This is a genomic window from Paraburkholderia dilworthii (assembly GCF_000472525.1).
GTDB classification, from domain to species: domain Bacteria; phylum Pseudomonadota; class Gammaproteobacteria; order Burkholderiales; family Burkholderiaceae; genus Paraburkholderia; species Paraburkholderia dilworthii.
Genome location: NZ_AWZT01000054.1, coordinates 1 through 44,478, shown reverse-complemented (window position 1 = coordinate 44,478; position 44,478 = coordinate 1). Strand labels below are relative to the sequence as shown.

Below are 44,478 nucleotides of genomic sequence, written 5' to 3'. Positions count from 1 at the left end.
CACACCGCACACCGCACACCGCACACCGCACACCGCACACCGCACACCGCACACCGCACACCGCACACCGCACACCGCACACCGCACACCGCACAGCCCCCACCCTCATCAGCGCCGCGCATTCAGCACCACTTGCGTCAGCACGCCGGCCACGAGGCCCCAGAACGCCGAGCCGATGGACAGCAGCGTGAGCCCCGACGCCGTCACCATGAACGTGACCAGCGCCGCTTCGCGCTGCCTGACGTCCTGCATCGCGTTGGCGAGGCCGCTCATGATCGAGCCAAACAGCGCCAGCGCCGCGACCGACACAACCAGTTCGCGCGGGAACGCCGCGAACAGCGCCGCAATCGTCGCACCGAAAATACCGGCGATCAGGTAGAAGATGCCGCACCACACCGCGGCCGTGTAGCGCTTGGCGCGGTTCTCATGCGCTTCGGGACCGGTGCAGATTGCCGCCGTGATCGCGGCAAGATTGATGCCGTGCGAGCCGAACGGCGCGAGCACCAGCGACGCGATCCCGGTCGTCGAGATCAGCGGCGCAGAGGGCGTGCTGTAGCCGTCCGCGCGCAGTACGGCGATGCCGGGCACGTTCTGTGACGCCATCGCGACCACGAAGAGCGGAATACCGATACTGATGCTCGCGGCGAGCGAAAACGCCGGCATCGTGAACACCGGATGCGCGAGCGCCACCTGAAAGTGGCTGAAATCGAGCAGCCCGAGTACGCCCGCGGCGATGGTGCCGGCGACCAGCGTCATCGGAATCGCGTAACGCGGTGCGATGCGTTTGACGACCAGGTAGGTGAAAAACATCGTCAGAACGAGCGCCGTCTGGAACTGCGCGGCGCGAAATATCTGGATGCCGATCTCGAACAGGATGCCCGCCAGCAGCGCGGCCGCGATGCCCGCCGGAATTTTCTTCATCAGCGTGTCGAACCAGCCCGTCAGGCCGACCACGGTCAGCAGCAGCGCGCAGACGATAAACGCACCGATCGCCTGCTCGTAAGGCACGTGCGGCAATGACGAGACCAGCAGCGCCGCGCCGGGCGTCGACCAGGCAATCACGATCGGTGCGCGAAAATGCAGCGAGAGACCGATTGTGCACACGGCCATGCCGATCGACAACGCCCAGATCCACGACGAAATCTGCGCGTTCGTCAGATGCGCGGCCTGGCCGGCCTGGAACATCAGCACGAGCGAACTGGTGTAGCCGGTCATCATCGCGACGAAACCGGCGACGATGGTGGACAGGGAAGTATCGGCGAGCGGATTTAAGCGGCCAGGAGGCATGCCGGCAGGGGACAATTCAGGCGATGGCGAGCGGCTCATGCAAATGCTTTCTTATCGTTGGGGGAAGAGCGTTACGGGACTACTTGCTCAGCATGCGCGTTGCGGACTCGAGCCCCGCGAGCGTGAGCGGATACATGCGTTGGCCGAGCACTTCGCGGATTGCGCTGACGGACTGGCGGTAGGCCCATAAGCCTTCCGGTTCCGGATTGAGCCACGCATGATGCGGGAAGTGGTCGGCGAGGCGGCGCAGCCATACCGCGCCGGCTTCCGCGTTGTTGTATTCGACGGAGCCGCCTGGCTGCAGCACTTCGTAAGGGCTCATCGTCGCGTCGCCGACGAAGATCAGCTTGTAGTCCGGCGTGAATTTGTGCAGCACGTCCCAGGTCGCGATGCGCTCGGTGTGACGGCGGCGGTTGTTCTTCCACAGGAAGTCGTACACGCAATTGTGGAAGTAGTAGAACTCGAGGTGCTTGAACTCGGCCTTCGCGGCAGAAAAGAGCTCCTCAGTGCGCTTGATGTGATCGTCCATCGAGCCGCCTACATCGAGCAGCATCAGCACCTTCACCTTGTTGTGCCGCTCGGGCACCATCTTCAGGTCGAGCCAGCCGGCGTTGGCGGCAGTGCTGCGGATCGTGTCCGGCAGATCGAGCTCTTCGGCGGCGCCTTCGCGCGCGAAGCGGCGCAAGCGGCGCAGCGCCACCTTGATGTTGCGCGTGCCGATCTCCACCTGGTCGTCGTAATCGCGATACGCGCGCGCTTCCCACACTTTCACGGCCGTGCGGTTGCCCGACGAGTCGCCGCCGATGCGCACGCCCTCCGGGTTATAGCCGCCATTGCCGAACGGCGACGTGCCGCCCGTCCCGATCCATTTGTTACCGCCTTCGTGACGCTCTTTCTGTTCGTCGAACAGTTGCTTCAGGCGTTCCATGAGCTTGTCGATGCCGCCCATTGCTTCGATCTGCGCCTTTTCTTCCGGCGACAGATCGCGTTGCAGCTTTTTCTTCAGCCAGTCGAGCGGGACGTCGAAGGCGAGTTCGGAAGTCTGCGCGACGCCGTTGAAATACGCGCCGAACGCCTGGTCGAACTTGTCGAAGTACTGCTCGTCCTTTACGAGCGTCATGCGCGCGAGGTAGTAGAACTCGTCGAGCGACGGCGCAATCACGTTGGCTTTGAGCGCCTCGAGCAGCGTCAGATATTCCTTCACCGACACGGGCAGCTTTGCGGCGCGCAGCGAGTAGAAGAAGTCGATCAGCATGCTGGATCCTCTGCGGCGGTGGCGCCACGTGGCGCGTTCATTTGCGGTCGCTCGATGGTGGCTTAACAGTACTTAACGGCACTTAGCGGTGGCTTGGCGATGATCCGGCGGTGGCTCGATGGCGGTTCGGTGGCGGTTCAACGGTAACTCAGCGGTTATTGCGGTTCATGAAAATCAGCCGCTCGAACAGACTCACGTCCTGTTCGTTCTTCAGCAGCGCGCCGTGCAGCGGCGGAATGATCTGCTTCTGATCCGACGAGCGCAGCGCTTCGGGCGGGATGTCCTCGGCGAGCAGCAGCTTGAGCCAGTCGAGCAGTTCAGACGTGGACGGCTTTTTCTTCAGCCCGGCCACGTTGCGCAGTTCGAAAAAGCTCTGCATGGCCGCGGCCAGCAGTTCCTTCTTGATGCCAGGGTAATGCACCTCGACGATCTGCTGCATAGTGACCGGATCGGGGAACTTGATGTAATGGAAAAAGCAGCGGCGCAAAAACGCGTCGGGCAACTCTTTCTCGTTGTTCGACGTGATGATGACGAGCGGACGCTGTTTCGCGCGGATCAACTCGTGCGTCTCGTACACGTAGAACTCCATGCGGTCGAGTTCGCGCAGCAGGTCGTTCGGAAACTCGATGTCGGCCTTGTCGATCTCGTCGATCAGCAGCACCGTTTGCTTGTCCGACTCGAACGCCTGCCACAACACGCCCTTGACGATGTAGTTGCGGATGTCTTTCACGCGCTCGTCGCCGAGTTGCGAATCGCGCAGGCGCGACACCGCATCGTATTCGTACAGACCCTGCTGCGCCTTGGTGGTGGATTTGATATGCCATTGCAAAAGCGGCATGCCGAGCGCGGCGGCGACTTCTTCGGCCAGCATGGTCTTGCCGGTGCCGGGCTCGCCCTTGATCAGCAGCGGGCGCTTGAGCGTCATCGCGGCATTGACCGCGAGCTTGAGGTCGTCGGTGGCGACGTACTGCGATGAGCCTTCGAAACGCATGGCGAGATGCTCTTTGGGCGGAAAAAACCCAGTATAAGTCAGAAGCCCTGTTGGCCTGAAACGGGCTCGCGTAAGGTTCCACCCGCGGTCGCGCGAGTGCCGCCCGGTCCCACGGCGCGCGGAAAAAGGGCCGCAAAAAGGCTTGTCGCACGCGGCCCGCGGCCGTGGCCCCGCTCGCTCGCTGCGGCCGGCCGCGCCGGTCCGCCGCGCCGCAGGCCCCGCGCGGTGGACGTTCGGCGCGGCGTCGCGGTACAATTAGCCCGATTTTTTTGGCCTGCGTGGCTCCAATAAGAATAACGGCGCGGGCCGTTGCCTTTTTGGGCGCCCGTTTCCCCTCAAGCCAGGTTACATGCTATGAATAAATTCGTCGGCAAACACGTCGTGATCGCAGCGCTGTCGGTGCTCGCGGGCTATGCGGCCAGTGCGCAGGCAGCCGATGTCGTCGGCAACGCGAAAGCGGGCCAAGGCAAGGTCGCGATGTGTATTGGCTGCCACGGCATCCCTGAATATCGCACGGCTTACCCTGAGGTCTACCGCGTGCCCATGCTCGGCGGCCAGAATCAGGCGTACCTCGAAAACGCTCTGCGCGGCTACAAGAAGGGCGATCGCCACTTCGAAACGATGCACGCCATCACCGCGTCGCTATCGGATCAGGACATCGCCGACATCGCTGCTTACTACGCGGCGCAAAATTCCTCATCGAAGAGCAATCCCGACAAGTGATCGGCTGCGGTTATCCAACCAGTCACACGGCTATTAAATTCGCGGGATAGGAGAATTCATGAATAAGCCCCAACAGGCACTCCACACGGTGTTCAAGGCTGCATGCGCGTCGGCGGCAGTATTCGGTCTCGTTGCAGCGGGCGTCGCGCACGCGGCCGACGCCGGCAACGGCAAGGTGCTGTCCGAGAGCCACAACTGCGCGGCATGTCACGGCGCCAACCTGAACAAGCCGGTGAGCCCGGAATATCCGAAGCTCGCCGGTCAGCACTCCGATTACGTCTACTGGGCGCTGCGTCAGTATCAGATGGGTAACGGCAACCCGCACATGGGCCGCAACAACGCGATCATGCAGGCGCAGGTGCAAAGCCTGTCGCAATCGGACATGAAAGACATCGCGGCTTATATCGAATCGCTGAACGGCGATCTCGTACAGAAGAAGTAAGCGCGCCGCGCCATACCGGCGCCGCTTCGCGATTGCACGACACCCCGCTTCGGCGGGGTGTCGTGCGTTTGGGCGCGTGTGTTTGCGTGAGTGGCTGGCTCCGGGATGCTGAGCCGGCTGATTGTGGTTGCTTTTTCGGGCTTCTGCTCGGGTTGCTATGCCATTGCGCCCACTCCATGCGTTCCTTGCTCCCGGCTCGTTGCGGCTAGTCGCGCGTTGCGCGCCGTTCGATTCGCTGCAAATACGCGTCGGTGTCCGGCGGCATGCCCGTACGTTGCGCTTCCCAGATGGTTTCGCCGAGACATTCCATGATCGCGTGCTGCGCGTCGTGCGTCGACCCGAGGCGGGCGGCGAGACGCTCGTGGGCGGCGCGGATGCCGGGCGGCTGGTCGATCGACAACTGTTCGCTGATGGCCAGATGCATCGACAGATGCAGGAACGGATTGGTCTGCCCGCGTTCCGGCGAGTAGTCCTGAGCCTGGGCCGCGTCGGTATCGGTCAAATCCGCGTGATACTCGGGATGCTCGATGATCCAGTCGGCGGCGATCGCTTCGAGCGGCGTCAGAATCTCGCCCTGACGCTGCTTGCGCCAGGTCTCGGTGAAAAATTGACGGACTTCGTCGCGGCTGGGATTGAACATCGTCGGACCGGTGAATTGAGTGGGAGTAAAAGAAGAGCGCGGCGCACGCGGGCGACAAGAGGCCGTTGCAACAGATAGGCGCAGCGAGGGCCGTCTGCGAGGCCGCTGCCATCATGTATAACGCGGCATTTTACGCGCCGGTGCCGCGGCCTGCTGAGAACGCGCCCGCTCAAAGATCGGGCGGCGGCGTCTTTGGCCGGAATTCGCAAAGCGGCTCTATCACGCAATGCCAGCACTCCGGCCGACGCGCCTTGCACACATAGCGGCCGTGCAAGATCAGCCAATGATGCGCGTCCTTCTTGAACTCGGCGGGCGTGAATTTTTCGAGCGCTGCTTCGACTGCCCGGACGTCCTTGCCCGGGGCGAGACCGGTTCGATTCGCAACCCGAAAGATGTGCGTATCGACGGCGATAGTCGGATGGCCGAACGCCGTGTTCAGAATGACGTTGGCTGTTTTGCGGCCGACGCCGGGCAGGCTTTCCAGCGCCTCGCGGTCTTCGGGCACTTCGCCGCCGTACTGATCGAGCAGAATGCGGCAAGTCGCGATCACGTTTTTGGCCTTGTTCCGGTACAGGCCGATCGTCTTGATGTAGTTCGCGACGCCTTCCTCGCCGAGTTCGAGGACTTTCCGTGGTGTGCTCGCGACCGGAAACATCTTGCGCATCGCCTTGTTGACCGACACGTCCGTCGCCTGCGCGGAAAGCAGCACGGCAATCAGCAGTTCGAACGGGGTGGTGTACTCCAGTTCGGTCGTGGGGTGCGGATTGATGCTCTGAAGCGTTTCGTAGATGGCGCGGCGTTTGTTCGCGTTCATGCTGAGCGTGGCGGATGCTGTTAGCGCGGATTGCGCGTGCTGGCCGGTGTGGACGGCGTCGGGTTGCCGGCGGGGGCGTCGGCGGGCTTGCCCGCAGCTTCGTTGGCAGGTTCGTCGGCAGGTTCGTCGGCGAGTTTTTCGGACGGCTTTTCGGCGAGTCCAAGACGGCGGCGGCGTGCTTCGGCCGCGTCGATCTGCGCCTGCACGTCCTCGCTCACCTGCTCGGTGTTCAGTGGACCCTGGCCTTTGGCGGCCAACTCTTCCTTCTTCTTGCGCGCACGTTCAAGCGCAGCCTGGATGATCGCGCGTTTTTTTGCTTCGGCGTCGTCAGCAGCGCTTGCGGGCGATGCCGCTGGCGCATTGCCCGGCGGCACGCCAGCAGCCGTAGTGGCGCCCGCGCTGCTTCGCCGCGCCGCAACACGTGCTTCGGCCGCTTCGCGCTCGCGCGCGAGACGCGCGTCGCGCCGGTTGTGCCGCTCGCGCGCGGCGTCGGCCAGCGGCTGGCTCCAGGCGTCCCAGCCAGTCGCCTCGCCGGTGACAGGCGGCATCGAAATGCAATCGACCGGGCAGGGCGGCACGCACAGATCGCAACCGGTGCACAGGTCGGCGACCACCGTATGCATCTGTTTCGGTGCCCCAACTATTGCGTCGACCGGACATGCTTGCATGCACAGCGTGCAGCCGATGCAAAGCTGCTCGTCGATAACCGCCAGCGGCCGCGGCCGTTCGACGCCATTGGCGGAATTGAGCGGAATCAGCGGTTTGCCGAGCAGGGCGGCGAGGCGCGCGACGCCTTCGGCGCCGCCCGGCGGGCACTGGTTGTAGTTCGCTTCGCCGCATGCGACGGCCTCGGCATACGGACGGCACGCCGGAAAACCGCACTTGGTGCACTGCGTCTGGGGAAGCAGATCTTCGATGCGATCTGCGAGTGTTTTGAGCTCTGTCACGGTCACGATATGGGGCCAAGCGGGACTCGGCGGGCGGCCGCACAGCTTGAACTAAATAGCACATTATCGCCGATTTCCCCAATTGCCATTGGCAATCCATGTGCCATAATCGAAGCGCTTTTTTCGAAAGACCGCAGAAGGGTTTTCCCCCAACCAGCCCGTTCAGTGCTGTCGGTGCAAGGCCCGAGGAGAGGCCGGCGGCGCGATCCGGAAAACGCGGCTCACGAAGACAATGCCACCATGAATCAGCCGAAAATCAAAAGAGATCCTGAAGGCACCCGGCGCCGCATTCTGCTTGCGGCAGCCGAAGAGTTTGCAAATGGTGGGCTATTCGGCGCGCGCGTCGATCAGATCGCCCGCCGCGCGGAGACGAATGAACGCATGCTCTACTACTACTTCGGTAGCAAGGAGCAGCTTTTCACTGCAGTACTCGAGCACGCGTTCAGCGCGCTCAACGAAGCGGAACGCACGCTCGAACTGAACGGCATTGCGCCGGTCGAGGCCGTTACACGCCTTGCGCATTTTGTCTGGGATTACTATCGCGACCATCCCGAGCTACTGCGCCTCGTCAATAACGAAAATCTGCACGAGGCGCGTTATATGCAGAAGTCGACGCGCATCCGCGAAATGATTTCTCCGATCGTCGCCACGCTCGGCGGCATCCTCGAGCGAGGTCAGCGCGCGGGACTGTTTCGCACGAACGTCGATCCGCTGCGTTTCTATGTGACGCTGTCCGGCATGGGCTATTACATCGTGTCCAACCGTTTCACGCTCGAAGCCACGCTTGGCCGCGATTTCAGCAGTGCGAGCGAACGCAGCGAAGTGATTCAGATGAACACCGAACTACTACTCGCTTATCTGTTGCGAAAGTAGGGCGACGTTTGATGTGTCGGCCTTGCAAAGTTCAGAGCGGTAGAGGCGCTTCACAATCCCGCTCGGAGCAGGTCTTAAGGCAGGCCAGAAAAGTTAGGCCCGAAGTAGTAGGCCAACAGTAGTAGGCCCACAAGAAAACGGCCTCCCATCAGGAGGCCGTTCGTATGGACTGCATAAGCGCCGCTCAGACTTCGGCTTTTTCCTTCACGACTTTCGGCGCCTTGTTGTGCTCGAGGATGAAGTCGCGCAACTGCGGATAAATAATCGTGCGCCAGCGGCGGCCCGAAAAAATACCGTAGTGCCCGCACTTTTCCGCCGTGAAGTGGCGCTTGTCCTTCTCCGGAATGCCCGTGCACAACTCATGCGCGGCATAGGTCTGGCCGTCGCCGGAAATATCGTCCAGTTCGCCTTCGATCGTGAACAGCGCGGTCTTCGTAATGTCTTGCGGCCGCACGCGTTCGCCGGCGACGTCCCACGTGCCTTCAGCGAGGCGGAACTCCTGGAACACGACGCGGATCGTGTCGAGATAGTAATCGGCGTCCATGTCGAGCACCGCGTTGTACTCGTCGTAGAAGCGGCGATGCGCTTCCGCGTCGTCTTCGTCGCCGCGCAACAGGCTCTGGTAGAAGTCCCAGTGCGAAGCCGCGTGACGTTCCGGGTTCATCGCGACGAAGCCCGTGTGCTGCAGAAAGCCAGGATAGACCTTACGGCCCACGCCCGGATAGTTCGGCGGCACCGTGAAGATCACGTTGTTCTCGAACCACTCGTACGAATGCTGCGTCGCGAGCGAGTTCACCGAAGTCGGGCTCTTACGCGCGTCGATGGGGCCGCCCATCATGGTCATGGTGCGCGGCGTGTCTTCGCCGCGGCTCGCCAGCAGCGAAATGGCGGCGAGCACCGGCACGGTCGGCTGGCACACCGAAATCACATGCAGATTCTTCGCGCCGATATGGCGGATGAATTCCTGGATGTACGCAACGTAGTCGTCGAGATGAAACTCGCCGTCTTCGAGCGGCACCATGCGCGCGTCGATCCAGTCGGTTAGATAGACCTTGTGGTCCTGCAACAACGTGCGCACTGTGTCACGCAGCAGCGTGGCATGGTGGCCCGACAACGGCGCGCACACCAGCACCACCGGCTCGTCCTTGAGTTGGGTCACGGCGTCGCTGTCGTCGGCGAAACGCTTGAAGCGCATCAGACGGCAGAACGGCTTCTCGATGATCGTCTGCTCGATGATCGGGATGTTGTGACCGTCTTTGACGATCTGATGGAGATTGAACTCCGGCTTTTCGTAATCTTTGCCGAGCCGGTAGAGCAGTTCGTAACCGGCGGAGAGGCGCGTGGCGCCAGGCACGTAGGCCAGCGGGCTGGCAGGGTTCGCGAACGATTTGGACGCGGCCTGAGCCCAGGCGGTAAGCGGGCTCAGCATAGCCCGCTGGAATTCGTGCAGTTGGTAGAGCATGGGTGCTCCGTTTTAGGCGGTTCGCATGGGGCTTCGCAAACACGCGTGTGGCGTTGCGGCAGGCCATTCTGGTTGTTGGCACATTATTTTTGGCCGACAGACGGTTCGATCATATAGAAACAACTGATATTGTGCAATGCAGCAATCTATCGGGGTTCATCCGTGAAAATGTCTTCAAATCATGCTACTGGCGATGTTGCCGTGCCGCTATCCGGGCTTGCAGCAGCCTCAAGTTGCCGACTGGTCTGTGCCGTTATGAGACGGCTGGCCGGTCGCCCGCGCCATCGCCTGTTCATGCTTCATCAGGTTCAGGCCGGTGTTGACTAGCGCCACATGCGAGAAAGCCTGCGGGAAATTGCCGACGAGGCGCTTCGCGGCCGGGTCGTATTCCTCCGCGAGCAGCCCGACGTCGTTGCACAGTCCGAGCAGCCGTTCGTACATGACGATCGCTTCATCGAGGCGGCCTTGCAGCGCCAGATTGTCCACCATCCAGAACGAACAAGCCAGAAACGTGCCTTCCCCCGGCGGCAGGCCGTCGTCGTATTCGGTCGTGCGGTAGCGCATCACGAAGCCGTCATGCATCAGATCTCGCTCGATTGCGTCCACGGTGCCCTTTACTCGCGGATCCTTCGGCGGCAGGAAGCCGACGAGTGGCATAAGCAGCACGCTTGCATCCAGCTGGTCGCTGCCGTAAGCCTGTGAAAACGCGTTGCGCGCCGGATTCCATGCCTTTTCGCAGACTTCGGCGTGAATCTGCGCGCGAGTGGCGCGCCATTCGTCGAGCGGGCCTTCGAGCTTGAACATTTCCGCCGATGCAAGCGCGCGGTCGAACGCGACCCACGCCATCACCTTCGAAAACGTGAAATGCTGGCGCCCGCCGCGCGTCTCCCAGATGCCTTCGTCGGGTTGCTGCCAGATCGTGCCCAGGTGGCGCAGCAGCGCGCACTGCACATTCCACGCGGTGTCGTCCGCCTGCAAGCCGCCGACGCGCGCCAGATGGAGCGCGTTCATCACTTCGCCATACACGTCCAGCTGAAGCTGACCGACGGCGTTGTTGCCGATCCGCACCGGCTTCGCCCCCTGATAGCCAGGCAGCCAGTCGATCTCGAACTCGGACAGGCGCCGCTCACCGGCGAGCCCGTACATGATCTGCAACTGGTCGGGCGCGCCGGCCGTGACCCGGCCGAGCCAGCTGCGCCATGCGCGCGCCTCGTCGTAATAGCCGCCGCGCATCAGCGCGAGCAGTGTGATGGTGGCGTCGCGCAGCCAGCAATAGCGGTAGTCCCAGTTGCGCGTGCCGCCCAGCTGTTCCGGCAGCGACGTGGTGGGCGCAGCGACGATCCCGCCGGTCGGCTCGTAGGCGAGCGCCCTGAGCGTGATCAGCGAGCGGCGGATCGGCTCCGCCCATCTTCCTTCGATGGTGCCGCGCGCCGTCCATTCGAGCCAGTGATTCTCGGTACGCGCCAGCGCCGTATGCGGATCGCGCGCGGGCGGAAGCCGCAGATGCGAGGCCGAATAAGCGAGCGAGAAGGGCACGCGCTCGCCTTCGCTGACGGTGAATTCGGCGACGGTTTTCATATTTTCGCCGCGCAGGTCGACGGGCGTGCGCAGCACCGCGTTATCCGGGCCGACGATCGCGCGGATGCCGCTCTCGTTCTTCAGACGGTCCACCCACGGAATCGAAAAGCCGTAGTCGAAGCGCAGCACCAATTCCATTTTCATGCGCACGGTGCCGCGTTTGCCGACGACGATGCGCACCATCTCCGACCAGCCGTTGCCGGGCGGCATGAAGTCCACGAGCGTGACCGCGCCTTCGGGTGTTTCGAAGTCGGTTTCGAGGATCAGCGTCTCGCCGCGATAACGGCGGGTGGTGGTGGCGGGCGTGTCGGAGTCGGGGCAGATCTGCCAGCGGCCGTTCTCCGGCGTGCCGAGCAGCGCGGCGAAGCAGGCTCCGGAGTCAAAGCGCGGCCAGCAGAGCCAGTCGACGGAACCTTCGCGGGAGACCAGCGCGGCCGTGTGGCCGTCGCCGATGAGCGCATAGTCTTCAATAAGTGCAGGCATGTTGCGTTTCAGTAGCAGGTGCGGCGATGTTGGCCGCGCCCCGTTCGTTGTTCTTTGCGGACTCGCGCGATGGCTTTTGGTTCATCGGGCAATGCGGCAAAACGCGGGTTGGTAAATGTCAAACCTATGCCTACAATCGGTAATCCAGCCGGTGCGGAAATCTTCCTGATTTTGCGAACTGGCTTGCCCATCGCGCATGCACACGCCGTTTCGAGGACGAAAGCCATGCTGAATCCGTCAAAATCCGACTGCATCACGATTCTCTCCGCCGCGAGCCAGCTTGCGGACGATTCAATGTTGCCGCTCGATCACGGCCGCCTCGGTCTTAGCCTCAACGGCATGCAGACCGCCGCGAGTTTTCTGATCGAACGAGCCTGCTTCCGGCGCTACCAGGAAGGTGATGGCCATTATGCCGTCGGCGCGCTGTCGCTGCAGGGGCGCTGGCGTCTCGAGCAGCTTTCGAACGGCTAACTCCCGCGTCTAGTCTTGCGTTCAATACGCACGATGCGCACGCGATTCCACGCGGTCCCACGCGACTCATATCCGGGCCGCCCGGATGCTGCTTCGCGCATGAACGCCTGACATCTACTGCCGGTTCACGGCAATGACCGGCGCGGTCGAGTCCGCGCATGCGCGTCGTTCAGCGTTCGCGGACGTTCATGCGCCGTTGCGCGGGCGATGCTCGCATCTGCAGGCGCGGCATCGGCTTCGCACGGACAGGCGCCGGGCCGTGTTGCGCCCGGCTGCCGCCGTCAGAAGTGCGACGATCCCACGCCAAAAATGCCAATGATCCCGATGATGATCAAATAGAGCGCGACGATGTAGTTCAACAGCCGCGGCATCACGAGAATCAGAATGCCGGCGATCAACGAAACCAGCGGGCCCAGGCTGAGTGTGACGTTCATGAAGACTCCGTAGTGTGATAACACGCGATTAAAAAGGTCCAGCCCAGGCGGGACAATTGCTACCGATGCAGCGGCTGTCGACACAGCGGCTGTCGATGCAGCGGCTGTCGACACCCAGCCGCCGACGCAACACCAATGCTGCGAGAAGACAAACCGCCGGACGCCAGCCAGCGGGTCGCGCGGCCCCGCCTCGCTGCATGAACCGTTGCAACACTTCTATACTTGCTCGACAAGACCAACGCTCGACCGCCGCGCGGCAGACCAGAGACACCATTACAACCGATTCATGCAAATAACCGATGTAGAGGAGGTCGTATGCTTCGTCGTCACCGGGCCGCTGTGCGCGCCGCTCCAGGAGCTCCACGTGCTCCTGGCATTAACCAGCCTTCTTCGTATTCCGATGCGGGCTTCCCTTCACGCCGCGCGCGCAGATGGACTGCGATGCACTGCGCCCGCTCGATCATAAAAGGTTTCGCGCTCATGGTCTCGATTGTCGCTTCGCCCGCATTTGCGCAGGAGGCCGGCGCGGCTCCGGCCGACGGCGTCTATGACATGCTGGTCGGTACTTATACCGGCGGCAAGAGTGAGGGCTTGTACGTCTATCGCTTCGACACGAAGACTGGCGACGCGACGCGCGTCTCGGTCGCGCAGACGGTCAATCCGTCGTATCTGGTGGTGAGCCGCGACCACCGGTTCGTCTATGCCGTCAATGAACTGCCCGGCGACAACGGACCGGCCAGCCAGCGCGGCGGCATCAGCGCGTTTCGCTTCGACGCCGCGAGCGGCCAGTTGAGCTTCCTCAACAAGGTTTCCGCCGACGGCAACGATCCGTGCTACCTGAGCCTCTCGCCGGACGGCAAATATCTGCTCGCTGCGAACTATTCGGTGGCGGCCGATCCGGGCGGCAGCTTCGCGGTGTTTCCGGTGCAGGCGGACGGCCAGCTCGGCGCGTCGGTGCTGACCGTGCATCATGAGGGCGGTGGTCCGGTGAAAGGGCGCCAGGACAACTCGCATGTGCACTCCACTGTGTTTTCGCCGGACGGACGTTATCTGTTCGCGCAGGATCTGGGCGCCGACAAGCTCTATTCATACCGCTACACGCCCGACGGCAGCCGCGGCCTGTTCGGCCCCACCGACTGGCGCTACACGCAGGAAAAGCCGGGCACCGGCCCCCGGCATCTGGTGTTCGGCGCCGATGGTAAGCATGCGTATCTGACGAGCGAGCTCGCCGCCACCGTCAGCACCTTCAATTACGACGACGGCAAGCTCACGCAGGTCCAGACAATTTCATTGACCGAGCCCGGCTTCAAGGGCGCGGTCGGGGCGGCGGCGATTCACCTGTCGCCGGACGGGCGCTTCCTGTACGCGACCAATCGCGGTGACGCGAACGAGATCGTGATCTTCTCGGTCGATCCCACGAACGGGCATCTGAAAAAGATCGGTCATCAGTCGAGTCTCGGGAAGTCCCCGCGCGAGTTCGCGATCGACCCGACGGGCAAATGGCTGATCGTCGGCAACCAGAATAGCGATACGGTATATGTGTTCAGACGCGACCCGCAGAGCGGCCTTCTGGAAGCGAACCCGAAGCGTATCGAGATCGGCTCGCCGGTGGATTTCAAGCTGGTGTCGCCGTCTTGAGCGAGGTGTCCGCGCGTTGGCGTGCGCGCGCGGGATTCTAGCGATGACTGAATCATGGATGCGAGCACGCGTGCGTTACGCTGAATGAACAACGGGCTGCTTTGAGCGGCCCGTTGTTTTGCGGCTGGCGTTCTTCGCCTCACGACGCGTATTCGATGCGCCCGCGAAGGTGAGCCGTCAGTGTGACAAGCCTATTCCGCAGGTCCAGGCGCGAGCACTTCACGGCTGCCGTTGATGCCCATTGCCGACACCAGCCCGGCGGTTTCCATCTGTTCGACAAGGCGCGCCGCGCGGTTGTAACCGATGCGCAGCTGCCGCTGCACCGACGAGATCGACGCGCGCCGCGTGCGGACGACGAACGCAACGGCTTCGTCGTAAAGCGGATCGGCTTCGGCCTCCGGCGCGTCGCCGAACAGATCCTGCGCCGCACCGCCGTCGGTCGCCGGGCCGTCGAGAATGCCCTCCTCGTATTGCGGCTCGCCGAACTGCTTCAGATACTCGACGATCGCATGCACTTCCTCGTCCGCGACGAACGCGCCGTGCACGCGCTGCGGGTAGCCCGTGCCCGGCGGCAGGAACAGCATGTCGCCCTGGCCGAGCAGCGACTCCGCGCCCATCTGGTCGAGAATCGTGCGCGAGTCGATCTTCGACGACACCTGGAACGCGACGCGCGTCGGAATGTTCGCCTTGATGAGACCGGTGATCACGTCCACCGAGGGCCGCTGCGTCGCCAGAATCAAGTGGATGCCGGCCGCGCGCGCTTTTTGCGCAAGCCGCGCGATCAGTTCCTCGATCTTCTTGCCGGCCACCATCATCAGGTCTGCCAACTCGTCGATCACGACGACGATCAGCGGCAGCGGCGCGAGCGGCTCGGGCGCCTCCGGCGTCAGCGAAAACGGATTGCCGAGCTTCTTGCCCTTCGCTTCGGCGTCGCGAATTTTCTGATTGAAGCCCGCGAGATTGCGCACGCCGACCGCGGACATGAGGCGGTAGCGCTTTTCCATTTCGCCGACGCACCAGTTCAGCGCGTTGGCCGCGAGCTTCATGTCGGTGACGACGGGCGCGAGCAGATGCGGAATGCCTTCGTAGACCGACAGCTCCAGCATCTTCGGATCGATCATGATGAGGCGCACTTCCTCGGGCGTCGCCTTGAAGAGCAGCGAGCAGATCATCGCGTTAATTGCGACCGATTTGCCTGAGCCGGTTGTGCCCGCAACCAGCATGTGCGGCGCTTTCGCCAGATCGGCGACCACTGGATGGCCGGTGATGTCCTTGCCCATCGCAAGCGTCAATTGCGAATGCGAGTTCTGGTAGACGCTCGCTTCGAGAATCTCGGACAGACGGATCGTCTGGCGCTTCGCGTTCGGCAATTCGAGGCCCATGCAGGTCTTGCCAGGAATCGTTTCGACGACGCGGATCGACGTGAGTCCGAGCCCGCGCGACAGGTCCTTCATCAATCCGACGATCTGGCTGCCGCGCACGCCGAGCGCCGGTTCCACTTCGAAACGCGTGATGACGGGACCGGCCGATGCGCCGACCACCGTCACCGGCACCTTGAATTCCTGCAGGCGCTGTTCGATCAGCAGGCCGGTTTCGATGAGCTTTTCTTCGGAGACGGGCTCGACGTCGGTATCCGCAGGCGCAAGCAGATCGAGCGTGGGCAGTTCCACCATCGACGCGGCCGGCGCGTGGAACTCGAAGCCGTTGGTCGGGCTGTGGCCGCGCAGCGGCGCGCGCTGCACGGACGGCTCGGGCGCGGGTTCGGGCATTGCGTTCGATGGGGCCGGTGGTGAAGCCGACGGTGCCGGGAAGGCGGTGTTCGGCGCCGGCGCCGCTATTGCTGGTGCTGTCGAGGGCACGCTGATGGTCCCTTCGTGATTTGCGTGCGGTTGCGGGTGGGCCTCTGCTGGTGCTTGTACTCGAGTCGCGACGCCGGGGAAACGAACCACGTTGGATGATCCCGGCGGTGAAATGCTTTGGCCGGACGCGGCGGCTGGCGCGGCTGCGTGGGGCGGGTTTGATTCGGCCGACGTTGTCACGGCGTTCGCGAGGGTCAAGGGCGTTAGCGCTTCGATGTTGGCGGTCGGTGCGGTCTCGGCAGAGGTTGTGCTTGCATCTGCATCTGCATCTGCATCTGCGCCGACGAACTCTGCCGCCGAGGCCAACGCCGCTGCGTGCGGGATAGTCGGCGTCGATGGCGTTGCTGTGTGACTCGACGAGGTAAGCGGCGCTTGAACGTCAGGCGGCTCAATCGGCCATTGCACGACGGGTGCCCCGCTGCTCGCAGCCGGCGCCTCCGGTTCCTCCCGCGGCGTGTGAGCGTGCACATCGACCGGCGGGGCCACCGCCGCGTCCGATGGCGCTCCCGTTGCAGTTTCCTCCACGAACGTCCGGGGCTGCATTTCAACGGGCCGCTCAACCGGTGCTTCATCGGCGTCGCCGATCGACTCCTGTCCCGACGCATCGCTCGCGGCGGATCTCGCGACATCACCAGAGTGCGCGTGCACCGCCGACAAAGGCGCCTGCGATTCGCCGCCTCCCAAACCGTCCCCGCTCGCGGTGCCAATCAAACCCGACCGCGGAGCCTCCGCGATCTTCGCGCCTTCCGCGGCAGTGCTTCGCGCGAGGCTGACGCCTGCGATATCCGTCCAGCGCGCGGCGTTTTCCGCGATGCTGCGCAGCGTTTGCTGGACGCTGGCAGGTGGCGTGACTGTCTGCGTTGCGGCGAGAGGCCGCGTATAGCTTGGCGCTGGCGACAACGGACGACGCGCGCCCGAAACCGCGGCGACATCATCGGTGCGGGAAGCCGGCGGCAGCGCTTGCGCGGACGATGCCGCGCGATCGAGCGGCGCGGCGGTACGGTTGAGCGGGTTGAGCGCCGCACGCCCATCGACGGACGCGTTCGGGGACGCAGCGCCCGCAACCCCGCGCGCCAGCGCGGCCGTGCCCGCTGCGAGAGCAGGCGCTTGCGTTTCGGCACCTTGTAGACCGGCGGCCAATCCCGCCGCACCCGCGCCGATTCCCAACGATCCACCGCCTCGCGGGTCGCGAGCCGGCCGGCCTGCGCCTGGCGTGGCGATATCGCCAGCTCCGGCTTTAGCGGCCGGGCTCGCGGCAGATGCCCCCGGCGATGAAGTCGTCTCGCCCAACCATCCCGCCGGTGCGACGGGCTCCGTCGGCGCCCATGCCGGTTTGCCCGTACCCGACGCATGCATCGGCGTCTGTGCCGTTACGTGTCGCGCCGGCTTCGGGCTACCGGTCCGCAAGACTGGCTCCGCTTGCGAAATCTGGCTGCGCGGCGCAACTCGCCCGGCGCGCCAGCTTTCTCCGGCTGCGCGCGTTGCGGCGTCCCTGCCAGCGGCGGGTCCAGCAGCGCCCGCACCTGCAACGCCGACACCTGCAACGCCGGCGCCACCCGCAGCGCGCCCTTTGACAGGCGGGCGCCAGACGGTCGGTCGCGAATAACGCCCTTTAGTCTTGGGCGCCATCGTGTTCATGGAACTGGAAATGTGCGGCGACGCGCCGTCGTCGATGCTGCGGTGGCGGCGCGCCTCATCGTCACGCCTTGCGAGACCGCGCGAGGCGAGGCCGAGGCCGAACGCGCCGTCGGCCCACGCGAGAAACTCGCGCCAGTGAAAACCGATCAGCCAGGGCAGGCTGACGACGAGCAGCGCGAGCGCCGCGAGCGGCGTGCCGATATGTCCCAGCAGATGGCCGAAGCCCGCCGCGAGCGCATGGCCGATCGCGTTCATACCGGCCGCGCCGATCAGCGACGCCTCCAGCGTGCAACTCGCCAGTATCACGCAGACAAAGCCGAGCCAAAGCCGGATCGTGCCGGGGCCGCGCAAACCTGCGCCGCCCGGCAGCATCGACTTGACGAGCCGCCATAAGAGAGGAATGAACCAGACGGCCGACCCGCCGAACCAGCCGAAAACTACCGTGTGCATACTGGACATCAACAAATGACGGATTGAGGGAAACGCAATCCGTCGAGTTTAAACCGGCGAAGCCGAAGACTTCGAAGGCGGACGCAAGTATGCCTGCGTCCTCGTGCGAACCGGGCGGCGCGCCTGACGATCCGCGCGCCGCCCGCTGTGCTGCTACCTGGCGCTACGCTCGAATACCAACGTATCGCCGTTATCGAGCACGAGCTGCATTTGCTGCGGCTCGCGCATCTGCACGCCGGTGCGTTCGATGTGCGTCAGCGCGTTCAGATACGCGCTTTCGATCTCGCCGCCCGGCGTCGCGCAGGCCATGCGCGTGCCGCCCAGGGTGTCGAAACTCAGCTTGCCGTCCTTCAGCGAGTATGAGCCCATGTAACGGTTGCAGCCGGAAAAGCCGCTCGCGTGGCGCTGGCCCGTCGCGGTGGAAAGCGTCAGCGTGATCGGCGCGCCGAGATTGGCGAACGGAACCGTGCGGGGCGTGCCGTCTGCCTGCTTCCAGCCGGTGAGGACCCAGCTTGTGTCGTCGAGCAATTGCGTGGCGGCAGGGTTGAACGGGTCGGGCGCGGGTGCTTCCGAATCCGGATGTTTCGGAATCGCGCAGGCTCCGAGCAGCGCCGCGACGCTCAGCGCGGCGAGCGCCGTGCGCGCATGGGGCGCGATGCGCGCAAGACGTCGCGTGGAGAAGCTTGGATGCATGGCGTCGTTCCTCTTCAAACTGGCAAAGGCGTAAGGGTAACGCACTCGGTGCGCCCCGCGCTGATGGAGATTGCGGCGCAGTACCCGCGCGCTGCCTGCGTTCACGGCAGCGCCCGGCGACCCGTTGCGCTTACCGTGCGGATAAAAAAGCGCCCGCCGCAAGCAAGGTGCGGCGAGGGGCCCGCATGTTAACATCGTGTTCTATCCAATCCCACCCTCATCCGACTTTTATCTGGAGACCCCATGCAGATCGGCCAACGGATCGGCACGCCCCTTTCTGAATCCGCCACGCGCGTCATGCTGCTGGGCGCCGGCGAACTCGGCAAGGAAGTGATCATCGCGCTGCAGCGGCTGGGCGTCGAGGTGATTGCCGTGGACCGTTATCCGAACGCGCCGGGTCATCAGGTTGCGCACCGCTCGCATGTAATCGACATGACCGACCGTGCCGCGCTGCGCGCGCTGGTCGAGCAGGAGCGCCCGCATCTGATCGTCCCCGAGATCGAGGCGATCGCCACCGAGGCGTTGGCCGCCATCGAAAGCGAAGGTGTCGCCGAAGTGATCCCGACCGCGCGTGCCACGCAACTCACGATGAACCGCGAAGGCATCCGCCGTCTGGCCGCCGAAGAGTTGGGCTTGCCCACGTCGCCGTATGCATTCGCCGATTCGCTCGAGGAATTGCGCGCGGGCATCGCGAAGGTCGGTTATCCGTGCGTGGTGAAGCCGGTCATGTCGTCGTCGGGCAAGGGCCAATCGGTGCTGAAAAGCGACGCCGACGTGGAAGCGGCCTGGCAGTATGCGATGGCCGGCGGCCGCGTCAATCACGGCCGTGTGATCGTCGAAGGCTTTATCGACTTCGAATACGAAATTACGCAGTTGACCGTGCGCGCCGTCGATCCGTCGAACGGCGAAGTCGCCACGTACTTTTGCGATCCGATCGGTCATGTGCAGGTGGCGGGCGATTACGTCGAATCGTGGCAGCCGCAGCCGATGAGCCCGCTCGCGCTCGAACGTTCGCGCGAAGTCGCGCACAAGGTGACGGCCGCGCTCGGCGGTCGAGGCCTCTTTGGCGTGGAACTTTTCGTCCGCGGCGATGACGTATGGTTCTCGGAAGTCAGTCCGCGTCCGCACGACACGGGTCTCGTCACGCTGTGCTCGCAACGTTTCTCTGAGTTCGAATTGCACGCGCGCGCGATCCTCGGTTTGCCGGTGGATACGTCGCTGCGCGCGCCGGGTGCGTCGGCGGTGATTTACGGCGGGCTCGAGGAGGCGGGCATTGCATTTGAAGGCGTCGCCGCTGCGCTGGCCGTGCCGAACGCGGACCTGCGCCTTTTCGGCAAGCCGGAGAGCTTCGTCAAGCGCCGCATGGGCGTGGCGCTCGCCACAGGCGAAAACATCGGTGAAGCGCGCTCGCGCGCAAAAGAGGCAGCGGCGGCGGTGCAGCCGGTGTCGGGAAAGTCTGCGCGATGATGCTTGCGCGTCTGCCGGCACCTGGCTGTGTTCGCAGCCTGAAATGATGGGAGCGCGTCGAATGGACGGCGGGCTCATTGAAGTCGAGGTAGGTATGTGGCAGGACTCCCCTCACACAGTGTCGCGCGGCGCAACGTGGCGCGGCAGGGCCGCTCGTCTCGGCACGCTCGGCGCGTTGTTCGCGCTCTGCGCGGGATTGACGGGCTGCGGGCTCGCGGCTGCGCCGTGCCGCATTGCGTCGGCTGGTCTGAAGATCGTGCCCGTGGTCGGGCACGTGGCCGCCGCGCCGACCGATGCCTGCGCCGAAGTCATTGACCCTTGAGCAGCAACGACCGAGGCATCCAATGAAGAAAAGGCTGGTTGCAGTGAGCCTCGCGGTGATGTGCGGCTATGCGTTCGCCGCACCCTTGCATCTCGACGACGTTCAGACGAAAAATCGTCAAACGCGTAAGTACACCTGCGCAACCGGCAGGATCCTGCACGTTACCTACTGGAATACGGCCAACGGCCAGAGCTTCGCGCTCGTGCCGGTGAAGGGCAAGCAACTGCTGTTCGTCAATACGATCGCGGCGTCGGGCGCGAAATATCAGGCCGGCAGCTACACCTGGTGGACCAAGGGCCCGCGCGCCGATCTTTACGACGCTATGGCCGGCGAAGACGCGTCGCCGGTCTTGTCCGACTGCATCACTCTCAATCGTTGAAACGTCGGCTGAACTTCGGCTGGACTTCGACGGAAATTTGGCTGAAATTGATAACGCGGCCCGCCCAGGCCGCCGCTTGTTTCGCCGCTTGTTTCTTCTCCCGCCGCGCGGCGTTGTCCGCTTGCGCGCATCATTTCCTCCCGAGTAGTAAGCTGTTTGGCGTGGCATTCGGCTTGTCGCCGTGACTGTTGCCGCCGTTGCAGTCATTGCAATTTTTGCAGCTGTCCTGAGTCTCCGATCATCCGTTTCCGCTCACCCACGGCCAGGCCTTGCGCCCGCGTCCGTACCATCAAGCGAGACCCTCCATGAAAGCATCGGACCTGTTCGTCAAATCGCTGGAAGCCGAAGGTGTCGAGTACGTGTTCGGCATCCCCGGTGAAGAAAATCTCGATCTGCTCGAATCGCTGCGCCGCTCCAAAATCCGCTTGATCCTCACGCGTCACGAACAGGCGGCGGGCTTCATGGCTGCGACCTATGGACGTCTCACGGGCCGCACCGGCGTGTGTCTTGCGACGCTCGGCCCCGGCGCCACCAACTTCGTCACCGCGGCGGCCTACGCGCAACTGGGCGGCATGCCCATGCTGATGGTCACCGGTCAGAAGCCGATCAAGTCGAGCAAGCAGGGGCATTTCCAGATCGTGGATGTAGTACGGATGATGGAGCCGCTCACCAAGTACACGCGCCAGATCGTGTCGATCGCCAATATTCCGGCGGCGGTGCGCGAGGCCGTCAGGCAGGCCGAAGAGGAACGCCCCGGCGCCACGCATCTCGAACTGCCCGAAGACGTCGCGCATGAAGAGGGCGACGGCAAGCCGATTCCGAAGAGTTATAGCCGGCGTCCGGTCGCGGAGGAAAAAGCGGTCGCGCGCGCCGTGGAGGCCATCACGAAAGCGAAACATCCGTTGCTGATGATCGGCGCGGGCGGCAATCGCAAGACGACGACCAAGATGCTGCGCGAATTCGTGGACCAGATCGGCATTCCGTTTTTCACCACGCAGATGGGCAAGGGCGTGATCGACGAATCGCATCCGATGTGGCTCGGCAACGCAACGTTATCCGACGGCGATTTTGTGCACCGAGCGATCGATCACGCCGACTGCATCATCAATGTCGGGCACGACGTAATCGAGAAGCCGCCGTTCTTCATGCGCAGCGGCGAGGCCGGCGAGAAAACGGTGATTCACGTCAATTTCCTCGGCGCGGAAGTCGATACGGTTTATTTCCCGCAGATCGAGGTGGTCGGCGACATTGCCAATGCGGTGTGGCAGTTGAAGGAAAGTTTGAAGGAGCGCCAGGAGCACTGGGACTTCACGCGCTTCAAGGAAATCAAGGAGCACTTCGAGGCGCATCTGGTGAAAGGTCAGCACGACGACCGCTTTCCGATGTACCCGGTGCGGCTCGTCAACGACGTGTACGAGACCACGCCGGTGGACGGCATCGTGTGTCTGGACAACGGCATGTACAAGATCTGGTTCGCGCGCTACTACCGCGCGCACGAGCCGAATTCGCTGCTGCTCGATAACGCGCTTGCTTCGATGGGCGCGGGTTTGCCGTCCGCGATCGCCACCAAGATCGTGCATCCGGACCGCAAGGTGATGGCCGTGTGCGGCGACGGCGGCTTCATGATGAATTCGCAGGAACTGGAAACGGCGGTGCGTCTGAAGCTCGATCTCGTCATCCTCATTGTGCGCGACGACGCGTTTGGCATGATCCGCTGGAAGCAGGAGAACATGAATTTCCCCGATTACGGTATGACGCTTGCGAACCCGGACTTCGTCGCGTACGCGCAGAGTTATGGCGCGAAGGGGCATCGGATCGAATCGGCGGCGGAGTTCGCACCTTTGCTGCGCGACTGTTTCGCAACGCCCGGCGTGCATGTGATCGACGTGCCCATCGACTATTCGGATAACGAGCGCGTGCTGAACCGCGAGATCAAGCGGCTCTCCGCGCAACTGTGAGCGGCCGCGGCTGTTTTTGCGCCGCGCTGCGGGTGTGACCCGCTGTAAGCCGCTGTGAGCCCTGTGACCTATCGGAAGGAGAATGCGTCATGTTGAACAAGACTTACCCGTACTACCTCGCGAATGAAGCGGTGGCGGCCAACACGGATCTTGAAGTCACCGACAAATTCAGCGGGGAGGTCGCGACCCGCGTCGCAATGGCCGATGCAGCCGCGATCGACAAGGCAATCGGCTTCGCGGTGGACGCGATGCCCGCACTGCGCGCCTTTCCTCCGTTCAAGCGCCAGGCGGTGCTGGAACATTGCGTGAAGCGATTTCGCGAACGCTACGACGAACTGGCGTTGGCGCTCTGCATCGAAGCAGGCAAGCCGATCAACGACTCGAAGGGCGAGGTCACGCGTCTGATCGACACGTTCAAGGTCGCGGCCGAGGAAGCGGTGCGGATCGACGGCGAGATCGTCAATCTTCAGATTTCGCCGCGCGCAAAGGGTTATCACGGCTATGTGAAGCGTGTGCCGATCGGCCCATGCTCGTTCATCTCGCCGTTCAATTTTCCGCTGAACCTGACGGCGCACAAGGTCGCGCCCGCGATTGCCGCGGGCGTGCCGTTCGTGTTGAAGCCGGCGAGCCGCACGCCGGTCGGCGCGCTCATCATGGGCGAAATTCTCGCGGAGACCGACTTGCCGAAGGGGGCGTTCTCGATTCTGCCCGCGCATCGCGACGGCGCGGATCTCTTCACCATCGACGAACGCTTCAAGCTGCTGTCCTTTACCGGTTCGCCCGCGGTGGGCTGGGAGTTGAAGAAAAAGGCGGGCAAGAAGAAAGTGATTCTTGAACTCGGTGGCAACGCTGCCGCGATTGTCGACGGCGATCAGGGCGGCAAGCTCGACTATGTGGTCGACCGGCTCGCGTTCGGCGCGTTTTATCAGTCGGGGCAAAGCTGCATCGGCGTGCAGCGGATTCTGGTGCACACAAGCATTTACGATGCGCTGCGCGAGAAGCTGATCGCGAAAACGAAGTCGCTCGTGATGGGCGACCCGAAGGACGAAAAGACCTTCGTCGGGCCGATGATTTCCGAATCGGAATCGAAGCGGCTTGCCGGCTGGATGGAGAGCGCGGTGCAGGCGGGCGCGAAGATCGTCGCAGGCGGCAAGGTGGAGGGCGCGATGTTCGAGGCGACGCTGCTTGAAGGCGTGAAGCGCGACACCGATCTGCATCGCAAGGAGGCATTCGGGCCGGTCGCCATTCTGGAGCGTTTCGACGATTTCGGCGCCGCGCTCGCGACCGTCAACGACAGCGACTTCGGCTTGCAGGCGGGCGTCTTCACCGATTCGCTCGCGCATGCCCACCGCGCGTGGGACGAGCTCGAAGTGGGCGGCGTGGTGATCAACGATGTGCCGTCGTTTCGCGTCGACAACATGCCCTATGGCGGCGTCAAGGACTCCGGGCTCGGGCGCGAGGGCGTGCGCTATGCGATCGAGGACATGACCGAACTGCGGCTGATGGTAATGCGCGAAACGTGGTGAGACGCGAGATGCGAAGAGGCGGCGACGAGTGGCGGCGCGCGAGGTTTAATGGGGCAGCGCGAAGCGATGAGGCGTGGGACACCATGACGCGGCGCGGAGTAGTGGTGTGCGAGGCTTCATGACGCGGCGCGGAGTGATGAAGCGCAAGATTCCATGAGGTCGATGTCATGTGGTGAAGCGCGATACAGGTGCGGCGAGGTGCAGCGCGACGCTGCCAAAGCGTACAACGTGCGGCGACTGCCGCAACACGGTCCCCGAAAAGCGCTTTGTCGCTCTGTCATGCAGCTGTCGTCTCAACGCACTACGCTCCCCAGCGAGGCACCGCGGCGTCCCGCGCCGGTTACGGGCCGGTTACGGGCCGGCGCGCCGGGACCGGTGCCGGCCTTTCGCCGCGTAAGCAGAAAGCCGGCGCATGCGCCATGAGTGTTTTTGCTGAAGTGCTACAATACCGGCCTTTCCGGCGGGTGTTTCCGCCGGCCGGAGCCGGCCGCATTCTTTCCCGCAACGACGGGTCCCGTGCGGAACGCCGTGGCTCCGCCTTCATCCTGATGCCTTCTGCGGTTCCGACCGCTGCCGCGCGCACGCGCCAAGCGCATTTTTAGCGAAAGCCACCATGTCCGACACAGCCGTCACGCCCAGCACTGCGACCTTTGATCAATTCGGTCTCGCACCCGACATCCTGAAAGCAGTCAAGGAATCGGGCTACACCATTCCCACGCCGATTCAGGAAGAGGCGATTCCTGTCGTGCTGGCAGGCCGCGACGTCATGGGCGCCGCGCAAACCGGCACCGGCAAGACCGCGAGCTTCTCACTGCCGATCATCCAGCGTCTGTTGCCGCAGGCGAGCACGAGCGCTTCGCCCGCCCGCCATCCGGTGCGCGCGCTGATCCTCACGCCCACGCGCGAGCTGGCCGACCAGGTCGCCGCGAACGTTCAGTCGTATGCGAAGCACACGGCACTGCGCAGCGCCGTCGTATTCGGCGGTGTGGACATGAACCCGCAGTCCGAGCAGTTGCGCCGCGGCGTCGAGATTCTGATTGCCACGCCAGGCCGTCTGCTCGATCACGTGCAACAGAAAACCGCTAACCTCGGCCAGGTGCAAATCCTCGTGCTCGACGAAGCCGACCGGATGCTCGACATGGGCTTCCTGCCGGACTTGCAGCGCATTCTGAATCTGCTGCCGAAAGAGCGTCAGACCCTGCTGTTTTCGGCCACGTTCTCCGGCGAAATCAAGAAGCTGGCCGCTACCTATCTGCGCAATCCGCAGACCATCGAAGTCGCGCGCAGCAATTCGACCGCGACGAATGTCACGCAGATCGTCTACGAAGTGGCCGAGGGCGACAAGACCGGCGCCGTGGTTCAGTTGATTCGCGAGCGCGGCTTGAAGCAGGTGATCGTGTTCTGCAACAGCAAGATCGGCGCGAGCCGCCTCGCGCGCAGTCTGGAGCGCGACGGCGTGGTCGCGACGGCGATTCACGGCGACCGCTCGCAGAACGAGCGGATGCAGGCGCTGGATGCGTTCAAGCGTGGCGAGATCGAGGCGCTGGTCGCCACCGACGTTGCCGCGCGCGGACTCGACATTGTCGAACTGCCGGCGGTGATCAACTTCGATCTGCCCTTTAACGCCGAAGACTATGTGCACCGTATCGGCCGTACGGGCCGCGCCGGCGCTTCCGGCGACGCGCTGTCGCTGTGCAGCCCGAACGAGCGCAAGCAACTCGCGGATATCGAGAAGCTGATCAAGCGTCCGCTGGAAGTACTGCGTCTGACCGTGGATGCGCCTGTGCGTCATCATCACGAAGAGCGCGCGCCGCGGCGTGAGCGTAGCGAGGGTCGTGACGAGCGAGGCGGTCGCCGCCGCGCGGGCGGGCCGTCGGGCTCGTTTGATCGGCCGCATCACCATCGCGCGCAGCCTGTGGACGATTTTTTCCTGAAACCTTATGAGCCGTCGCCTGCTTCGGTTCGCAAGGTGGAAGAGGCAGAGGCCGCCGGGTCCGCACCGCAGAAGTCGTCTTCGAAGCAGCCTCTCGCGGCATTGCTGGGCGGCTTCGGTATGCCGCGCAAGTCGTCGTCGTAAAAGTCGTCGTAGGGTTGCGGGTAGGCGCTGGCGCGGCGTCTTGCGGTTGCTTAGACCGACCAGGATTGCTTGCGAAGCTTTGCAGCGCTCATGCGGATGCCAGCCTCGCGCCTCGAATGCAGCGCAGATTCACACCGCCAGGCGCATTTTCTTCGACCAGGCGGCGGTCGCCGCGATGTAGAAATCGTCTAGCGTCGTGTAGGCTTTGGCGCTCGCACCACCATCCACATCCAATCCCAGATGTCGTGCGGCAGCGCTCAGCGCTTCCAGCGGCTTCTCGCAGTCGAGCGCGCTCGCTCCGTTCTGTTTGCTGAGCTTTTCGCCGTGCTCGTTGGTCACGACCGGCACGTGCAGATATCGAGGCGTAGGCAGGCCCAGGCATCGCTGCAAATAAATCTGCCTTGCCGTCGAATCCATCAGATCTGCGCCCCGCACGATGTGCGTGATGCCCGCGTCGGCGTCGTCGACCACTACCGCCAGTTGATACGCCCATTGGTCGTCCGCTCGTCTAAGCACGAAATCGCCGACCTCCGTGGCGAGATTCTGGGTCTGCTTGCCCTGCCAGCGATCTTCGAAGGTGACCACGGCCGCTTCGTCGTCGGGTACGCGCAGGCGCCACGCGCGCGCCGGCTTGCCGTGCAATCCGTTGCGGCATGTGCCCGGATAGGCGAGCGTCGTGTTGCGCGCATGTGCGTGCTGCAGCGAGTCGGTGATTTCCTTGCGCGTGCAGCCGCAGGGATAGACGAGACCCGCCGCCTTCAACTGTTCCAGGGCCTGCTGATAACGCGCGAGGCGCGTGCTTTGCCAGTCGGGCGGCTCGTCCGCGCGCATGCCGAAGCGTTCAAGTGTGGCGAGAATGTCTTGCGCGGCGCCCGGCACAGTGCGCGGGCCGTCGATATCTTCAACGCGAACGAGCCATGCGCCCCGATGCGCGCGGGCGTCGAGCCAGCTTGCAAGCGCGCTCACCAGCGAGCCGAAATGCAGCGGGCCGGTAGGCGACGGCGCGAAGCGTCCGCGATAGTTCATGGGTCGATGCGTTAGGGTTCAGGTTGTGTTGAACCGCGCGTGCTGCGCGCAAATCTGATCGACGCGTTCGGCGGCAAACTGAGCGCGGGCCGAAATAACGGGCGCGTTTAGCTGCAAGTGCTGCGCTCCATACAAGCGACCGACCCAAGCCGAGATGCGACGCGATGGACGCGTCGGATGCGTCAAGCCGCAACGTGCCTCACGGAGCCCACTAGCACATCCGTGAGCAGGAGGCCCGCCACCAGCCAACGCCCGCCCGGCGCCAGCAGGCTCCATCGCTTTCAGGCAGCGCGAGCCGCCTTGCTGTCCGGATGGCATTCCGGACACGTTTTTCCCGCCACATACATGGGCGACTTCTGTGCTTCGGGCGTGACCACCGCGCGGCAGCCGAAGCATTGCGCGGTCGCGGTCGGCTGAAGCTGCGGGTCAAGCGCAGTGCGGTAATCGAACACGAAGCAATCGCCGTGGTAATGGGCGCCGCCCACTTCCTCGAAATACTTCAGGATGCCGCCCTCGAGTTGATAGACGTGCTCGATACCCACTTCCTTCATGTGGATCGCGGCCTTCTCGCAGCGAATCCCGCCCGTGCAGAACGACACCACGGTCTTGCCTTCGAGGTCGGCGCGGTTCTGCTCGATCACTTCCGGAAACTCGCTGAACTTCGTGATGCGATAGTCGAGCGCGTTGTCGAACGTTCCCACGTCCACTTCGAACGCGTTGCGCGTGTCGAGCATGACGACCGGGCGGCCCTCGTCGTCGTAGCCGCGGTCGAGCCAGGCTTTCAGCGTGGGCGCGTCGACGAACGGCGCGCGGCCCAACTCGGGACGAATGGCCGGCTTTTTCATCGTGATGATTTCGCGTTTGAGCTTGACCAGCATGCGCGTGAACGGCTGTTTCTCCGACACGCTTTCCTTGAATTGCAGGTTCGCGAACTTGCCCTCGAAGAGCGGATCGTGGCGGATGTAGTGGATGAACGCGTCCGTGTTCTCGCGCGTGCCCGCGACGAACAGGTTGATGCCTTCCGGCGCGAGCAGAACGGTGCCGCGCAAGCCTAGCGCGTTGCAGCGCTCGGTAACGTGCGAGCGCCATGCGGCGGTGTCTTCGATGGTCGCGAAGTGATACGCGGCGAGATTGACGATACTCATGGATGTCCAGCGGTAATTAGTGGCGGCGTCGTGTGAGACCGGCGCGGTGTGCTGCTGTCAGTCGGTCGCGTGCTTGAAAGCCCGCAGCCCGCAGCCCGCAGCCACGTCGAACAGGCGAAACCCATATTATCCCTCAAGCCGGCGCTTTCCCCGACTCGGCCGAATGGCCAGTCGGTTGCGCTAGCACAACCGGCGGACAAACTTGCGTGCATCGGGCCCGTACGCGGCCAGGAAAACTCGCAAAAAGCCTGAAGGCGCCGATGCGCGGCGTTGCCACGTCAACGTCCCAGGCCAGATGGCCAACGCGCGGTTTTGCGGTGAAATCTCCGGAAGGGTGGAGTTACAATGTCGCCCATGTCAGATCCCCGCTTCGTTCATCTCCGCGTTCACTCCGAATTCTCGATTGCCGACGGCATCGTGCGCCTCGACGACGTCGTCAAGGCGGCTGCCGAAGACGGTCAGGGCGCGCTCGCTCTCACCGATCTCGGCAACGCGTTCGGCCTCGTCCGTTTCTACAAGGAAGCGCGCGGCAAAGGGGTCAAACCCATTGCCGGCTGCGACGTCTGGATCACCAATCCGGACGACCGCGACAAGCCTTCGCGCCTGCTGCTGCTGGTGAAAGACCGGCGCGGCTATCTGAATCTGTGCGAGTTGCTGAGCAAGGCTTCGCTCACGAACCAGTATCGCGGCCGCGCGGAAGTCGAGGCAGGCTGGCTCGAATCCGGCTTGGGCGAGGGTTTGCTCGCATTGTCGGGCGCGCAACAGGGCGACGTCGGACTCGCGCTTGCCGCGGGCAATCAGGAAGCGGCAAAGCGCAACGCGTTGCATTGGGCGAAGGTCTTTCCGGGCGGCTTCTATATCGAGTTGCAGCGTTGCGGTCAGCCGGGCGGCGAGCAGTACGTGCAGCAGGCGGTGGCGCTCGCGTCGTCGTTGAAACTGCCGGTGGTCGCCACGCACCCCATGCAGTTCATGACGCCGGACGACTTCACCGCGCACGAAGCGCGCGTGTGCATTTCCGAAGGCGACATCCTCGCGAATCCGCGGCGCCAGAAGCGCTTCACGCCCGAGCAGTATTTCCGCACGCAGGACGAGATGACCGCGCTCTTCGCGGACATTCCGTCGGCGCTCGCCAATACCGTCGAAATCGCCAAGCGCTGCAACCTCACGCTCGAACTCGGCAAACCGAAGCTGCCGCTCTTTCCGACGCCCGACGGCATGTCGCTTGACGATTACCTCGTGCATCTGTCGAAAGAGGGGCTGGAGAAGCGTCTCGAGCAGTTGTATCCGGATGAAGCGGAGCGTGCCGCACAACGTGACACGTATTACCAGCGGCTCGAATTCGAGTGCGGCACGATCATCAAGATGGGCTTTCCGGGCTACTTCCTGATCGTTGCAGACTTCATCAACTGGGCGAAGAACAATGGCGTGCCGGTGGGGCCGGGCCGCGGTTCCGGTGCGGGTTCGCTCGTCGCGTACGCGCTCGGCGTGACCGACCTCGATCCGCTGCGCTACAACCTGCTGTTCGAACGTTTCCTGAATCCGGAGCGGGTGTCGATGCCCGACTTCGACATCGACTTCTGCCAGCACGGCCGCGACCGCGTGATCCAGTATGTGAAGGAGAAGTACGGCGCTGACGCCGTATCCCAGATCGCGACGTTCGGCACGATGGCGGCGAAGGCAGCGGTGCGCGATATCGGCCGCGTGCTCGATCTGGGCTACATGTTCACGGACGGCATCGCAAAGCTGATTCCGTTCAAGCCGGGCAAACACGTCACGATCGCCGACGCGATGAAGGAAGAGCCGCTCCTGCAGGAGCGCTTCGACAACGAAGACGAAGTGCATCAGCTGCTCGAACTCGCGCAACGCGTGGAAGGCCTCACGCGCAACGTCGGCATGCACGCGGGCGGCGTGCTCATTGCGCCCGGCAAGCTGACCGATTTCTGTCCGCTGTACACGCAGGGCGACGAAAGCGGCGTCGTGAGCCAGTACGACAAGGACGACGTCGAAGCCGTCGGCCTCGTGAAGTTCGACTTTCTCGGTCTCACCACGCTGACCATTCTCGACTGGGCCGAGCGCTATATCCGCCGTCTCGATCCGTCGAAGAAAGACTGGTCGCTCGCGCAAGTGCCGCTCGACGATCCGGCGTCGTTCTCGATCCTGAAGAAAGCGAATACGGTCGCCGTGTTCCAGCTTGAAAGCCGCGGCATGCAAGGCATGCTCAAGGACGCGCAGCCAGACCGCTTCGAAGACATCATCGCGCTCGTCGCGTTGTACCGTCCGGGCCCGATGGACCTGATCCCGAGCTTCTGCGCGCGTAAGCACGGCCGAGAAGTGGTCGAGTATCCGGACCCGCGCGTCGAACCTGTTCTGAAAGAGACCTACGGCATCATGGTCTACCAGGAGCAGGTGATGCAGATGGCGCAGATCATCGGCGGTTACTCGCTCGGCGGCGCTGACTTGCTGCGTCGCGCGATGGGTAAGAAGAAGGCCGAGGAAATGGCTCAGCATCGCGAGCTGTTCCGTCAGGGCGCCGCGAAAAACGGGCTGACCGGCGAGAAGGCCGACGAAATTTTCGACTTGATGGAGAAGTTCGCGGGCTACGGCTTCAACAAGTCGCACGCGGCTGCCTATGCGCTGCTCGCGTACTACACGGCGTGGCTGAAGGCGCACCATCCGGCGGAATTCATGGCGGCGAATATGTCGCTCGCTATGGACGACACGGACAAGGTCAAGATCCTGTTCGAAGACTGTCTTGCCAACAAGATGACCGTGCTGCCGCCGGACATCAATCTGTCGGCATATCGTTTTGAGCCGGTCGCCGAAGCGGACGGCAAGCGTTCGAAGACCATCCGCTACGGCCTCGGTGCGGTCAAGGGCAGTGGCCAGAATGCGATCGAGGAAATCCTGCGTGCGCGCGAAGACGGTCCCTTTATCGACATCTTCGATTTCTGCAACCGGATCGACCGCCGCATCGTCAATCGTCGAACGGTTGAAGCGCTGATTCGCGCGGGTGCGTTCGACACGTTGCATAAGAACCGCGCGCAACTGATCGCGTCGGTTTCTCTCGCGATGGAAGCCGCCGAGCAGGCGAGCGCCAACGCGCTGCAAGCCGGCCTGTTCGATATGGGCGACGCGCCCTCGCAAGGGCACGAACTGGTTGACGAACCCGAATGGCCCGAAAAGAAAAAGCTTCAGGAAGAGAAGGCTGCGCTCGGCTTCTACCTGTCGGGCCATCTGTTCGACGCGTACAAGGACGAAGTGCGCCGCTTCGTGCGTCAGAAAATCGGTGAGCTGAAGGAAGGGCGCGACAAGCTGGTCGCCGGCATTATCGCGTCGCTGCGTACGCAGATGACCCAGCGCGGCAAGATGCTGATCGCGGTTCTCGACGACGGCACCGGTCAGTGCGAAGTGACGGTCTTTAACGAGATCTTCGAAGCGAACAAGCCACTGTTCAAGGAAGACGAGTTGCTGGTCGTGCAAGGCCAGGCGCGCAACGACGCGTTCACGGGCGGCATCCGCTTCACGGTCGACACGGTCATGGATCTGGGCCGCGCGCGTTGCCGGTATGCCGAGGCGGTGAAAGTGCAGATGAACGGCAACGCGGACGCGCTGGCGTTGCGGCGTGTTCTCGAGGCGCATAGCGCGGGCAAGGGCGAGCCGCAAGCAGCGCCGGTGCCTGCTGCTTCATCGCGCGGTGGCAATGGCGGTGGACGCAACGCAGGCGGCTTTGGTGGCGGCTACGGCGGCGACAACGGCCGTCAGCGTCAGCCGGTGCAGATTCCGAACGGGCTTGCCGTCCAGGTGGTGTACCGCAGCGAGAATGCAGAGGGCGAAATGCGTCTGGGCGACGCCTGGCGCGTGAAGCCGACCGACGAACTGCTCGCCGACCTGCGCGGACAATTCGCCGGCAGCGCGATCGAGATCGTCTATTGATGCGGGCGCCGCTGCGGATGCCGCTCTGAGCGCGGCTCCTCTCCGAGTTGCGCGAGTTTCAGAAACCGGTAGTACACCGTTTCGGCATTGAACATCGCGATCATGAAGCCGGCGCGGCCGTCGAGAAACCCGCGGCGCAGCAGGTAGGTTCGCACGAACGCCCAGGCACCGCGGCCGAGCGCCTTGCCGAAGCTGGCGCGTTGACCCGTTGCATGCCGCTGATGCGCGCCAGCGGTCGAATAGGCGTCAAGCTTGCGCAGCACGTCCTCGAAGCTCTCGTACGAGTAGTGCATCAGCTTGCCGGTCAGACGTTGCGCGGGCGTCTCGAAGACGAGCCGTTCGTGCACGAGGTCGTCGGAAAAACGTGCGGCGCCGCGTTTGAAGAGACGCGGAATCCAGTCCGGATACCAGCCGCTGTGATGAACCCAGTGGCCGCAAAAACTCGACAGACGGTCCACCGCATAGACGTCGGCGGTTGGCGCCGCCAGCGCCGCGCGAATCGCGGCGGCGAGTTCCGGCGAGACGATTTCATCGGCGTCGAGCGAGAGAATCCACGTCGTGGTGAGCGCGTCCACCGCGCGGTTCTTTTGCGGGCCGAAGCCTGGCCAGTCGGTTTGTTCGATCACCTGGGCGCCGTGCGCGTGGGCGATTTCAGCGGTGCCGTCGGTGCTGCCGCCGTCGATCACGACAATCTGATCGGCAAACGCCACGGACTGCAGGCATTCTGCCAGCCGCGCCGCCGCGTTTCTGGTGATGATGGCGACGCCGACGGTGGTTTCTTGCATACGTGGATTGCCTGATTGCGGAATGGCCAGGAGGCGGAGTGACCGGACAGATTGCGCAACGAAGCGCGCTGAAGTGCAACGGGTCGCGCAAGTATACACAGCCCGTTCGGTCCTTCGCTAATGGCAAAACGCCGTGCCGGCGTCGCGCCAAAACGTCAGCCGAGGGTCAACCTCAACCGTTTACAATGCTCCTTTTCGAACTTCGCGCGGCGGGCAACCGGGTGCCGGCGCGAATCTCGTCCCGCATTCCCAGAGGATTCCTTGAGCGCGAAGCCAACGTTAAGCAAACCCATCGGTTCCGGTGAGGCGTCGTCCCCAGCCGTCGTTTTCCGGCGCCTGTGGCCGTTCGTCAAGCCGCTGCTTTGGGTGATCATCGGGGCGATCGTCGCAATGGCGGCGAGCGCGGCCACCGACGCCGCCATCCCTGCGCTGCTCAAGCCGCTGCTGGATAAAGGTTTCGGCGCCCATGCGAGCGACAGCGCCAAATGGTTCGTGCCGGTCGCCGTGATCGGTCTCGCGCTGATCCGCGGTGTGTCGCAATACGCGTCCGGCTACCTGCTCGCTTACGTATCGAACAAGATTCTGCTCGAGCTGCGCCTGAGAATGTTCGACCGCATGATCCATACGAGCGTCGCATTTTTTCAACGCGAAACCGCGAGTACGGTGATCAACGCAATCGTCTTCGAGGTCAATCAGATTCTCAACGTGCTGTTGAGCGTCATGGTGACGCTGGTGCGCGACTCGCTCACCGTGATCTTCCTGCTCGGCTATCTGTTCTATCTGAACTGGCGTCTGACGCTGATCGTCGCGGTGCTACTGCCTGGCATCGGCTGGCTGGTCGGCAAGATCAATCGCCGGCTGCGGCGTCTGAACCGCGAGCATCAACTGCTGACCAACGAACTGTCCTACATCGTCGAGGAGACGGTGGGCGGCTACAAGGTCGTCAAGGTCCATAACGGCGAAAAGTACGAAATGGACCGCTTCTCGTCGATGAGCAAGCGCCTGCGCGGCTACGCAATGCGCATGACCGTGTCCGGCGGCCTTGCTCAACCGTTGACGCAGTTTCTCGCGTCGATTGCGCTCGCCGTGGTGATCACGATCGCGGTGGTGCAGTCGTCGTCGGATCAGACCACGGTCGGCGGCTTTGTCGCGTTCGTTACGTCGATGCTGCTGATCATCTCGCCGCTCAAGCATCTGATGGACGTGAACCAGCCGCTGCAACGCGGCATGACAGCGGCCGAGTTGATTTTCGGCCTGATCGACGAACCGGCGGAACCCGCGGGCGGCGGCAAACCGCTCGAACGCGCGCGTGGGGAAGTGGAGTTCCGCAACGTCTCGTTCATGTACAGCACCAACGCCACGCATAACCGCCACACGCTGGATCAGGTGTCGTTCAAGGTCGCGCCCGGCGAAATGGTGGCGCTCGCGGGCCCGTCGGGCAGCGGCAAGACGACCTTGGTGAACCTGCTGCCGCGCTTTTTCGACCCGAGCGGCGGCCAAGTTCTCGTCGACGGTGTCGCGCTTCCTGATTACGACCTGCACGCGTTGCGCAGCCAGATCGCGATGGTGAGCCAGGACGTCGTGCTCTTTAACGACACGGTGGCCAACAACGTGGCCTACGGCCAGAGCGCCGATCGCGACAAGGTGAAGGCGGCGCTGCGCGCTGCCAATCTGTGGGACACGGTGGAGGCCATGCCCAACGGCATCGACACGCTAGTGGGCGACAACGGCATGATGCTGTCGGGCGGCCAGCGGCAGCGTCTCGCGATCGCACGCGCAATCTACAAGGACGCGCCCATCCTGATTCTCGACGAAGCCACTTCGGCGCTGGATTCGGAGTCCGAGCGCCACGTGCAGGCCGCGCTCGAAACGCTGATGAAAGGGCGCACGACGCTCGTCATCGCGCACCGTCTGTCGACGATCGAGCGCGCGGACCGGATTCTGGTGATGGAAGCGGGGCGGATCGCCGAGCGCGGCAGCCACCGCGAGTTGCTGGCGCAAAACGGGCTGTACGCGCATCTGCATCGCATCCAGTTTCAGCAGAACGTGGCGTAACGCGCACGACGTCAGCCTTCGGCGGTCTTCACTCCCATGATTCGGTCCGCGACCAAGCGGTCCGTTTTGCCGGACCGCGCCCCTTCTCCGATAACGTTTGACGAGGCGCTCGCGCGCGCTGTCTGAATGATGAAACTTGGACTTTCCAGCAACGCATTGCAGCACAGCGGCGGCCTAGAACGCTATGCGATGGATCTCGTGCGAGGCTTCGCGGCACGCGGCGTCGAACTTGCATTTTTTGCGCGCCGTTTCGATACGTCTCTGCCCGAAAGCGGCATGGTCGAACGGCACCGCATCAACGTGTCGTTCCTGCCGGGCAAACTGCGCGACCGCTGGTTTTCATGGCGGCTGCGCTCGGCGCGCCGCGCGGCGCATGTCGACATGCTGATTGGCTGCAACCGCGTTGACTCGTCCGATATCGCCATCTGCGGCGGTACGCATCTTGGTTTTCTAAAGACGACGGGGCGCGCGCAGAAGCGCTCGGACAGTTGGCAAATCGAACTGGAGCGGCGCCAATACGCGCGCTCCAAAGTCGTCGTCGCGCATTCGCAACTCATGCACGACGAGTTGCGGCGACTGTACGGGGTCGACGAAGCAAAAATCCGTGTGTTGTATCCGCCCGTCGACGGAACACGTTTCAAGCCGACCGATGCCGTCACTCGCGGTGCCCTGAGGCGTAAATACGGCTTTGCGGATGACGAGATCGTTCTGCTGTTTCCATCCAGCAGTCACGAGCGCAAGGGGTTGCCGCTCATCGAAGCGGCGTTGCAGGATACGTCACCGCCGATCGCGGTGGCGGTGGCGGGGCGCCCGCCCGCGCGCACATCGGAGCGGCTGCGTTACATCGGTTACGTCAAGGAACTCGCGGAGTGTTATCAGGCTGCGGATTTCACTATCCTCGCATCGACGTACGAGCCCTTCGGCCTCGTTGGCATCGAATCGGTGATGTGCGGCACGCCGGTGATTTTCCCGTCGAACATCGGTTGCTGCGATGCTATCGCCTCACATGCAAAGTTTGTCTTCAAGCCGGGCGACGTGGCCGACCTGCGGGCAACGCTGGCGCGAGCGGTCGCGGCACATCGCGACCACGCTCGCGTCGCGCCGCCGGAACTCACCGACGCCGCCGCGGTCCGCTATGACCCGAGCGTGGCCGCTCACGTCGATGCGTTGCTGAGCCTGGTGAAGCAGATCACGCCCGCCTCGTAAGTCTCGCCACTCTGCGGGACGGCGTGCGCGGGCCGCCAGGCACGGTCTCGCGCCGTTTTGCGCTAGAGGCACATGTTATAATTTGTCATGCCGACGCTTGAAATTAACGCTTGAATTTCGCTTGACCTCATTCAGGCCGAACACCCCCTTTACTTCACCGGGCTTGAATGCCCGTGAGGACATGCGGCGGGCCAGCAGCGCCGTCGCCGGGGCGCGCTTACCCGTCACGACGGGGCCGCAGCCGCCGCACTGGATCTGTCGAAAAGAATATGCTGGAGATTGTGCATGGCGAACGCGACCTCGCGCCGGGTATCGGCGTACAGCAAGATCGCGGCGGAAACAAACGCGCCGATGAGCCTATGAGTCGACTTGTCGGGCGTCTCCTTACCTTCAGGTCGGCTATTCCGCGACTGCTCGTCAAGCCTTTGCGCCGCGAGCCGCAGAGCACGCGCCGTATCCTGATCGCGCATCATCTTTTGCTTGGCGATACGTTGCTGCTCACGCCGCTGCTCGCCAAGTTGCGTGCGCAATATCCGCAAGCGGACATTCTTCTGGCCTGCCCGAAAGCCATAGTGCCGCTATATGCGGGGCGGCCTTTCGGCGTGAATGCGTTGCCGTTCGATCCGCGCGATCCAGCGTCCGTGCGAAACATTTTGCTTTCCGGACCTTACGACCTTGGCCTCGTGCTCGGCGATAACCGCTATAGCTGGCTCGCGCTCGCGGCCGGCTGCCGGTGGATCGTCGGACACTCCGGCGACAAGCCCGCGTGGAAGAACTGGCCGCTCGACCGGAGCGTGCCATATCCCAATACGCCCGAGGCGTGGGCCGACCTCGCCGCGCAATTGATAGAAGGGCCGCCTCCGCGTGCTTACCGTCCCGCCGATTGGCCGGCTCCTCCGCATCTCGCGTTGCCGGAGCCGGCGCAGTTCACAAAACGTTATGTGGTGCTTCATCCGGGCGCGAGTGCGAGCGTCAAGCGCTGGCCGAATGCACGCTGGCTTGAGCTGGCGCGGCGAGTCGAAGCACTCGGTTATCTACCGGTGTGGACCGGCGGTCCGGGCGAGGCGGATCTGATCCGCGCGATCGACCCGCAAGCGCGTCATCCAAACCTAGCGGCTCAGCTCGGTCTCGGCGAGTTGTGGCATCTGTTTGCCGGCGCGCAGGCCGTGGTTTGTCCCGATACCGGCGTCGCACATCTTGGGCGGCTGATCGGGGTGCCTACAGTTGCGCTCTTCGGTCCGGGCAACGCGCAGATTCACGGCGCGGGACGCTACTGGCGCGAGGTGCCGTTCGTGCCGATCACCATCGCCGACATGCCGTGCCGCGATCAGCCTTTTATCTTCCGCCGCGAGGTAGCATCGGTGCGGCGCTGCGATCGCAACGAGACGACCTGCGTCGCGTGGAGCGGTGATCATGCCGAGTGCATGGGCCAACTCACGATCGAGTCGGTATTCAATGTTTTGCAAAATATCTTGGTGAAAGCGTAATGACTCACACGGCTGCGCGAGTGGAGCGCCTGTTCTGGGTTGCCTGTCCGGTTTTGCTGTTCGTGGTGATGTTCGGCCACATGACGGCGATCGTCTTCAACGCGCTCGCGTTGCTGGCGCTTGGCGTCGCGGCGGCTGCCTTTTCGGCGAATCGTCCGCCGCTCGTGCGTTGGCCGCTGCTGCTGCCGGTCGCCGCCTGGGCGGGGTGGGGGCTTGCTTCGGTGGCGTGGTCGCCGTATCCGATGGTCAGCCTGCACGCGTGGTGCGACGAGGTGCTCTATCCGCTGGTGTCGTTCTGGGGCTTCTGGCTGTTCGGAAGCCAACTGCGGCGACCCGAGCCAGTGGTTGCCGTCAACTGGCTTGCGTGCGTTGCGCTCGCCACGATCAGCGCGTTCAACTGGGGGCATCTGCAACCGCCTACGGCCAATACCTTCCCGTTGCATTTTTATAATCGCGTCGGTCATACCAGCACGCTTGCGGTGTTCTCGATGGCGCTCTTCACCGGCTTCCTGTTGCGTCCGCGCTGGCGCCTGGTCGGCGCGAGCGGCATTGTGCTGTGCCTCTTTATTGGGCTCGCGACGCTGAACCGGTTCTTCTGGCCGGCCGCCGCCGTAACGCTTCTCGTCGCGCTATATCCGCTGTATCGGCGCCGCTTCATGCTCGCGGTGCTGGCCATTGCCGTGGTGGGTGCAGCCGGCGTCGGCACCCTCGGGCTTAGTTCCCGTTTGCGCACGAGCGGTGCGGCGCCCGAGGTCACACAGGCGCGCGACGTCGTGATCGACGGTCATCAGGTCTACGTGCCGGGCTCACTGTCGGCCATCGGCGATACGGTATCGGCCGATACGCGCCCGAAGTTGTGGGCGTTCTATGTCGGCCAGGCCGAGCATCACGCCTGGGCCGGCATAGGTTTCGGCAAGCCATTGCCGGGCATCGTCTATCGCAATGCAATGCCGCCCGCTTTGCTGGCCGCCGAACCACAAGCGCTGACGCATGCGCACAACCTGTTCATCAACACGTGGCTGCAGACCGGATTCATTGGCGTCGTGCTGCAGACGGGGCTGTTGCTGAGCCTGGTTGCACGATTCTGGCGGTATCAGCGGGTGGAACCGTGGTTATGCGCCGCAGGCGTCGCGCTGGTGGCCGGCATGATCGCGAAAAACATGACCGATGATTTTATGTGGCAGACGACCATGCTGGCGTTCTGGTCGTTCGCGGGTCTGTTGCTGGGATACGCGGAGCATGGCAGAGCTTCGGCTGGATCGTCGCAAAGCGCCGAGCGCACCATGTCCACGGCCGGACGCGCGGAGCCGCTACGCGAATCGCAGACCGTCAAACTGGATAAAAAAAGGCGGTCATGAGCGAGACATTGAAGGCCGCAGACACCGACCGCGCCCCGCTGCGCATTCTGTTCCACATCAACGACTTCGGTAAGGGCGGCACGGAGACGGCGCTGCTGTCATGGCTCAAGACACTGGACCGCCGGCTGTTCGCGCCGAGCCTCTCGGTGGCTTATCCGACCGACGACCTAGCGTTCTGGCGCGCGCATTCTATTCCCGACGATGTCGATATCCATGTGCTCGCTTCATCGGAATGGATGGTCGCTCTGCACCAGAAAGCGCGCCAGCGCAAACTCGGCGTCGGCACGAAGCTGCTGCACAAGGCGCTGACCTACGGCGCGATCCGGCCGCTGGCGGCGCGGCGGATGAGACGCCTCGCGAGCCAGCATGACCTGGTTTGCGACTTCGATTTTTCGCTGCGTCATCTGGCAGGCAGTTGCGGCGTGCCGTGGATTGGCGTCAGTCACTTCAGCCTCGCCGCGCGGCTTGGCAAAAAGAGCGAGCGTTACGTTGCCCGCCGCGTCCGCCATTTCTCACGTTACTCCGCGGTAGCCGTGCTGACGCCAGCCATGCTGCGCGAAGCGCGCGAGCTTTTCGCGACAAGTCATGTGGACGTTACCGAATTGCCGAACGTGATCGACATCGAGGCGTTGCGGCGCGCGGCGTCCGGGCAGATCGAACGTCCGGCGGACTCATTCATTGTATCGGTGGCGCGTCTGGACGAAGGTCAGAAGGACCACAAGACGCTGCTACGAGCCTACGCTCAGTTATGCGAGCGTGGCCGCTGCAACGCGGCGCTGGTGCTGATCGGCGAGGGCCGGGACCGAGGCGAGCTGGAGCAACTCGCGCACGAACTGGGGATCGCCCCGTCCGTGCATTTCCTGGGCTTTTGCGCGAACCCATCGCCCTATATCAGGCAAGCGGAACTGCTAGTGCTGAGCAGCCGCTATGAAGGGTTCGGCATGGTTCTCGGCGAGGCCATGGCGCTCCGCACGCCTGTTCTATCGACGGATTGCCCGACCGGCCCGCGCGATTTGCTGGAGGGCGGCAAAGCCGGCCTGCTAGTACCGCCGGGCGATGTCGACGCGATGGCGCTGGCTATCGAACGTATTCTCACCGAGACCGAACTGCGCCGTAGCCTCGTGCAGGCAGCTTCACAAAAAGTCGCCAGTTTTGCGCCCGCAAGTGCGAACCAGCGGATGCTCGCACTGGCCTCGAGGCTATTGAAGGAGAAGGCGGTGACGTCTCGGTGAGCCGGGCCTTCGGTTGCGTGGCAGTTGCGTTAATCTCTCAACTCTGGTCCTCCGGCGCCGCTCGCCGAGATCACCAGCATGTCGGGCGAGCTGCCAGATAGAGATAGAATGGTGCGCTTTGCCCGTACTCGATTCTGCCTATGTGGTTCAAAAACCTGCAGCTTCACCGTCTTCCCGCTCCGTGGCCCGTCACGCCGGAACAAATCGAAAAGTGGCTTGCGCCACATGCGTTTGCGCCCGGCAATAGTGTCGAAATGCAAAGCCACGGGTGGGCGTCTCCTCGCGACAACGATTCGCTCGTCTACGCGCTCAACCGGCAGCTGCTGCTTACGTTTCGCGCGGAAAAGAAGCTGCTGCCCGCCTCGGTGGTCACGCAAGTAACCAAGGCCCGCGCTGCCGAACTCGAAGAGCAGCAGGGTTTCAAACCCGGCCGCAAACAGATGCGCGAACTCAAGGAGCAGGTCACCGACGAACTGTTGCCGCGCGCATTCAGCATCCGCCGCGATACGCGCGTGTGGATCGATTGCCGCAATGGCTGGCTTGTCATCGACGCGGCATCGCAAGCGGTTGCCGACGAAGTGCGCGGGCTGCTGGTGAAATCGATCGATCAGTTGCCGCTTGGGACCGTGCGCGTCACGCAATCGCCGGTGTCGGCCATGACTGATTGGCTGCTATCGGGCGAAGGCCCCGCCGGTTTCTCGCTCGATCAGGATACCGAGTTGCGTTCGCCCGCGGAAGGCAACGCGACCGTGCGTTACGTCGGACATACTTTGGACGCCGAAGATATGCGCCGTCATATCGAAGCCGGTAAGCAATGCATGCGGCTCGCGATGACATGGAACGATCGTGTGTCGTTCGTGCTGACGCCTTCGCTGACGATCAAGCGCATTACGCCGCTCGACGTGCTCAAGGAAGCGAGCGACCCGACCGCGCAGAACGACGACGAACGCTTCGACTCCGATTTCACGCTGATGACGGCGGAGCTCGATCGTATGCTGAGCGACTTGCTTGATACGTTAGGTGGAGAGCAGGGCAACGCGATGCTGGAGGTCGCGGCGGCTTGAGGTGACGGACGTCGCAGGGTCGCCGGTTTTGGTCGCTCTGCGCATGGAAAAGCGTCCGCAAGATATCAGGCTTGCAGGGGCTACTGATGGCTAAACATCCGCCGTATTCCCTGGTGTTGACCTACGACGAAGATCTACAGCAACTGATCGTGTACACCGTCGGCCTGGACGACCTCGCTCCGCTCGTCGCTGGGGGGAATGGGTGTCGTGATGGCCGATGGGCACGATTTCAAGCTTGACGATGAATTCGCGCGGCAGCTTGGAGTTGGGTTGCTAAACACGATTGCGCGCGGTCAACCAGGCATCAAGCAACACATGAGCGTTGGGCGGGATTCGTTCGATAGATCGTCGGAAGAGTAAGTTGTCCGCGGTTTGGTGACTTGGCCGAACGACGCTTAATCATCGCAACGGTACGTCCGCTCAGTTGCCCTGATGATTATTCTGATGCCGCGCTGTGCGCGGATCATTGGCGGAACTGCAAGTCACTTGACGAAAGGGCCGGCGCCGCTGCCCTTGATACCCAGTTCGCATCAGTATCGGCCGCAATCTTCCTTTTCCCTTTCCGTTTTGCGAATCTTCCTGGCCGGTAACTGCGTGCTGTCGGGTCATTATCGCGATGGCCATTCAGTTCGACTACATCGGAAGGGGGCATGTACGAGTCAGTGCAGGCTCGCACGCTTTCACCCGGCGGTGCTCGGATGTCTATGGGCGGCCCGACCTGGGAACTGAGAGCTTTCGCAAACATGCATCCTGAATTATCCGGTTATTACCAGCGCGAACTGCATTACATCAGCGCGCTGTTTCAGGAATTTGCCCGCAAGCATCCAAAAATCGCGCGCCGGCTCGGCGCGCAGGCGGGCGAGGTGGGTGATGCATACGTCGAACGTCTGCTTCAGACCTTTGCGTGGACGGCTGCACCTTCGCAGATGCGCATCGACCGCATGACCGGGGCGTTCACGCAGCGCCTGCTCGAATGCGTGAATCCCAACTATGTGACGCTGCTGCCCTCGTTGGGTGTTGCACGATTCTTTCCCGACCCCGAAGCCACGCTCAATCCGCAGGGCCAGACATTGCCGCGCGGCACGCGCATCATGTCCCGCGAGGCCGTCGAAGGCCACACCGTGTGCGAGTTTCGCTCCAGTCAGCCCGTCACGATCTGGCCGCTTGCGCTCACACAGGCACGCTGGACGGGCATTCCTCCTGACCTTTACTCGCTGCACCGCTACGTGGACGATCCCCGGCAGGTACGTGGCGCACTGCGCCTGCGGCTTCGCACGATCAACGGCACGAGCATCGGGAGTCTGCAAGGGCTGGACCGTCTGCCCATCCACCTGTGCGGTGAGCAACGCATGGCTTCGCACCTGTTTGAACTGATCCACACTTGCGTCGTGGGGATGGTGATGGGTGCGCCTGGGGGATTCGATACAGAAGAAAAGCTGCATGGCGTGAAGCTCGCGGGCAGGCAGCCGATCGGCGTGGACTACGAGGGGCTTGAGCCGGAACAGAGCCTGTTGCGACCGGCGTCGCCGGCACTGCATGGGCACGCGCTCGTGCACGAATACTTCGCCCTGCCTCAGCGGTTCTGGTTTTCCACCCTCACGGGGCTGGCGGCGGGACTTGAGAGAATCCCCGGTCCGGAGGTCGAGATCGTGCTGCTGCTCACGCGTGAGGTCGCCTCGCTCGACCAGCAGGTCGATGCATCGCAACTGGCACTTTTCTGTACGCCTATCGCTAACCTGTATCCGGTCAGGACCGGAAGGCTCCATCTCGACGCTGACGCGCGCGAGCACCGGCTCGTGCCCTATGTGACGGCGCCTGACGACCATGAGGTTCATTCGCTTGATCTCGCGAAGGGACAGGTGAACGAAGAGTCGGAGGAGATCGCTTTCCAGCCGCTCGATGTGGCGATATCCGATGATGAGCGCGGAGATGAGCGTTACTTCGCGCTGCGCCGCGAACTGGATGAACCGCCCGGCCGTGCGCGTCGTTACGGCACGCGCCAGCGCTTCGTCCGCACCCACGTGTTGCTGTCGCTGCTGGACCATGACCACGGGCCGGATCAGACCGGCATCCGCCACCTGACGCTCGATGCCTGGCTCACCAATGCGGACCTGCCTTGCCTTGCGCCGTGCAACGGCGTCGATGATCTGGTGGTGAGAGGCGCGAAGGGCGTGGCGAGTGCCGGATTCGTGCGTGCCCCCACGCCTCCCAAGCCACCGCTTGCGAGCGGCGACACTGCGTGGGAACTGGTGCGCCAGTTGCATCTGGAACTGGATGTCTTTGATAGCAACTTCGACGAAAGGCGTCCTGGCGAAGGGCTGCGCATGATGCTGCAGCCGTACCTCGGCGCGGGCGACACGGCTCTCGCACACCAGCTCGACAGCCTCATCGGTGCCACCGCGGAGCCGGTGTATGCCATGCACTGCCAGGCGGGCGAACTGCAGCTTGCCCGCGGCATGAAGATCACGTTGACCTTCGACGAGGGCGGCCTTGACGGCATGTCGCCATTCACGTTCGCGCTGGCGCTCGAGCGCTATGTGACGCGCCACGTGTCTACATATTCCTTTACGCAGACCGTGCTGTGTACGAAGCAGCGCGGCTCCGTGTTCACCTTTCCCACACGCGATGGCACGCGTGGCATTTTCTGATGGAGGTTCACTGATGGCCTGGAACACGCAGACCCGCGCGCTGGAGGTGACCGGTGACGCGCTGCCGCAACACTACGGGCAGCCGGTCTTCGTGGCCACGCGCCTGCGCGGGACCGAGAAGCTCGGACGGCT

Annotated in this window: 34 protein-coding genes; 19 read left to right on the top strand and 15 right to left on the bottom strand. The window is 63.4% G+C overall.

The features are described 5' to 3' along the window. Nucleotides 1-108: 108 nt before the first annotated feature. The 3 genes from F759_RS0130715 to F759_RS0130705 form a co-directional block, all read right to left on the bottom strand. On the bottom strand, nucleotides 109-1,326 hold the full coding sequence (locus F759_RS0130715) for a benzoate/H(+) symporter BenE family transporter (RefSeq protein ID WP_027803224.1): 1,218 nt from the start codon (nucleotides 1,324-1,326) through the stop codon (nucleotides 109-111). Between the two features lie 40 nt (nucleotides 1,327-1,366). Further along, the gene (locus tag F759_RS0130710; RefSeq protein WP_027803223.1) at nucleotides 1,367-2,542 is read right to left on the bottom strand and encodes a vWA domain-containing protein; all 1,176 of its coding nucleotides are present in this window, start codon (nucleotides 2,540-2,542) and stop codon (nucleotides 1,367-1,369) included. Between the two features lie 148 nt (nucleotides 2,543-2,690). Then, nucleotides 2,691-3,533 (bottom strand): AAA family ATPase, encoded by an 843-nt coding sequence (locus tag F759_RS0130705; protein WP_027803222.1) that lies wholly within the window; start codon nucleotides 3,531-3,533, stop codon nucleotides 2,691-2,693. 354 nt (nucleotides 3,534-3,887) lie between these two features. On the opposite strand from F759_RS0130705, the gene F759_RS0130700 reads away from it, so the two are divergent. Beyond that, complete coding sequence (locus tag F759_RS0130700) at nucleotides 3,888-4,256, top strand: c-type cytochrome (RefSeq protein WP_013338619.1); 369 nt, start codon at nucleotides 3,888-3,890, stop codon at nucleotides 4,254-4,256. 58 nt (nucleotides 4,257-4,314) lie between these two features. Then, nucleotides 4,315-4,698 (top strand): c-type cytochrome, encoded by a 384-nt coding sequence (locus tag F759_RS0130695; RefSeq protein WP_027803221.1) that lies wholly within the window; start codon nucleotides 4,315-4,317, stop codon nucleotides 4,696-4,698. A gap of 205 nt (nucleotides 4,699-4,903) precedes the next feature. Here the strand turns inward: F759_RS0130695 and F759_RS0130690 are convergent, their stop codons facing one another. From F759_RS0130690 to rsxB, 3 genes are all read right to left on the bottom strand, one after another. After that, nucleotides 4,904-5,338, bottom strand: coding sequence for a DUF1841 family protein (locus tag F759_RS0130690; protein ID WP_027803220.1), 435 nt, complete (start codon nucleotides 5,336-5,338; stop codon nucleotides 4,904-4,906). A gap of 169 nt (nucleotides 5,339-5,507) precedes the next feature. After that, complete coding sequence (gene nth / locus F759_RS0130685) at nucleotides 5,508-6,152, bottom strand: endonuclease III (RefSeq protein WP_027803219.1); 645 nt, start codon at nucleotides 6,150-6,152, stop codon at nucleotides 5,508-5,510. Between the two features lie 20 nt (nucleotides 6,153-6,172). Further along, a complete protein-coding gene (gene rsxB, locus F759_RS0130680; RefSeq protein WP_152530743.1) occupies nucleotides 6,173-7,105 on the bottom strand; it encodes an electron transport complex subunit RsxB in 933 nt (310 codons plus the stop codon). A gap of 234 nt (nucleotides 7,106-7,339) precedes the next feature. Here rsxB and F759_RS0130675 point away from each other — a divergent pair, with 234 nt between their 5' ends. Next, complete coding sequence (locus tag F759_RS0130675) at nucleotides 7,340-7,972, top strand: TetR/AcrR family transcriptional regulator (RefSeq protein ID WP_027803217.1); 633 nt, start codon at nucleotides 7,340-7,342, stop codon at nucleotides 7,970-7,972. A 184-nt stretch (nucleotides 7,973-8,156) separates the two neighbouring features. Here the strand turns inward: F759_RS0130675 and F759_RS0130670 are convergent, their stop codons facing one another. The 3 genes from F759_RS0130670 to F759_RS42515 all read right to left on the bottom strand — a co-directional run bounded on the left by F759_RS0130670 (nucleotide 8,157) and on the right by F759_RS42515 (nucleotide 11,722). Beyond that, nucleotides 8,157-9,434 carry a polyhydroxyalkanoate depolymerase gene (locus F759_RS0130670; RefSeq protein WP_027803216.1) on the bottom strand — a complete coding sequence of 426 codons (1,278 nt, stop codon included), beginning with the start codon at nucleotides 9,432-9,434 and terminating at the stop codon, nucleotides 8,157-8,159. A gap of 228 nt (nucleotides 9,435-9,662) precedes the next feature. Next, complete coding sequence (locus F759_RS0130665; protein WP_027803215.1) at nucleotides 9,663-11,495, bottom strand: glycoside hydrolase family 15 protein; 1,833 nt, start codon at nucleotides 11,493-11,495, stop codon at nucleotides 9,663-9,665. Between the two features lie 8 nt (nucleotides 11,496-11,503). Further along, the gene (locus F759_RS42515) at nucleotides 11,504-11,722 is read right to left on the bottom strand and encodes a hypothetical protein (RefSeq protein WP_152530742.1); all 219 of its coding nucleotides are present in this window, start codon (nucleotides 11,720-11,722) and stop codon (nucleotides 11,504-11,506) included. On the opposite strand from F759_RS42515, the gene F759_RS0130660 reads away from it, so the two are divergent. Beyond that, nucleotides 11,721-11,966 (top strand): hypothetical protein, encoded by a 246-nt coding sequence (locus F759_RS0130660; protein ID WP_027803214.1) that lies wholly within the window; start codon nucleotides 11,721-11,723, stop codon nucleotides 11,964-11,966. The genes F759_RS42515 and F759_RS0130660 overlap by 2 nt on opposite strands. A gap of 281 nt (nucleotides 11,967-12,247) precedes the next feature. Here F759_RS0130660 and F759_RS41510 read toward each other — a convergent pair whose 3' ends face one another. Next, on the bottom strand, nucleotides 12,248-12,400 hold the full coding sequence (locus tag F759_RS41510; protein WP_007175701.1) for a DUF3096 domain-containing protein: 153 nt from the start codon (nucleotides 12,398-12,400) through the stop codon (nucleotides 12,248-12,250). Between the two features lie 441 nt (nucleotides 12,401-12,841). Here F759_RS41510 and F759_RS0130650 point away from each other — a divergent pair, with 441 nt between their 5' ends. Beyond that, nucleotides 12,842-14,038: a lactonase family protein gene (locus F759_RS0130650; RefSeq protein WP_407668561.1), complete on the top strand. Its 1,197-nt coding sequence runs from the start codon at nucleotides 12,842-12,844 to the stop codon at nucleotides 14,036-14,038. Nucleotides 14,039-14,229: 191 nt separating this feature from the next. On the opposite strand, the gene F759_RS45455 is transcribed toward F759_RS0130650, so the two are convergent. Next, nucleotides 14,230-17,985 (bottom strand): DNA translocase FtsK, encoded by a 3,756-nt coding sequence (locus tag F759_RS45455; RefSeq protein WP_027803212.1) that lies wholly within the window; start codon nucleotides 17,983-17,985, stop codon nucleotides 14,230-14,232. A gap of 153 nt (nucleotides 17,986-18,138) precedes the next feature. Then, nucleotides 18,139-18,678, bottom strand: coding sequence for an META domain-containing protein (locus tag F759_RS0130640; RefSeq protein WP_027803211.1), 540 nt, complete (start codon nucleotides 18,676-18,678; stop codon nucleotides 18,139-18,141). Between the two features lie 243 nt (nucleotides 18,679-18,921). Between F759_RS0130640 and purT the strand changes: the two genes are divergently transcribed. From purT to F759_RS0130610, 6 genes are all read left to right on the top strand, one after another. Further along, the gene (purT, locus tag F759_RS0130635; RefSeq protein WP_027803210.1) at nucleotides 18,922-20,145 is read left to right on the top strand and encodes a formate-dependent phosphoribosylglycinamide formyltransferase; all 1,224 of its coding nucleotides are present in this window, start codon (nucleotides 18,922-18,924) and stop codon (nucleotides 20,143-20,145) included. A gap of 94 nt (nucleotides 20,146-20,239) precedes the next feature. Then, the gene (locus F759_RS0130630; RefSeq protein ID WP_051377512.1) at nucleotides 20,240-20,467 is read left to right on the top strand and encodes a DUF6726 family protein; all 228 of its coding nucleotides are present in this window, start codon (nucleotides 20,240-20,242) and stop codon (nucleotides 20,465-20,467) included. Nucleotides 20,468-20,489: 22 nt separating this feature from the next. Then, the gene (locus F759_RS0130625; RefSeq protein WP_027803208.1) at nucleotides 20,490-20,846 is read left to right on the top strand and encodes an MliC family protein; all 357 of its coding nucleotides are present in this window, start codon (nucleotides 20,490-20,492) and stop codon (nucleotides 20,844-20,846) included. 305 nt (nucleotides 20,847-21,151) lie between these two features. Continuing rightward, nucleotides 21,152-22,804: an acetolactate synthase large subunit gene (locus tag F759_RS0130620; RefSeq protein ID WP_027803207.1), complete on the top strand. Its 1,653-nt coding sequence runs from the start codon at nucleotides 21,152-21,154 to the stop codon at nucleotides 22,802-22,804. 89 nt (nucleotides 22,805-22,893) lie between these two features. Continuing rightward, nucleotides 22,894-24,330 carry an aldehyde dehydrogenase family protein gene (locus F759_RS0130615; RefSeq protein ID WP_027803206.1) on the top strand — a complete coding sequence of 479 codons (1,437 nt, stop codon included), beginning with the start codon at nucleotides 22,894-22,896 and terminating at the stop codon, nucleotides 24,328-24,330. A 613-nt stretch (nucleotides 24,331-24,943) separates the two neighbouring features. Next, nucleotides 24,944-26,407: a DEAD/DEAH box helicase gene (locus tag F759_RS0130610; RefSeq protein ID WP_027803205.1), complete on the top strand. Its 1,464-nt coding sequence runs from the start codon at nucleotides 24,944-24,946 to the stop codon at nucleotides 26,405-26,407. 129 nt (nucleotides 26,408-26,536) lie between these two features. On the opposite strand, the gene gluQRS is transcribed toward F759_RS0130610, so the two are convergent. Beyond that, nucleotides 26,537-27,433, bottom strand: a complete 897-nt coding sequence (gene gluQRS, locus F759_RS0130605) for a tRNA glutamyl-Q(34) synthetase GluQRS (protein ID WP_027803204.1) — start codon at nucleotides 27,431-27,433, stop codon at nucleotides 26,537-26,539. A 281-nt stretch (nucleotides 27,434-27,714) separates the two neighbouring features. After that, the gene (locus F759_RS0130595; protein WP_027803203.1) at nucleotides 27,715-28,578 is read right to left on the bottom strand and encodes a sulfurtransferase; all 864 of its coding nucleotides are present in this window, start codon (nucleotides 28,576-28,578) and stop codon (nucleotides 27,715-27,717) included. Between the two features lie 345 nt (nucleotides 28,579-28,923). Here F759_RS0130595 and dnaE point away from each other — a divergent pair, with 345 nt between their 5' ends. Continuing rightward, nucleotides 28,924-32,511, top strand: a complete 3,588-nt coding sequence (gene dnaE / locus F759_RS0130590; protein WP_027803202.1) for a DNA polymerase III subunit alpha — start codon at nucleotides 28,924-28,926, stop codon at nucleotides 32,509-32,511. Here dnaE and F759_RS0130585 read toward each other — a convergent pair. Then, nucleotides 32,505-33,296, bottom strand: coding sequence for a glycosyltransferase family 2 protein (locus F759_RS0130585; protein ID WP_027803201.1), 792 nt, complete (start codon nucleotides 33,294-33,296; stop codon nucleotides 32,505-32,507). The two genes, dnaE and F759_RS0130585, sit on opposite strands and share 7 nt — an antisense overlap. Before the next feature lie 261 nt (nucleotides 33,297-33,557). On the opposite strand from F759_RS0130585, the gene msbA reads away from it, so the two are divergent. From msbA to tssF, 7 genes are all read left to right on the top strand, one after another. Further along, the gene (msbA, locus tag F759_RS0130580; protein WP_027803200.1) at nucleotides 33,558-35,351 is read left to right on the top strand and encodes a lipid A export permease/ATP-binding protein MsbA; all 1,794 of its coding nucleotides are present in this window, start codon (nucleotides 33,558-33,560) and stop codon (nucleotides 35,349-35,351) included. Nucleotides 35,352-35,480: 129 nt separating this feature from the next. Continuing rightward, complete coding sequence (locus F759_RS0130575) at nucleotides 35,481-36,557, top strand: glycosyltransferase family 4 protein (protein ID WP_027803199.1); 1,077 nt, start codon at nucleotides 35,481-35,483, stop codon at nucleotides 36,555-36,557. 359 nt (nucleotides 36,558-36,916) lie between these two features. Continuing rightward, complete coding sequence (locus F759_RS0130570) at nucleotides 36,917-38,044, top strand: glycosyltransferase family 9 protein (RefSeq protein WP_027803198.1); 1,128 nt, start codon at nucleotides 36,917-36,919, stop codon at nucleotides 38,042-38,044. After that, nucleotides 38,044-39,402, top strand: coding sequence for an O-antigen ligase family protein (locus F759_RS0130565; protein WP_027803197.1), 1,359 nt, complete (start codon nucleotides 38,044-38,046; stop codon nucleotides 39,400-39,402). The genes F759_RS0130570 and F759_RS0130565 overlap by 1 nt, the downstream gene beginning before the upstream one ends. Then, nucleotides 39,399-40,634: a glycosyltransferase gene (locus tag F759_RS0130560; RefSeq protein WP_051377511.1), complete on the top strand. Its 1,236-nt coding sequence runs from the start codon at nucleotides 39,399-39,401 to the stop codon at nucleotides 40,632-40,634. The genes F759_RS0130565 and F759_RS0130560 overlap by 4 nt, the downstream gene beginning before the upstream one ends. 140 nt (nucleotides 40,635-40,774) lie before the next feature. Continuing rightward, entirely contained in the window at nucleotides 40,775-41,698 is a 924-nt protein-coding gene (locus F759_RS0130555) for a recombination-associated protein RdgC (RefSeq protein ID WP_027803195.1), read from the top strand. A 650-nt stretch (nucleotides 41,699-42,348) separates the two neighbouring features. Beyond that, the gene (gene tssF, locus F759_RS0130545) at nucleotides 42,349-44,346 is read left to right on the top strand and encodes a type VI secretion system baseplate subunit TssF (RefSeq protein WP_244438956.1); all 1,998 of its coding nucleotides are present in this window, start codon (nucleotides 42,349-42,351) and stop codon (nucleotides 44,344-44,346) included. Nucleotides 44,347-44,478: the final 132 nt, after the last annotated feature.

Excerpts from the sequence above, each read along its gene's own strand:
- F759_RS0130690 (WP_027803220.1), bottom strand. The coding sequence starts at position 5,338 with ATGTTCAATCCCAGCCGCGACGAAGTCCGTCAATTTTTCACCGAGACC.
- F759_RS0130665 (WP_027803215.1), bottom strand. The coding sequence starts at position 11,495 with ATGCCTGCACTTATTGAAGACTATGCGCTCATCGGCGACGGCCACACG.
- F759_RS0130610 (WP_027803205.1), top strand. The coding sequence starts at position 24,944 with ATGTCCGACACAGCCGTCACGCCCAGCACTGCGACCTTTGATCAATTC.
- F759_RS0130660 (WP_027803214.1), top strand. The coding sequence starts at position 11,721 with ATGCTGAATCCGTCAAAATCCGACTGCATCACGATTCTCTCCGCCGCG.
- F759_RS0130565 (WP_027803197.1), top strand. The coding sequence starts at position 38,044 with ATGACTCACACGGCTGCGCGAGTGGAGCGCCTGTTCTGGGTTGCCTGT.
- F759_RS42515 (WP_152530742.1), bottom strand. The coding sequence starts at position 11,722 with ATGGCTTTCGTCCTCGAAACGGCGTGTGCATGCGCGATGGGCAAGCCA.
- F759_RS0130715 (WP_027803224.1), bottom strand. The coding sequence starts at position 1,326 with ATGAGCCGCTCGCCATCGCCTGAATTGTCCCCTGCCGGCATGCCTCCT.
- F759_RS0130650 (WP_407668561.1), top strand. The coding sequence starts at position 12,842 with ATGCACTGCGCCCGCTCGATCATAAAAGGTTTCGCGCTCATGGTCTCG.
- dnaE (WP_027803202.1), top strand. The coding sequence starts at position 28,924 with ATGTCGCCCATGTCAGATCCCCGCTTCGTTCATCTCCGCGTTCACTCC.
- F759_RS0130570 (WP_027803198.1), top strand. The coding sequence starts at position 36,917 with ATGAGTCGACTTGTCGGGCGTCTCCTTACCTTCAGGTCGGCTATTCCG.
- F759_RS0130585 (WP_027803201.1), bottom strand. The coding sequence starts at position 33,296 with ATGCAAGAAACCACCGTCGGCGTCGCCATCATCACCAGAAACGCGGCG.
- gluQRS (WP_027803204.1), bottom strand. The coding sequence starts at position 27,433 with ATGAACTATCGCGGACGCTTCGCGCCGTCGCCTACCGGCCCGCTGCAT.
- F759_RS0130555 (WP_027803195.1), top strand. The coding sequence starts at position 40,775 with ATGTGGTTCAAAAACCTGCAGCTTCACCGTCTTCCCGCTCCGTGGCCC.
- F759_RS0130560 (WP_051377511.1), top strand. The coding sequence starts at position 39,399 with ATGAGCGAGACATTGAAGGCCGCAGACACCGACCGCGCCCCGCTGCGC.
- F759_RS0130670 (WP_027803216.1), bottom strand. The coding sequence starts at position 9,434 with ATGCTCTACCAACTGCACGAATTCCAGCGGGCTATGCTGAGCCCGCTT.
- F759_RS45455 (WP_027803212.1), bottom strand. The coding sequence starts at position 17,985 with ATGCACACGGTAGTTTTCGGCTGGTTCGGCGGGTCGGCCGTCTGGTTC.
- nth (WP_027803219.1), bottom strand. The coding sequence starts at position 6,152 with ATGAACGCGAACAAACGCCGCGCCATCTACGAAACGCTTCAGAGCATC.
- F759_RS0130595 (WP_027803203.1), bottom strand. The coding sequence starts at position 28,578 with ATGAGTATCGTCAATCTCGCCGCGTATCACTTCGCGACCATCGAAGAC.
- F759_RS0130710 (WP_027803223.1), bottom strand. The coding sequence starts at position 2,542 with ATGCTGATCGACTTCTTCTACTCGCTGCGCGCCGCAAAGCTGCCCGTG.
- F759_RS0130575 (WP_027803199.1), top strand. The coding sequence starts at position 35,481 with ATGAAACTTGGACTTTCCAGCAACGCATTGCAGCACAGCGGCGGCCTA.
- F759_RS0130630 (WP_051377512.1), top strand. The coding sequence starts at position 20,240 with ATGTGGCAGGACTCCCCTCACACAGTGTCGCGCGGCGCAACGTGGCGC.
- F759_RS0130675 (WP_027803217.1), top strand. The coding sequence starts at position 7,340 with ATGAATCAGCCGAAAATCAAAAGAGATCCTGAAGGCACCCGGCGCCGC.
- F759_RS0130640 (WP_027803211.1), bottom strand. The coding sequence starts at position 18,678 with ATGCATCCAAGCTTCTCCACGCGACGTCTTGCGCGCATCGCGCCCCAT.
- F759_RS0130625 (WP_027803208.1), top strand. The coding sequence starts at position 20,490 with ATGAAGAAAAGGCTGGTTGCAGTGAGCCTCGCGGTGATGTGCGGCTAT.
- F759_RS0130615 (WP_027803206.1), top strand. The coding sequence starts at position 22,894 with ATGTTGAACAAGACTTACCCGTACTACCTCGCGAATGAAGCGGTGGCG.
- F759_RS0130705 (WP_027803222.1), bottom strand. The coding sequence starts at position 3,533 with ATGCGTTTCGAAGGCTCATCGCAGTACGTCGCCACCGACGACCTCAAG.
- tssF (WP_244438956.1), top strand. The coding sequence starts at position 42,349 with ATGTACGAGTCAGTGCAGGCTCGCACGCTTTCACCCGGCGGTGCTCGG.
- purT (WP_027803210.1), top strand. The coding sequence starts at position 18,922 with ATGCAGATCGGCCAACGGATCGGCACGCCCCTTTCTGAATCCGCCACG.
- F759_RS41510 (WP_007175701.1), bottom strand. The coding sequence starts at position 12,400 with ATGAACGTCACACTCAGCCTGGGCCCGCTGGTTTCGTTGATCGCCGGC.
- F759_RS0130695 (WP_027803221.1), top strand. The coding sequence starts at position 4,315 with ATGAATAAGCCCCAACAGGCACTCCACACGGTGTTCAAGGCTGCATGC.
- F759_RS0130620 (WP_027803207.1), top strand. The coding sequence starts at position 21,152 with ATGAAAGCATCGGACCTGTTCGTCAAATCGCTGGAAGCCGAAGGTGTC.
- F759_RS0130700 (WP_013338619.1), top strand. The coding sequence starts at position 3,888 with ATGAATAAATTCGTCGGCAAACACGTCGTGATCGCAGCGCTGTCGGTG.